Origin of the sequence: Amycolatopsis sp. 195334CR (assembly GCF_017309385.1) — a bacterium.
Lineage (GTDB): Bacteria > Actinomycetota > Actinomycetes > Mycobacteriales > Pseudonocardiaceae > Amycolatopsis.
In genome coordinates, this window is the sequence record NZ_JAFJMJ010000001.1 from 453,877 (window position 1) to 510,596 (window position 56,720).

Consider the following 56,720-nt stretch of genomic DNA (forward strand, 5'->3'; position numbering starts at 1 on the left):
CGGAACACCGGCGCGTCGCCGGGATCGACCAAGCGCAGGTGCATCGCGTACGCGGGCGCGAGCTGCGTGGAGGACAGCGCCTGTGCGTCCACTTCGGACAGCCACACCAGGCCGCTGTAGTTGCTCGGACCGCCGTAGGGGCCGGTCCCCTCGGCGCCGGGGTAGACGCCGTGCGCGGCGGTGACGGCGATTCCGGCCACCGGGAACTCCTTGCCCGCCACGGTGATCCGCTCCCCCGCCCGGACACCGAGCGCCTCGGCGAAGCCCCGTTCGACCACCACCCCGCCTTCGCGCAGCCAGCCACCGGAGGTCACCAGCGGCTGGTCGAGCGCGTCCGGCTCGCCCCGGCGGCCTTCGACCACCACCCTGGCCTCCCGGCCGTGCGCGGTCACCGACGCGTACAGCAGCAGATGCGGTCCACTGTGGATGGTCACCTCCGGCCGGTCCGCCACCTCGTCGAGTGCGGCCAGGTCGGCGGGGCCGGTTTCCTCGGTCTGCACCACCACATCCGGCCCGCCGGTGACCGCGCGGGTGTGCTCGTAACGCACGCCGGTCGCGCCGGACACGGACAGGCCCACCGCCAGCGCGGTGGCCGCGATGCCGACGGTGAGCAGGAAAACGGTGGCCTGCACCGGACGCCGGCGCAGGTCGGCGAGGACCAACCGGCACCCCAGCAGGATCCGCCCCATGCCTCAGCCGCCCAGGTTCAGCAGGCTGCCGCGCGCGGCGGGCAACCGGACGTCGTCGACAAAAGCGCCGTCGCGCATGGTGATCAGGCGGTCGGCGAGCGCGGCGACGCGTTCGTCGTGCGTGACGATCACCAGCGTCTGCCCCGCCACGCGCAGCTCTTCGAACAACCGCAGCACCGCACGGGTGGCGGCGCTGTCCAGGTTGCCGGTCGGCTCGTCGGCCAGCAGCACCAGCGGTTCGTTGACCAACGCCCGCGCGACCGCGACCCGCTGGCGTTCACCGCCGGACAACGCGGACGGCAGATGCCCGGCCCGGTTCGCCAGCCCCACGCGGTCCAGCAGCTCACCAGCCCGTCGCCGGGCCGCGCGCGGCGACGCACCGGCCAGCAGTGCGGGCAGTTCGACGTTCTGCACCGCCGAAAGCTCCTCCACGAGGTGGAATGCCTGGAAGACAAAGCCCACCGACCGGCGCCGCATCCGCGCCAGTGCCCGCTCGCCAAGGTCGTCGATCCGCCTGCCGCCCAGCCACACCCGCCCGGCCGTGGCCCGGTCCAGCCCGCCGAGCAGGTGCAGCAGCGTCGACTTCCCGCACCCGCTGGGTCCCATGATCGCCAGCGACTGCCCGGCGGGCACGTCCAGATCGATCTCGTCGACCGCGCGCACCAGCGCGGGTCCGGTGCCGTGCTTGCGGCACAACCGGCGCGCCCGCACCGCGAACCGATCGCGGTTCACCCCGCCTCCCCTCGCGGTGCCCATGCCCGCTCGCACGCTTCCAGCCACCGCAGATCTGCTCGCAACCGCAACACGACGCCCTCCAGCAACAAGCCCGACACCGAGCCTTCGTCCTCGTCCAGCGCCGCTCGCTGCGCGTCCCGCAGGCGGCGCAGCAGTTCGCGGCGCTGCGCGTCGATCACCGCGAGCGGGTCCGCGAGCCGGGCCGCCGCGGCGGCCACCAGTTTGAGGTGGAACTCCGCGAGATCCGGCTTGGGCCAGCTCACCTCGGCCACCCATTCCGCAACGCGCCGCTGCCCGGCCGGGGTCAGCGCGTAGGTCTTGCGCTCGGGCCGGTCCGGCAGCCCGGGCGCGCGCTCGGCGGTGACCAGCCCGGCCTTCTCCAGCCGGGCCAGCGTCACGTACACCTGCCCCGCGTTCAGCGACTCCCCCAGCGGGCCGAGTGCATCACGCAACCGCGCCCCCAGCTGGTAACCGTGCGACGGCTCCTTGGCCAGCAACGCCAGCACCACATCGCGCACCGGCTCACCCCTAACAGTTAGGCGTATACCTATCTGTTAGCCATCTGACCTGTCAAGGATCACCGTGACGGCGCCGTCGGAGGTCACCGTCCAAGAAGCTGCCGCCCAGTCGAGGCGACCATCACCATCAGCCTGCCCATCGATCAGCTGCCCCAAGGTCACCGAGACAGCGGAGAGGGTCCTCGACACAAAAACAAACCAGCCCGCCACCTCGTAAGGTGACGGGCTGGTGGTGCGTACCCCCGATGGGATTCGAACCCACGCTACCGGCGTGAGAGGCCGGCGTCCTAGGCCGCTAGACGACGGGGGCTAGGAACTTCTTCCTTTGTTGCGAGAGAGAACTTACCAGACCGGTTTTTCCCTCTTGCAGCTGGGGTACCAGGACTCGAACCTAGACTAACTGAACCAGAATCAGTCGTGCTGCCAATTACACCATACCCCAATGGGGTGCGTTTCCGATCTTGACCGGCTTCGCACCGCCGGGAAGAAATATAGACCACCCCCTCCGGGCCCCCGCAGGCGGGGGCACCGAGAGTCACCTCGGGGCGGGCACCCCGACCCTGGCGAACTCGCAAACCAGCAGTTCAGGCAGCTCCGCCAAGCCTTCAAGCACGTGCACGCCGCGGGGCACTTCAGCCCCGGTGGCCGCCCGGTCCAGCCAGACCGCGCCGAGGCCGGCGTCGCGGGCGCCGATCGCGTCGGTGTCCAGCTTGTCGCCGACGTGCACCGCCTCGCCGGGGTCGCAGCCCAGGGCCAGGCACACTGTGTGAAACATCACCGGATCGGGTTTGGCGGCGCCCATCTCCCCCGCGATGGCGATGTGGTCGAAGAACCGGGCGAGCCCGAGATCAGCCAGCTTGGTGCGCTGGTGCGCACCGGAGGCGTTGGTCACCGCCGCGAGGTGGACGCCGGCCGCCCGCAGCCACTCCAGGCACGGCAGCACGTCGTCGAACAGGCGCCACGAGCGCCGCAGGAGGTCCAGCCGCCGCCGTTCGAAGGACGCGGCCTCCTCCACGCACACGGGCTGCCCGATCTCGGCGAGAAAGCTCTGGGTACGCGTGCGGTGCATCGCCGCGTAGTCGAGGTCGCCGGCGACCACCATGGCCACGTGCCGGTCGGTCACCGTCTCCCACAGCGGCCAGAGGTCGGCGCGGCCGAGCACGGCGGCCAGCGCGCCACTGCTGGACGCGGTGAAGTCGATCAGGGTGTCGTCGATGTCGAGGCAGACCAGGCGCAGGGCCGGGGCAGCCCACGGGTCGGCCGGTGAAGCCGGGGTTGTCCCCCGCTGTCTCGGGGGTGCGAGCGCAAATTCCACTCAGAGAGGCTAGGGGTAGCCACGGCTTCACCGATTCGACCAACGAGGTGAACTAAGAAAGAACTGACACGGTCAAGCGGTTACAGCCCGACACCGTCGAGTGCACGCCGCAACCGGCCGAGAGAGACCTCTCGCCCGAGCAGTTCCATCGATTCGTAAAGCGGCGGTGAAACCGTACGTCCGGTAATTCCCACGCGCACCGGCGCAAAAGCCTTGCGGGGCTTGAGCCCCAGCTTCTCCACAAGTGCGTTCTTCAGCGCTTCCTCGATACCGGGAGTATCCCAGGAGGACAGTTCCTCGAGCGCCTCCACAGCGGCGCGGAGTACCGGCTCGGCGTCCGGGCCGAGCACCTTGGTCGCCGCGGCCTCCTCCGGCGCGAACTCCTCTTCGGACACAAAAAGGAAACGAACCATGTCCACTGTGTCCGACAACACGGTCACCCGCTCCTGCACCAGCGGGGCGATCGCGCGCAGCCTGGTCAGCTCGCTTTCGGACGGTTGCGCCGGAAGTACGCCCGCGGTCTGCAGATAGGGCACCACGCGCGCGGTGAAATCGTCCACGTCGAGGGCCCGCACATGCGTTCCGTTGATCGCTTCGGCTTTCTTCAAGTCGAACCTCGCCGGGTTCGCGCTCACCTTGCCGATTTCGAACGCGTCCACCAGTTCCGCCGCGCTGAAGATGTCCCGATCGTCCGCGATCGCCCAGCCCAGCAGGGCCAGATAGTTGACCAGGCCCTCCTTGATGAAACCGCGGTCGCGAAGGTTGAACAGATTCGAAGACGGATCACGCTTGGACAGTTTTTTGTTGCCCTCCCCCATCACATAGGGAAGGTGCCCGAACTGCGGCGTGCCCTCGGCCACGCCGATGCGCTCCAGCGCCGCGTACAGCGCGATCTGCCGCGGTGTGGACGGCAGCAGGTCCTCCCCGCGCAGCACGTGGGTGATCTTCATCAGCGCGTCGTCGACCGGGTTGGTCAGCGTGTACAGCGGCTCGCCGTTGTTCCGCACCAGCACCGGGTCGGGAATGGTGCCCGCCGGGAAGCTGATCTCCCCGCGCACCAGGTCGGTCCAGCCCAGGTCCTGCTCGGGCATGCGCAGCCGGAGCACCGGCTTGCGGCCCTCGGCGCGGAACGCGGCGCGCTGCTCGTCGCTCAGCTCGCGGTCGAAGTTGTCGTAGCCGAGCTTGGGGTCCTGGCCGGCCGCCTTGCGCCGCGCCTCGACCTCTTCGTTGGTCGAGAACGCCTCGTACAGCTCCCCCGCCGCGAGCAGCTTGGCGGCCACGTCGGCGTAGATCTCCCGCCGCAGGCTCTGCCGGTACGGTCCGTGCTCGCCGCCGACCTCGGGGCCCTCGTCCCAGTCGATCCCCACCCAGCGCAGCGCCTCGATCAGCGATTCGTAGGACTCCTCGGAGTCGCGGGCGGCGTCGGTGTCCTCGATCCGGAACACCAGGCTGCCGCCGTGGTGCCGGGCGAAGGCCCAGTTGAACAAGGCCGTCCGGATCATCCCGACGTGCGGGGCGCCGGTCGGCGATGGGCAGAAGCGGGCGCGCACAGGCGTGGTCTCAGTCATAGCCCGACCAGCGTATCCAGTGGCCGGACGCTTGACACACGGGTGGTGCCGGGTGCACGCTCGATTTATTCAACAAGCGATGAAAAAGAGGTGGTAGCCATGACCGAGCGCACCGACTGCGTGGTCATCGGCGGCGGACCGGCGGGCATGGTGCTGGGGCTGCTGCTGGCCAGGGCCGGCGTGGAGGTGACCGTGCTGGAGAAGCACGCCGACTTCCTGCGCGACTTCCGCGGGGACACCGTGCACCCGTCCACCCTGCAGCTGCTCGACGAGCTGGGGCTGGGCGAGCGGTTCCACGCCCTGCCGCACAGCGAGATCCAGCAGATCGGCTTCCCCATCGGCCGCGACGGCGTGCTCACCTTCGCCGACCTGTCGCGGCTCAAGGTCAACTACCCGTACGTCGCGATGGTGCCGCAGTGGGACTTCCTCGACCTGCTCGCCGACGCCGGCCGCGAGGAACCGGCGTTCACCCTGCGGATGAGCACCGAGGTCACCGGCCTGGTCGCCGAGGGCGACCGCATCGCGGGCGTGCGCTACCGCACCACCGACGGCACCGAGGGCGAACTGCACGCCAACCTGGTCGTGGCCGCCGACGGCCGCTGGTCGCTGGCGCGGCGGCAGGCCGGAATGCGGCCGCAGGAGTTCGACGTGCCGTTCGACGCCTGGTGGTTCCGGCTGCCACGGCACGAGAACGAGCGCGGCGACACCATCAGCCCGCAGATGCGGAACCGGAAGTTCGCCGTGGCGCTGCCGCGCGAGGGCTACTTCCAGATCGCCTACCTGGCGCCGAAGGGTTCGGACGAGGACCTGCGCCACGCCGGGATCGAGCGGTTCCGGGCCAGCGTCGCCGACGCCTACCCGGACTACGCCGACCGGCTGGACACGCTGGAGACGATGGACGACGTCAAGTTCCTGGACGTGCGGCTGAACCGGCTGCACCGCTGGCACACCGACGGCCTGCTGTGCATCGGCGACGCCGCGCACGCCATGTCCCCGATCGGCGGGGTCGGCATCAACCTGGCCGTGCAGGACGCGGTGGCCACCGCGCACCTGCTCGCCGCGCCGCTGCGCCGGGGCAGGCCGCGGCCGAAGGACCTGGCCAGGGTGCGGACCAGGCGGTGGCTGCCGACCGTGGCGGTGCAGCTGCTCCAGCGGCTGCTGCACCGCGCGGTGATGCGGCCGGTGATGGAGGGCAGGCGGAACGGACCGCCGAAGCCGGTGATGGTGTTGCTCACCCGGTTCCCGGCGCTGTCGGTGGTCCCGGCCTACCTGATCGGGGTCGGCCTGCGGCCCGAGCACGCGCCGGGGTTCGCCCGGCGGAAGAGCGAGCTCAGCCCTGCACCACGGGGTTCGTGAGCGTGCCGATGCCCTCGACGGTGATCGACACCTGCTGCCCGTCGGTGATCGGGCCGACGCCCTCCGGGGTGCCGGTCAGGATCACGTCGCCGGGCAGCAGCGTCATCACCGAGGAGACGAACTCGACCAGCTGCGGGATCTTGTGGATCAGGTCCGCGGTGGTGCCGTCCTGCTTGAGCTGACCGTCCACCTCGGACTTCAGCGCCAGGTTGCCCGGCTCGGGCAGCTTGGTCTCGATCCACGGGCCGAGCGGGCAGAAGGTGTCGTAGCCCTTGGCGCGGCCCCACTGCCCGTCGGACTTCTGCAGGTCGCGGGCGCTGACGTCGTTGGCGACGGTGTACCCGAGCACCACGCTCGCCGCGCGGGAGGCGGGCACGTTCTTCACCGGCTGGCCGATCACCACGGCCAGCTCGCCCTCGAAGTCCACCCGGCCGGCGCCGGGCGGCAGCTTGATCGCCGCGTTCGGGCCGATCACGCTGGTCGACGGCTTGAGGAAGAGCATCGGGGCCTGCGGCACCTCGTTGCCGAACTCCGCGGCGTGCTTGGCGTAGTTGCGGCCGACGGCGATCACCTTCGACGGCAGGATCGGCGCGAGCAGCCGGACGTCGGCCAGCGGCCAGCGCTTGCCGGTGAAGTTCGGGTCGCCGAACGGGTGCTCGGCGATCTCCAGTACCTGGGCGTCGTCACCGTCCCCCTCGATCGAAGCGAAGGCGACACCACCGGGATGAGCGATTCGAGCTAGGCGCACGCCCCCACCTTACGTCCTCACGCGGAGGCTCTTGTGGACCAGGGCGTCGCACAGCGCGAGCCAGCTGGCTTCGACGATGTTGCCGTGCACCCCGACCGTGGTCCACTCGCGGCTGCCGTCGGTGGTCTCCACCAGCACCCTGGTCACCGCGTCGGTGCCGGGGTGCCCGGGCAGGATGCGCACCTTGTAGTCGGCCAGCTCCACACTGTCCAACCAGGACAGATGCGGGGTGAGCGCCTCGCGCAGCGCGGCGTCGAGCGCGTGCACCGGGCCGTTGCCCTCGGCGGTGGCGATCACCCGCTGCCCGCCGACGTGCACCTTGACCGTGGCCTCGGACACGATCTCGCCGTCCGCGCGGTGGTCGAGCACCACGCGGTAGGACTCCAGCACGAACGGCGGCTCCTCGAGCGCCTCCCCCGCTTCCCGGCGCAGCAGCAATTCCAGCGAGGCGTCGGCGGCTTCGAAGGACCAGCCCTCGGCCTCCAGCCGCTTCACCTTGTGCACCGCGCTGGTCAGCGCTTCGGGCCGGCCGGCAAGGTCAACCCCCAACTCACGTCCCTTGAGTTCGAGGCTGGCCCTGCCGGCCATCTCGGTGACCAGTACCCGCATGTCGTTGCCGACCGAAGGGGGATCGATGTGGTTGTACAGCAACGGATCCACCTTGATCGCGCTCGCGTGCAACCCCGCCTTGTGGGCAAAGGCCGAAGCTCCCACATAAGCCTGGTGGGCGTAGGGGGCGATGTTCGCGATTTCGGCAAGAGCATGGGAGACGCGGGTGAGCTCGGCGGCGTTCCCGGTGGGGAGCACCTCCATGCCGAGCTTGGCCACCAGGTTTCCCGTCACGGCGAACAGATCGGCGTTGCCCGCCCGTTCCCCGTAACCGTTGGCGGTGCACTGGACGTGCGTCGCGCCGGCCTGCACGGCGGCGATGCTGTTCGCCACCGCGCAGGAAGTGTCGTCCTGACAATGGATACCGAGCCGGAACCCGGTGCGGTCCTTGACTTCGCGCACGGTCTCGGCCAGGCCCAGCGGGAGCTGGCCGCCGTTGGTGTCGCACAGCACCACCACGTCGGCCCCGGCACCGGCGGCCGCGTCGGCCACCCGTAGCGCGGTGTCCCGGCTGAACGCATAACCGTCGAAAAAGTGTTCCAGGTCAACAAAAACGCGACGGCCTTCGCGGACGAGGAACTCGACGGTGTCCCGCACCATCTCGCACGCCTCGGCCACCTCGACCTTGAGCGCGCGCTCGATGTGCCGCAGGTCGGACTTCGCGACCAGGGTGACCGCGGGTGCCCGCGAGTCGAGCAGCGCGCGCACCTGCGGGTCCTTTTCCGCGCTGGTACCGGCTTTGCGCGTGGCTCCGAACGCGACCAGCACCGCGTGCTTGAGGCTCAGCTCCCCCGCCGCCTTCGCGAAGAACTCGGTGTCCTTCGGCAGCGCGCCCGGCCAGCCGCCTTCGATGAAGCCGACGCCGAGTTCGTCGAGCAGCCGCGCCACGGCGAGCTTGTCGGTCACCGAGTAGGAAATGCCCTCGCGCTGGGCCCCGTCCCGCAACGTCGTGTCGTAGAGGTGGAACTCGTCGCCCAGCGCGGTTCCGGCCGGTTCGGTGCGAGTCACGGGATTCTCCTCGATTCGTGGCGAAAAAGGCCTCAGAACAGCAAAAAACCTCCCGCAGGATGATGCGAGAGGTCGCGCGCCGGGTGTTCGTGAGAACAGCTACCCGGCGCGCCTGCCGATAATGCTGGCGGCGAAGAACGTGACAGTCACGAGGCCGATAGTGCCACAGACCCGCCCGGGGTTCCAAGCCCTGGCCAACTTCTCCCACATGCTGGAACCCAATGCTATGAGTGGGGCATTACTTGCGTTGATTGCAAGTAATGCCCCACTCATAGCATTCAGGTGCGGCTCAGGCGGTGCGGGTGTTCGAGGAGACGAGGGCGGCCAGGCGGTCGCCGATGGCGTGGGTGGAACCGGGGTTGGCCTGGTCGCGGGTGGCCAGGTCGAAGGCCACCGAGGCCTCGATCCGGCGCGCGGCCTCCTTCTGGCCGAGGTGGTCCAGCAGCAGCGCCACCGAGAGCACCGCGGCGGTCGGGTCGGCCAGCGCCTGCCCGGCGATGTCCGGCGCGCTGCCGTGCACCGGCTCGAACATGCTCGGGTTGCGGCGGGTGATGTCCAGGTTCCCGCTGGCGGCCAGGCCGATGCCACCGGTCACCGCGGCGGACAGGTCGGTGATGATGTCGCCGAACAGGTTGTCGGTGACGATCACGTCGAAGCGGCCGGGGTCGGTGACCATGTGGATGGTCGCGGCGTCCACGTGGGAGTAGGCCACGGTGACGTCGGGGTGCTCCAGCGAGACCTCCTCGACCACGCGCGACCACAGCGAACCGGCGTGCTCCAGCACGTTGGTCTTGTGCAGCAGGGTCAGGTGCTTGCGCGGGCGCTGCTCGGCCCGGTCGAAGGCGTCGGAGACGACCCGCCGGATGCCGAACGCGGTGTTCACGCTCACCTCGGTGGCGATCTCGTGCTCGGTGTCCTTGCGCAGCAGACCGCCGTTGCCCGCGTACGGGCCTTCGGTGCCTTCGCGGACCACGACCATGTCGATCTCGCTGGTGTCGGCCAGCGGGCCGCGCACCCCCGGGTAGAGCCGGGCCGGGCGCAGGTTCACGTGGTGGTCGAGCTCGAACCGCAGGCGCAGCAGCAGGCCGCGCTCGAGGATGCCGCTGGGCACCGTCGGGTCGCCGACCGCGCCGAGCAGGATCGCGTCGTGCTGGCGCAGCTCGCCGAGCACCGACTCGGGGAGCAGCTCGCCGGTGGAGTGCCACCGCGCGGCGCCGAGGTCGTAGTTGGTGGTCTCCGCGTTGGGCGCTACCTCACCAAGCACCTTCAGCGCCTCGGTGACCACCTCGGGCCCGATCCCGTCACCTGGGATCACAGCGAGCCGCATCCACACACCTCCGTCGATCTGGGTCCGGCGTCCCGGATGGCCCATCCGCACAAAACTCCAGCGACGGCAGGTTACCGGCTGCCGACATTCGGCCGAAGCCGCACCACCCTTATGTCTGATCTTCCCGCGTCGTGAGACACCCGGAAGTGTCACCCGCTACTCCGTTAGGAACAAGTCTCACTTTTTCACACGGTCGGCTTACGACCGTGTGAAAGCGGGACGGCGCCCGGGAGCACCTGGCTCCCGGGCGCCGTTTCCCGCTGCTTCGCTCAGTCGGCCGGGGCCGGCGGGGCGACGTTCAGCTGCACCACGTTCGCCCGGTTGCCCGAGGCGTTGTGGTGGTTGAGCGCGAGCAGGCCGAGCACGGTGTCCTGCCCGGCCGAGGCCGCATCGCGGTTGACCACCAGCGCGGTACCCGGGCGCGCCAGGTAGGACAGCGCGGCGTCCCCGCCACCCTGCACCCAGTACCCCGGCGAGACCGCGTCGAACGACAGCGGGGTGTCGATGCTGTCGATCACGCCGCTGCCCGGCGCGGTGTAGTACCCCGCGACCCCGACCGTGTAGCTGACCCGGTGCGAGTCCGCGTTCGGGTCGATGCCCAGTGCGGCCAGCCGGACCGGCAGGACCGCCACGTCGGTGTCGAAGACGTTGGTGTCCACGTTGCCGAGGTGCCCGTTGAGCGGCTGGAGGTCGACCGAGGGGAAGCCCGGCTTGTTCAGGTCCACCGTGTTGACCAGGAGCACGTCGCTCGAGGTCGCCTTGGTCACGTAGGACTCGAAGTCCGCCTGGCCGTCCCCGGTGGTGTCGATGTCCACGAACGGGATGGTGTTGCTGCCGAGGTTGGCCCAGTTGCTCCAGGTGGCCAGGCCGAAGGCGAGCAGCGCCTCTTCCGGAGCGCCCTGCTGCTTGGCCAGCGGGGCGGTGGACGCCGCGCCGACGTACTTCAGGTCGCCGCCCTTGGCGGTGCCGTTGATCGTGCACTGCGTCGGCTGGTCGTCGCACTCGGGCAGCTGCGGGGACTGCGCCTGCAGCTCGAACATGCTGACCAGCGAGCGGTAGGCCTGCGTGCCGGAGCCCTGGCTGACGCCGCGGCCGCCGAGGTTGACCACGGCCTGCTGCTGCCCGGCCGGGAAGGCGACCTGGGCCGGGGTGGTGATCGCGGCGACCGGCTTCGGCGCCGCGTACACCGGCACGCGCAGGCCGACGGTGGCGCCGTTGCGCGGGGTGAAGGCCACCCGGCCCGAGGCGTCGGCGAGGAACTGGCGCGCCAGGCCGGCCTGCGTTGCCTGCATGGTCGGGTCCATGACCTTGCGCAACGCCTTCGGGTCGTCGATCTTCAGCGTCACGGTGACCGTGGCGATCCCGCGCGGGCTGAGCTTCACGCTGTTCTTGTTCAGCTCGTACCGCACCCCGGGCATCTGGGTGACGCCCTGGTAGGCCACGCCGTACTCGACCGGCTTCACGCCCTTGTTGACCACCTTGATGGTCTTGGTCAGGCTGACCGGGCCCGCCGCCTCGACGGTGCCGAACGAGGCGCTCACCGCGCCCGGGTTGTCCTGCACGTAGGCCAGGACCTGGTTGTCCAGCGCCGACTTCGCGTTGATCCGGCCGGAGCCGACCCGCTGCGGGCCGAAGGTCTTGCCGCCCTCGACCACGTCGGTGCCGGCGGTGTTGACCACCGCGGCCTTGACCTCCTCGACCGACCAGTCCGGGTGGGCCTGGCGGATCAGCGCGGTGATGCCCGCGGTGTGCGGGGCGGCCATCGAGGTGCCCGACAGCACGGTGCGGCCGTTGCCGCTGCCGCTGTACGCCGAGGAGATGCTGTCACCCGGCGCGGCCACGTCCGGCTTCACCGACGGCCCGCGCACGCCACGCGAGGTGAACGAGCTCGGAGTGTCCACAATGGACTGGTCGAAGGTCTGCAGCGCGGACCGGCCAAGGCCGGACAGGCGCACCTGCAGGGTGCCCGCGTCCAGCGCCGGGCGCACCGAGGCGGTGGCCGAACCGGTCAGCTGGAACATCGGCACCACCGCGTTGCCCGCGATGCCGGCCGCGAAGTTCTCCAAAGTGGACGAGAGCAGCACCCCGGCCGCCCCGGCGGCCTGCGCGTTGTTCGCCCTGGCACCGGAACCGCAGGCGCGGGTGGCGTCGTTGTCGTCCCACTCCAGCCAGGCGATCTTGCCCTGCACGGCGGCCTTGTCGGCGGCCGAGAAGGGCGCGCAGCCCGCCGCGTTCGCCGCGGAGACCTTGACCACCGGCGCGGTCACGTCGAGCGCGTCGTAGTTCGCGAAGTTCTGGCTGAACTGGCCGCCCTTCTGCCCGGTCGAACCGGCCGGGGCCACCACGTCGACGGCGTCGCGCAGGACCGAGGCGTCCCGCGTGCTCGCCACCGTCAGCGCCTCGGGCGTGTTGCCCGGCGAACCGCCGACGTCGTTGAGGTCACCGCCGTTGCCACCGGAGAACACCGGCAGCACGTTGTTCGCGGCCAGCTTGCGCACGAACAGCGAGTCGGGGTCGTCCGGCGCGCCGAAGTCGCTGCCCAGCGAGAGGTTCACCAGGTCCAGCTTGTCGGTCGGGTCGCCGTCGCGGTCCGGGTCGAGCGCCCAGTCCAGCGCCTGCGTGGTGACGTTGGTGGAACCGTCGCAGCCGAACACCTTGATCGCGTAGAGCAGCGCCTTGGGCGCGGTGCCCGGCCCGATGCGCATCTGCGCGACGGTCTCCGGGGTCAGCTTCGCGTAGTCACCGGTGAAGGTGCTGCCGTCGGCGTTGACGCCGAACCCGCCCGCGGTGCCCGCGACGTGCGTGCCGTGGTGGCCGCACGAAATCGGGTTGGGGTCGGGCTTGGGCACGGTGACTTCGCCTTCGCCACCCGAGTCGTACTCGTCGCCGACCAGGTCGACCCCGCCGACCACCTTGGCGGTCGGGAAGAACGAGGGCGAGACCTGCGTCGGGTCGATCGCGTCGTAGGCCTCCTTGGTGCCGGGACCGCCGAAGGCCGCGTGGGTGTAGTCGATGCCGTCGTCGATGATGCCGACGCGGATGCCGTCGCCGAAGCGGCCGGTCTGCTGCCACACGTTGAGCGTCTGGGTCAGCTGCACCGCGCTGGTGTTGGTGCGCTTCTTCGGCACCACGGTGCGGACCGAGACCACGTCGTCGCGGTGCGCCAGCTCGCGGATCTTCGCCGCGTCGGCCGTCACCACCGCGCCGGGAACCGCGGTCGAGGTCTCGGCGAGCAGTTCGGTGCCCGCGTCGGCGCTGGTCAGCTGGCCGACCACGGAGTCGACCGCGGACTCGGTCTCGGCCTGGGCCGCTTTCGCCGCCTGCTTGGCCTTCTCCTTGCCGGCGCCCTTGCTCTGCTCGGCGTTGAAGGCGTCCACAGCGGGGCGCTTGGCCAGCTCCACGAACGCGGTGACCTTGCCCTGCGCGGCGCCGAGGCGCGGCTCGACCTTGCCGGCGAAACCGGCGGCGCCGGATTGCGGCAGCGCGTCGGCGAGCGGGACGTCCTGCGCCGATGCGGCCGGTGCCCCGATGAATCCGGCCGTCAGCACCACCACCGACAACCGCGCGGCCCATCGGGGAACGCGAGTTCTTTTCATGAGAAAGTGCCCTCACCCGAGGCCTACCTGAGAACCTGCCTGGGCTCGAACACACCCCCGACGGTGAGCTCCCGGCGCGCGTGCCGTGCCCTCGACGGCGCGCGGTTCAGCCTCGCGGGGGGAAATTTAGTCGCAGAATGCACCTACTTTGGTAGGCCATTCGAGTGAGCACCACCCGGGCGGATGAGATCCGGTCGGTCCACCTGGGAATACCGGCCGTTCCCGATCCGCTCCGTTACGCATTCGCAATTGGTGCGCGGCCGCGCGGGGTGATTCCCGCGCGGCCGCGAACGCCTCAGCCGAACGAGATGGCGCGGATGGTGCTCGCCTGCACCACGGTGCCGATCGGCTCCAGCACGTGCTGGTCGACCGCGCGGTCCACGCGCAGCAGCATCACCGCGTCGGCGCGGTCGGTGGTCTGGCTGATCTGCGCGGCCTCGATGTTGATGCCCGCCTCGCCGAGCAGGGTCCCGACGCGGCCCATGATGCCGGGGCGGTCCGGGTACTCCAGCAGCAGCAGGTTGCCCTCGGCGCGCAGGTCGAACGAGCGGCCGTTCACCTCGACCAGCTTCTCCACCTCGTCCTTGCCGGTCAGCGCACCCGAGACGGACAGCGTGCTGCCGTCGGCGTGCACCGCGCGGACGGTGACCAGGCTGCGGTGGTTGGGGCTCTCCGACTCCTTGGTCAGCTCGACGCGGACGCCCAGCTCCTCGGCCAGCCGCGGCGCGTTGACGAAGGTGACCGGGTCGCGCACCACACCGGCGAACACCCCGCGCTCGGCGGCCAGCGGCAGGATGCTCACGTCCTCGTCAGCCAGCTCACCGCGGACGTGCACGGTCAGCGTGGACGGCGCCTTCGGGTTCAGCGAGGCCAGCACGGTGCCGAGCTTCTGGGTCAGGCTCAGGTACGGCCGGACCTCCTCGCCCACCGGGCCACCGGCCGAGACGTTCACCGCGTCCGGCACGAAGTCGCCGCGCAGCGCGAGCAGCACCGAGCGGGCCACGTCCGTGCCCGCGCGGTCCTGCGCCTCCGCGGTCGACGCGCCGAGGTGCGGGGTGACGACCACGTTGGGCAGCTCGAACAGCGGGCTGGCGGTGGTCGGCTCGGTGACGAAGACGTCCACGCCCGCGCCGCCGACGTGACCCTCGCGGATGGCGGCGGCGAGCGCTTCCTCGTCGACCAGGCCACCGCGGGCGGCGTTCACCACGATCACGCCCGGCTTGGTCTTCTTCAGCGCCTCGGCGTCGATCAGGCCCTTGGTCTCCGGGGTCTTCGGGAGGTGGATGGAGAAGGCGTCGGCCCGTGAGAGCAGCTCGTCCAGGCTGACCAGCTCGATGCCGAGCTGCGCGGCGCGCGCCGCCGAGACGTAGGGGTCGTAGGCGATCAGCGTGGTGCCGAAGGCGGCCAGGCGCTGGGCGAACAGCTGGCCGATCTTGCCGAGGCCGACCACGCCGACGGTCTTGCCGTTCAGCTCGATGCCCGAGTAGGAGCTGCGCTTCCACTCGCCACCGCGCAGGCTCTGGTCGGCGGCGGGCACCCGGCGGGCCACCGCGAGCAGCAGGGCGACCGCGTGCTCGGCGGCCGAAACGATGTTCGAGGTCGGCGCGTTGACCACCAGCACCCCGCGCTCGGTGGCGGCGGGCACCTCGACGTTGTCCAGGCCGACCCCGGCCCGCGCGACCACCTTGAGCCTGCTGGTGGCGCCGAGCACCTCGGCGTCGACCTTGGTGGCGGACCGCACCAGCAGCGCGTCGGCCCCCTTCACCGCCTCGAGCAGCGCCGGCCGGTCGGTGCCGTCCACATGCTGGACATCGACCTCGTCGCCGAACACGCTCAGCACGGACGGCGCGAGCTTCTCCGCGATGAGTACGACGGGCTTGCTGGGCGTGGTCACGATGCGGCTCCCAATATTCGGATTCGGCAGAAAGTGCTTGAGTGGCAACGCTTTTTTCCTGCGGCCAGCCGATCCGTGCCAGGGTTCCGCTCGCGCCCCACCTCCGCTGACCGGCCACCACGGTGTGCCCGGACCCAGCGCAGTTTAGCCCGCTGGAGACCCATCTCGTTAACTGGGACGCAACCCGGAGAAAACAAGTTCGAGCAGGACGGGCACGCTCTGGTCCCCGACCGGATCGTGCTGCGAGGCCCACGCTACCCCGTTGACCAGCAGCAACATGTCCTCGGTTGCGACGTCTTCGCGGAGTTCACCCGCCGCCCGCGCCCGATCGGCCAGGTCTCCCCCGATGGCCCGCATGGCGTGGCACGACTCGTACAACTCGGACGTTTCGTCCCGGAGTGCCACCGCGACCGTCTCGATGAGACCTCGGAAGCTGGTCGACAGCACGGCGAGTTCGTGCAGCCAGCGGAACAGCGCGTCGCCGGGGCGGTCGTGGCCGAGCAGTTCCCTGCCCAGTTCCGCCTGCCCGTCGAACTGCTCGCGCAGCAGCGCCTCCAGCAACGCGGAACGCGTGGGGAAATGCCGGTAGAGCGTGCCGATGCCGACCCCGGCGGCCTTGGCGACGTCCTCCAGTGAGGCGTCGACGCCGTCCCGCGCGAAGGCGGCACCGGCCTCGGCGAGCAGCCGGTCGTAGTTGCGCCTGGCGTCGGCACGCAGGGGTTTCACGGTGGTCATCGCTGTCCGAGCATAGCCCCTGGCGTTTCGGAGGCAGCCTCCGTATAGTCGGCCGAGTTAACCGGAGGCTGCCTCATGTTAGGGACTTCATGGAACTGATCGAACGGACCCGCGCGTCGCTGGGCGCGGTCGGGGTCTGGCTGGCGAACGCCCCGCTCAAGCCGCCCGTGGACGTTGAACGGCGGGAAACCCGCAGGCTGGACGGGCTGGGGTACGGCTCGCTGTGGAGCGGCGAAGGCGTCGGCGCGCGGGAAGCACTCGCGATCCACGGAATTCTGCTCGGCGATACGCGGAATCTGGTCCTGGGCACCGGGATCGCCAACGTCTGGTACCGCCCGGCCGCCACCCTGCAGACCGGCGCGGCCACCCTGGCCGCCGCCCATCCCGGCCGGTTCGTGCTCGGCGTCGGCATCGGGCACGCCTTCCAGGCGGCCAAAACCGGCGGTGACTACCGGCCGCTGTCCCAGATGCGCGACTACCTGTCCGCGATGGACGCCGAAGCCGCGGAAAACCCGCCCCCGGTGGAGTTCCCGCGGGTGCTCGCCGCGGTCGGGCCGCGCATGCTCGAACTGGCGCGGGAGCGCGCGGAGGGCGCGCACCCGTTCTTCACCCCGGTCGAGCACACGGCTTTCGCCCGCGAAATCCTCGGTCCGGACAGGCTGCTCATCCCGCAGGTGAACGTACTGCTGGAGACGGATCCGGTGCGGGCACGGGAAAGCCAGCGTTCCTGGCTCGGTTATGGACTGGAAGTGAAGCCGTACGCCGACGCCTGGCGCCGGTTCGGTTACGAGCCCGAACTGACCGACCGGTTCATCGACGCGGCGGTGGCCTGGGGTGACGAGGCGGCGATCGCGCGCCGGGTGCGCGAGCACCTGGACGCCGGGGCGGACCACGTGCTGGTCACCCCGTCCACCGGCGACCTGCCCGCGCAGGTCGACATGCTGGCGAAGCTCGCGCCCGCCCTGCTGGAGGTGACCGGGTGAGCGTGGGGATCTGGACCTTCGCCTTCGACGAGCAGCCCGTCGGCGAGGTCGTCGAGGCGGCGCGGGAGATCGAGGAACTGGGGTTCGATTCGATCTGGTTCGGCGAGTACCGCGGCCGGGAAGCCTTCACCCAGGCCGGTTTGCTGCTCGCGGCGACCCGGCGGCTCACCGTCGCGACGGGCATCGCGCGGTTCAGCGAGCGCAGCCCGCACGCCGCGGCCGCCGCCGGACGAACGCTCGCCGAGGCGCACCCGGACCGGTTCGTGCTCGGCCTCGGCGGGCACCTGCCCGGCGACCGTCCACTGAGGAGGATCACCGAGTACCTCGACGGCATGGACGCCGCCGACCTCAGCGTTCCGGCCGCGCCACCCCGCCGGGTGCTGGCCGCGCTCGGACCGCGGATGCTGGAGCTGGCGGCCACGCGCACCGATGGCGCGCACCCGTACTTCGTCCCGCCGGAACACACCGCGATCGCCAGGGAAGCGTTGGGGCCCAAGGGATACCTCGCGGTCGAGCAGACCGTGGTACTGGACCCGGACCCGGGCGCGGCCCGTGAATTCGTCGCGGGCTACGTCGGACTGGCCGCGCACCACCGCGCGAACCTGCGGCGGCTCGGGTTCACCGACGAGGACCTCACCGACGTCAGCGACCGGCTGGTGTCGGCGATCGTGACCGTCGGCGAGCAGGCGGCGCACGACCGGATCCGCGCCCACCTCGACGCCGGGGCCGACCACGTGTGCGTGCAGGTGCTCGGCGACGGCCTGCGCGAGAAGTGGCGGGTGCTCGCGGGGCTGGTGTAGCGTCGGCCGGGCGCGGCCGGGGCCGCGTCCCGTCCGCGGGCAGGGCCGAGCCCACCCCGGTTCCACCCCATGCCAGCAGTGCTTTCTTCCTGCCCGGCCGGCGGACGACGGGCGTGGGGAAGGAAGTGCCGTGCTCAACGCCGAACAACTGCGCAAGCGGGCGAAGGACCTGCTGAAGGCGCACCGCGCCGGTGATCCCGCCGCCGTCGAGCGGCTCCGCTCCGCCCGCGGCCCGGTGAAACTGGCCGACGCCCAGCACGTGATCGCGCACGAGCAGGGCTTTCCCAGCTGGCCGAAGTTGAAGTCCTATGTGGACAGGCTGCACCGGTTCGGGCCGGAGCTGCGGCACGCCTACCACCCGGATCCGCACTACTACGCCGAGCGCGCGCTCGGCCTGCTCGCGTCGGCGAAGGACGGCACCCCGGCGGCGGTGGCCTCGTTCACCGCCGCCGAGGCGCCGCTGACCAGGGCGGGCGCGCGCACGGTGGTCGCGCGGGAACACGGCTTCGACGGCTGGGCGTCACTGGTGCGGCACGTCCGGGAGCTCGGGGACGAACCGTTCACCCTCGCCTACCGCGCGCTGGAAGCACGGGACGTGGCCGGGCTTTCCGCCGCGGTGGCGCGCTTCCCGCACCTGGTCGAGGCCCAGGGCACCAACGGCAACGACCTGCTCGGCATGGCCGGTGCCACCTGCGACGAACGCCTGGTGCGGGTGCTGCTGGACGCGGGCGCGGACGTCGACCACGCGAACGCGCACGGCTGGACGGCCCTGCACCAGGCCGGGTACACCGGGCTGCCGCACCTGGCGCGCCTGCTGCTCGACGCCGGGGCGCGGACGGACCTCTCCGCCCGCGGTGACGGTGGGACCGCGCTGGTGGTCGCGTTGTTCTGGGGGCACACGGAGACGGCGGAGGTACTGGCCGCGCGGTCGGTGTGGCCGCGGAACCTGCGAGTGGCCGCCGGACTGGGACGGCTGGACCTGGCCGCCGGTCACACCGAGGCAGGTGCGCATCGGGAGTTCTACCGGCCGCACAGCGGTTTCCCGCGCTGGCGGCCCTCCTCCGATCCGGGTGAGGTGCTCGACGAAGCCCTCTCGTGGGCGGCGCGCAACGACCAGGCCGACGCGATCTCGGCCCTGGTGGCGCGCGGCGCGCGGATCGACGCCGACGTCTACCGGGGCACCGCCCTGACCTGGGCCGCCGCCGGTGGCAAGGTGCGGGCCGTGCGCCGCCTGCTCGAGCTGGGCGCGGACCCGAACCGGCGCGGCACGTTCGGCGGGCCGGACCACGGGGAGGGCGTCACCGCCCTGCACCTGGCCGCGCAGCACGGCCACCTCGACGCCATCTCGCTGCTGCTGGCCGCCGGTGCCGACCGCACCCTGCGCGACCACAACCACCACGGCGACGCCCTCAGTTGGGCCGAATTCGGCGGCCACCCGGCGGCCGCCGCCCTGCTACGCGAGCGGTGAGGTCAGAGGTCGGCCGGGCGGTCGAATTCGGCGTCGTGCACGCCGGCGCGGAAGGCGGTCCACTCGGACGGGGTGAACACCAGCACGGTGTCCGCGCCCGCCTTGCGCAGGGCGATGTAGGTGACCCCGTCGGTGTGCGGCACGAAGGCCACCTCGCCCTCCGGCCCCGCCTGCCGCCACTGCGCGGCGGAAAGATCGAGTGCGTGCCGGATGTGCGCCTTGTCGTCCATGCCGCACACGGTAGCGGCCCCGGCCCGGAAAGATCATTCCGAACCGGGGCCGCGTTCGCGAACCGATCAGGCGGTCTCGGTGATCGGCCGGTCCACCCACGACATCAGGTCGCGCAGCTTCTGGCCGGTCTCCTCGATCGGGTGCTGGGCACCCTGCTTCTCCAGCTCGGTGAACTTCGGCCGCCCGGCCTCGTCCTCGGCCACCCACTCGCGGGCGAAGGTGCCGTCCTGGATCTCGCCGAGGATCTTCTTCATCTCCTCCTTCACCGCCGGCGTGATCACCCGCGGGCCGCGGGTGAGGTCGCCGTACTCCGCGGTGTCGGACACCGAGTAGCGCTGGCGGGCGATGCCGCCCTCGTACATCAGGTCGACGATCAGCTTGAGCTCGTGCAGCACCTCGAAGTAGGCGATCTCCGGGGCGTAACCGGCCTCGGTCAGCACCTCGAACCCGGTCTGCACCAGCGCGGACGCGCCACCGCAGAGCACCGCCTGCTCACCGAACAGGTCGGTCTCGGTCTCCTCGGTGAAGGTGGTCTTGATGACCCCGGCCCGCGCGCCGCCGATGGCCGCCGCGTAGGAGAGGGCGAGCGCCTCGGCGCCACCGGTGGCGTCCTGCTCGACCGCGATGAGCGCGGGCACGCCCTTGCCGTCGACGAACTGGCGGCGCACCAGGTGGCCCGGGCCCTTCGGCGCGACCATGGCCACGTCGATCCCGGCGGGCGGCTTGATCAGCTCGTAGCGGATGTTGAAGCCGTGCCCGAAGAAGATGGCGTCGCCGTCCTTCAGGTTGGGCTCGATGTCGTCCGCGTAGATGAAGCGCTGCTTGGTGTCCGGCGCCAGGATCATGATCAGGTCGGCTTCCTTCGAAGCCTCCGCCGGGGTGAGCACCTTGAGGCCCTGCTCCTCGGCCTTCGCCCGGGACTTGGATCCCTCGGGCAGGCCGATGCGGACGTCGACGCCGGAGTCGCGCAGGCTCAGCGCGTGCGCGTGCCCCTGGCTGCCGTAGCCGATCACGGCGACCTTGCGACCCTGGATGATGCTGAGGTCGGCGTCGTCGTCGTAGAAGATTTCCACTGCCATGAGGGTTACTGCTTCCTTCCGAGAAATTGCTTAGCGAGTACTGGTTGCGGTGATGGAACGCGGACCGCGGCCGACGGCGACCATGCCCGACTGCACGAGTTCCCGCACACCGTACGGCTCGAGCATGCGCAGCAGCGCACCGATCTTGTCGCTGGTACCGGTGGCTTCCACGGTCAGCGACTCCGGCGAAACGTCCACCACCTTGGCCCGGAACAACTGCACGGTCTCGAGCACCTGGCTGCGCACGGTGGCGTCGGCCCTGACCTTGACCAGCAGCAGTTCGCGGCGGACCGCGGTGGACGGTTCGAGCTCCACGATCTTGATGACGTTGACCAGCTTGTTGAGCTGCTTGGTGACCTGTTCGAGGGGTAACTCGTCGACGGCCACCACGATCGTCATCCTGGACACCTCCGGGTTCTCCGTGGGTCCGACGGCGAGGGACTCGATGTTGAAGCCCCGGCGGGAGAACAACCCGGACACCCGGGCGAGCACACCGGGCACGTTCTCCACGAGAACGCTCAGCGTGTGGTTGGTCATTGCGACACCTCGTCGTCGTCGAAGAGCGGGCGGATGCCGCGCGCGGCCATGATCTCGTCGTTGCCGGTGCCCGCGGCCACCATCGGCCACACCTGGGCGTCCTTGCCGACCACGAAGTCGATCACCACCGGGCGGTCGTTGATCTCCATCGCGCGCTGGATCACCTGGTCGACCTCCTCCTTGGTCTCGCAGCGGAGACCGGCGCAGCCGAGCGCCTCGGCGAGCAGGGTGAAGTCGGGGATGCGGTGCTTGTGCGTACCGAGATCGGTGTTCGAGTACCGCTCCGAGTAGAAGAGGTTCTGCCACTGGCGGACCATGCCGAGGTTGCCGTTGTTGATCACCGCGACCTTGATCGGCGCGCCCTCGATGGCGCAGGTGGCCAGTTCCTGGTTGGTCATCTGGAAGCAGCCGTCGCCGTCGATCGCCCAGACCTGCTTGTCCGGCATGCCGAACTGCGCGCCCATCGCGGCGGGCACGGCGAAGCCCATCGTGCCGAGCCCCCCGGAGTTGATCCAGGTGGCCGGCTTCTCGTACTTGATGAACTGCGCGGCCCACATCTGGTGCTGGCCGACGCCCGCGGTGTAGATCGCGTCCGGGCCGACCAGCTGGCCGATCCGCTCGATCACGTACTGCGGCGAGAGCGTGCCGTCGACCGGCCACTCGTACCCGGCCGGGAAGGTGCCGCGCCACGAGTCGATCTGCGTCCACCACGCGCTGAGGTCCGGCTTGTCGTTCTCCGCGTGCACGGCGGCGATGAGCTCGTTGATGATCTCCGCGCAGTCGCCCACTATCGGCACGTCCGCCTTGCGGTTCTTGGAGATCTCCGCCGGGTCGATGTCGGCGTGCACCACGGTGGCGTCCGGCGCGAACGAGGACAGCTGACCGGTGACCCGGTCGTCGAACCGGGCGCCCAGCGCGATCATCAGGTCCGCGCGCTGCATCGCGGCCACCGCGGCGACCGAACCGTGCATGCCCGGCATGCCGAGGTGCTGCTGGTGCGAGTCGGGGAAGGCACCGCGCGCCATCAGCGTGGTGACCACCGGGATGCCGGTGGTCTCGGCCAGTTCGAGCAGCTGCCTCGACGCCTTGGCCTTGATCACGCCACCACCGACGTAGAGCACCGGGCGGCGCGAGCGCGCGATCAGCTTGGCCGCCTCGCGGACCTGCTTGCCGTGCGGGCGCAGGGTCGGCCGGTAGCCGGGCAGGCGCATCTCCGGCGGCCAGCTGAACGAGGTGGTCTCCTGCAGCACGTCCTTGGGGATGTCCACCAGCACCGGGCCGGGCCTGCCGGTGGCCGCCAGGTGGAAGGCCTCGGCGATCACCCGCGGGATGTCGACCGGGTTGGTGACCAGGAAGTTGTGCTTGGTGATCGGCATGGTGATGCCGCAGATGTCGGCTTCCTGGAAGGCGTCGGTGCCGATCAGCGCGCGGCTCTGCTGCCCGGTGATGGCGACCACCGGCACCGAGTCCATGTTCGCGTCGGCCAGCGGGGTGACCAGGTTCGTCGCACCCGGGCCCGAGGTGGCCATGCACACCCCGACCTTGCCGGTGGCCTGCGCGTAGCCGGTGGCCGCGTGGCCGGCGCCCTGCTCGTGCCGGACGAGCACGTGCCGCACCTTCGTCGAATCGAGCAGCGGGTCGTAGGCCGGGAGGATGGTGCCGCCGGGAATGCCGAACACCACCTCCGCGCCGACGGCCTCGAGCGAGCGCACGAGGGACTGGGCCCCGGTCACCCGGACCGGGGTGCCGGCCGGCGGGGTGGGCTTCGGACGGTGCCCGGACTGGCCCGTTGCGGCGGGCGGCCCGGCGTTCGTTTCCGATCGCGAGGTGGCGCTAGTCATCGGTTCTGCCTCGTGGGTGTCGGTGTCACTCATTCGGGTGGCAAACGGGGCTGGGGCAACAAAAAACCCCCGCCGACCGATAAAGGTCGCACGAGGGTCGCGCGTCGACGCAGCGGGCTCTCCCTAAGCGTCGACGCGCTGAGGAAGTACGAGGCCGGTCTGCGGTGTCACGGCACGGACGTTAATCCTTCGACCGCGAGGGTGTCAACTCTGCGGGACGGTGTGTCCGGATGCTGGGAGCCCGGACCCCGCTCGAAGGGCGCCCCGCGCGCGGTGCACCATCTTGGGGTGGCCGAAGAAACACCGCAGGACAACGCCCCCACCGCCCCGAAGGCGATCTTCCGGGTACCCGGTACGGCGATCCTGGCCGTGCTCTTCCTCGCCGTCTGTGTGACCCCGGTCGCATTCACCCTGCCCGGCCTGCAGGTGCTCTACCTGGTCCCGCTGGCCCTCGGCGCGTGGGTGCTGCGCACGCGCACCACCGCCGACGGCGACGGGCTGACCGTGCGCACCGTGTTCGGCAAGCGCGTGCTGCCGTGGGCGTCGATGAAGGGCCTCTCGCTGACCGAGAAGTCGAAGGTGGTCGCGGTGCTCGGCGACGACACCAGGGTGGCGCTGCCCGCCGTGCGCACCCGGCACCTGCCGGTGCTCAGCCTGGTCAGCGGCGGCCGGCTCGACGACCCCAGTGGGCAGCTGGCCGACGACCCCGGTGGGAAGCGCGCCGACGAGGAGTAATCTCGGGCGTACCGCTCCCGGCATGGCCCTGTGGCGCACACCCGCGCCTGGGCCGAACTCCTGAGTTTTTTCGAGCACAAGTTACGGAGGAGCCGTGCCTCAGCTGCGCTCCCGCACCACCACCCACGGCCGCAACGCCGCGGGCGCCCGTTCCCTGTGGCGTGCCACCGGGATGACCGACAGCGACTTCGGCAAGCCCATCGTGGCCATCGCCAATTCCTACACCCAGTTCGTGCCGGGGCACGTGCACCTCAAGGACCTCGGCGACATCGTGGCCGAGGCCGTCGCCGAAGCCGGTGGCGTCGCGCGCGAGTTCCACACCATCGCCGTCGACGACGGCATCGCCATGGGCCACAGCGGCATGCTCTACTCGCTGCCCTCGCGCGAGATCATCGCCGACTCGGTGGAGTACATGGTCAACGCGCACCAGGCCGACGCGCTGGTGTGCATCTCCAACTGCGACAAGATCACCCCGGGCATGCTCAACGCCGCGATGCGGCTGAACATCCCGGTGGTCTTCGTCTCCGGCGGTCCGATGGAGGCCGGGAAGGCCGTGGTGGTCGGTGATGTGGCGCACCCCTCGTCCGACCTGATCACCACCATCTCCGCCTCGGCCAACGCGGCGGTGGACGAGCAGGCGCTGGACGAGGTCGAGCGCTCGGCCTGCCCGACCTGCGGTTCGTGTTCGGGCATGTTCACCGCGAACTCGATGAACTGCCTGACCGAGGCGCTCGGGCTTTCCCTGCCGGGCAACGGTTCCACGCTCGCCACGCACGCCGCGCGCCGCGAGCTGTTCGCCGAGGCGGGCCGCACCGTGGTCGAGCTGTGCAAGCGCTGGTACGGCCAGGACGACGAGACCGCGCTGCCGCGCACCATCGCGAACAAGCAGGCCTTCGAGAACGCGATGGCGCTGGACATGGCGATGGGCGGCTCGACGAACACCGTGCTGCACGTCCTCGCCGCCGCGCAGGAGGGTGAGATCGACTTCACCATCGACGACATCGACGCGATCGGCCGGCGCGTGCCGTGCCTGTCGAAGGTGGCGCCGAACTCCGATTACCACATGGAGGACGTGCACCGCGCCGGTGGCATCCCGGCGATCCTCGGTGAGCTGTGGCGCGGCGGCCTGCTCAACGAGGAGGTCACCTCGGTGCACACGCCGACGCTGGCCGAGTGGCTGTCCACTTGGGACATCCGCGCCGCGGAACCGTCGGCGAAGGCGATCGAGCTGTACCACGCGGCGCCGGGCGGGGTGCGCACCACGAAGGCGTTCTCCACCGAGAACCGCTGGTCCTCTTTGGACACCGACGCGGCCGGCGGCTGCATCCGCGACGTCGAGCACGCCTACACCGCCGACGGCGGCCTGGCCATCCTGCGCGGCAACCTCGCCGAGAACGGCGCAGTGATCAAGTCCGCGGGCATCGACGAGTCGCTGTGGCGGTTCCAGGGCCCGGCGCGCGTGGTGGAGAGCCAGGAGGAGGCCGTTTCGGTCATCCTCGGCAAGCAGATCCAGGCCGGTGAGGTGCTGGTGGTGCGGTACGAGGGTCCGGCGGGCGGGCCGGGCATGCAGGAGATGCTGCACCCGACCGCGTTCCTCAAGGGCTCGGGCCTCGGCAAGAAGTGCGCGCTGATCACCGACGGCCGGTTCTCCGGTGGCTCGTCGGGCATCTCGGTCGGGCACATCTCGCCGGAGGCGGCCGCGGGCGGCACGATCGGCCTGGTCCAGAACGGCGACGAGATCCTGCTGGACGTGCGTGAGCGGCGGCTCGAACTGCTCGTCGACGCCGACGTGCTGGCGGAGCGGCGGGCGAAGATGGACGCCAGCGAGCGGCCGTGGCAGCCCGCGGAACGGCAGCGGCCGGTCACCAGCGCGCTGCGCGCCTACGCCCGGATGGCCACCTCGGCCGACACCGGCGCCGTCCGCGACCCGAACCGCTGATTGCTATGAGTGGGGCATTACTAGCGTTGATTGCAAGTAATGCCCCACTCATAGCATTGGTCAGCGGAACAGCGTGAGGATGAGCACCGAGGCCGCGGCGGCGATCAGCAGGCCGAAGATGGCGAACGGCATCGGCTTGCGGCGCCACGGGGTGTTCACGTCGAGCGCGATCCGGCCCGAGCCGGTGAACAGCAGCGCCAGCGCGGCCGTGGCCAGCAGCAGCTCGAACTCGAAGCCCTTGCCCGCCGCGCTGAAGAAGCCCCCGCCGAACTTGACGTAGACGATGCTCGCGGTCACCCCGAGCAGGGCCGATGCGCCGATCGGGGTGAACAGCCCCAGCACCAGCAGCACGCCGCCGACCACCTCGCTCAGCGCGGTGATCCAGGACAGCAGGGTGAACTGCCCGGTGAAGCCGAGCTGCTGCAGGTACCCGGCGAAGCCGTCGATGCCGGGGCCGCCGAACGAGCCGAACAGCTTCTGCAGGCCGTGCGCGCCCATCGTGCCGCCGAGCACCAGGCGCAGGAGCAGCAGCCCGAAGTCCAGCCCGCCGTGCCAGCGGGTGCTGGTGTCCTTGGCCGGCTTGTCCTCGACCTCGTCGATCAGGCTGGTCGGCGTGGTGGAGTAGGCGCTGTCGTCGAACAGGCTGCCGCCGCCGGTGCCGCTCGTCCGATAGTCGTCATCGTGAGTGCTCACGCGCGCAGGGTAAGGGATACGGCTGTCCGGCGCATGCCCTACGCGCGAAATCGCGGGGCTCAGTACTCCCCGTGGACCAGGTTGTCCGGGAGCTCGCCGCTGGCGTACCGGCCGATCTCGGTGGCCGCGACCGCGTACGAGCGCCGCCGCGAGCCCCGGGCGGCGCCGGCCACGTGCGGGGTCAGCAGCACCCCCTCCATCGTCCACAGTGGATGGTCGGCGGGCAGCGGTTCCGGGTCCACCACGTCGAGCGCGGCCCGCAGCCTGCCCGTGCCCAGTTCCGCGACCAGCGCGTCGGTGTCGGCCACCTGCCCGCGCGCGGCGTTGACCAGCACCGCGCCGTCCCGCATCGAGGCGAGGAACTCCGCGCCGACCATGCCGCGGGTGCGCGAGGTCAGCGGCACCATCAGCACCACGACGTCGTGCTCGGGGAGCAGCGCGGGCAGCTCCTCCACGCCGGACACGCCCTCGCGGGCGGTCAGCCCGACCATGGTCACGTGCGTGTCGAACGGCTCCAGCCTGCGGCGCAGCTGCCTGCCGAGGTCACCGGCGCCGATGATCAGCACCCGCTGCTCCTGCAGGGTGTCGGTGCTGTGCCGGTTCCACACGCGGGCGGCCTGATCGGCACCGAACTGCCCCAGTTCCCGGTAGATGGACAGCAGCGCGGCAACCACCCATTCGGCCGTAGCCCCGCCGTGCGCGCCGCGGCAGGTGGACAGGAGCACGTCGGGCGGGACCACCGGGATCCAGTCCTCGGCACCCGCCGACAGCAACTGGATGAGTTTCAGCTTCGGCAGCCGCGGCAGCAGCTCGGGCGCCGAGCGCACCGGCCCCGGGACCAGGACCTCCGCTTCGGCGGCCTCCGGCGGCAGCTCCGAACCTGGCGTGTACCGCACGGGTTTCACCCCGGGAACGCGGGAGAGCGCGGTCACGCCGTCTTCGTCGGGCACGAGCACGATGAGCGGCATGATCACCACGTTAGCCGGTCGGGGCGCTCACCCGAGGTTCACGGGCGGGCGCCTACGCTCTGGAGATCATGCGCACCAGGTCACGGCGGATCGCCCACTGGCCGCTGGCCCCGCTGGCCTGCGGCATCCTGCTGCTGTCCGGCTGCGCCGACTTCGACGGCACGCCGACCGCCTCGGACTGGAAGCCGGCCCCGGAGTTGACCCCGCAGGCCGGGCCGCAGCCGAACCTGCCCGGCGCGGAGGGTTCCGCCCCCGGCAAGCCGGGCCCGTCGGCGCCGCCGACCTCGGTCCCACCGCCCCAGGGCTGCAAGGACTTCGACGAAGCGGTGATCGGCACCTGCCTGGACACGGTCGCCGCGGTGGCCGCGCTGCCCGGCGGGCAGACCCCGGCGGCGCTGGCCGGTGAGCGCAAGAGCGGGCGCGTGTTCCAGGTGACCTCGGGGGCGGAGAAGGAGCAGTACGCCGAGCTGGCGGTGGACGCCACCGGTGGCGGCGGGCTGACCGGGCTGACCCTGTCCCCCAGTTTCGCCGAGGACCAGTTGGTCTTCGCCTACGTCACCACGCCGACGGACAACCGGGTGGTGCGCTTCGCCAGGGGGCAGCAGCCGAAACCGGTGCTCACCGGGATTCCGCGCGGGAGCAGCGGCAACGGGGGCTCATTGACCTCGGACGGCAACGGCGCGCTGCTGGTGGCCACCGGCAACGCGGGCAACCCGGCCGCGGCGGCCGACCCGAACTCGCTGGCGGGCAAGGTGCTGCGCATCGACACCTCCGGCCAGCCGGCGCAGGGCAACCCGACGCCGTCGTCGGCCGTGCTGGCCAGTGGGCTGACCCAGCCGGGCGGGCTGTGCAAGTCCCCCGACGGCTCGCGGCTGTGGGTCACCGACCGCGCCGCCGACAAGGACGCGCTGTACCGCGTCACGCCGGGGCAGGCGCTGACCTCGCCGGCGTGGACCTGGCCGGACCGGCCGGGCGTGGCCGGGTGCGTGGACGGGACGAGCCTGATCATGGTCGCCACGTCGACCGCCGGGAACATGCAGAACCTGCCGATCGCCACGGACGGCTCGATCAGCGGTAAGCCCTCGGTCACGCTCGACGGGCAGAACAACAGCCGCACCTACGGGCGGCTGGCCGGGATGGAGCAGATCAGCGCGGAACTGGCGGTGGCGGGCACGGTCAACAAGGACGGCGGGGAGCCCGTCTCCAGTGATGACCGGGTGGTGCTCATCGTCATCCAGCCGAGCGCCGCCATCCCGGGCAAGGACTGATCCCCCCTTCGGTGGTGCAGTGAATGTGGCTTTCACTGCACCGAAGCCGCGCCCACCAGGACACGAAGGGGCGCATCCACCCCACCGACGCCGCAGTGAATGTGGCATTCACAGCCGATTCCGCAGCGAATGTGGCTTTCACAGCACCGACGCCGCACCCACCAGGACACGAAGGGGCGCATCCACCCCACCGACGCCGCAGTGAATGTGGCATTCACAGCCGATTCCGCAGTGAATGTGGCTTTCACTGCACCGACGCCGCGCCCACCAGAGCACGAAGGTGGCTTCGTGACATCAGGGCTTGGCGGCTCGGATGGCGTCCGGGACCGTGATGCCCGGGAGCTCGTACTCGTCCCGGCGGCCGCACATGCCGTAGCCCCCGTGCCGTGAGGGCGTCGCGGTCACGACCCGCGCCTGCGCCAGGTGGCTCGCGTCGCCGTCGAGGAGGGCTTTCAGGTGGGCGCCCGTGCGTTCGGCGGCGGCCAGCGCGCCCTCCTGCCAGATCGGCAGCCAGCGCGCCACCTTCGGCGCCACGATCGCCGCGGCCGCCCGGTGGAACTCCCGCATCGGCCCGTCGTCACCGTCCCGGGCAGCCTCCCGCAGCACCAGGTACCCCTCGACGGCCAGGTCCCGCCGACGCCGAGCCGCCGCCTCCGCGAGCGGGCCCTCCTTCGCGGGCAGGGCCGCCGCCTCCGCGTACGCCGCCGGGTCGGCCAGCACGGCGGGCGGGAAGGTGAACACCGCGTCCCCCGCTTCGGGCAGGCCGCTGTTCTGCATCAACACGGTGATCCGCAGGTCCTCCCGCTGGATCATCCGGTGCACGGTGCCCGGGGTGAACCACACGATCGACCCCGCCGACAGGTCGTTCTCCTGGTACCCGTCCACGGTCAGCGTCTGCACCGCGCCGACCCCGCCGGTGACCACGTAGGCCTCGGTGCAGGTCAGGTGCATGTGCGGGCTGCCACCGCGCACCCCGTCCTCGGCCAGCCATTCGTAGCAGCTCAGGTGCGAAACCCCGACCGCGCCGGGAAGCGGGACATGCGACATCGCGCGTACTCCTGCCAGCAGTGGTTACCGCTTGGCTCCCCGGTACTGGGCCCGCGCGGCTCGGACGTCGAACACCGAGCCTGCCACGGAAGCCGCCGCGGCGGCCAGCCCCAGGAACCGGCCGATCGCCGGTTCGATCGACACCCCGCCCGCCAGGAGCACCTCGCGCTGGTCCTCGGCGAACTGCCAGTCGATCAGCCACCAGCCGAGCACCAGCAACCCCAGCGACAGTACGGCGACGACCAGCCACAGGTGCGGCAGCCCGTTCACCCTGGCCGCCCGCGACCGCCCGAACACCACCGCCACGACCCCGGCCAGCAGCAACAGCACCGGCGCGGCCCAGGCGAAGAAGCCCGAGTTCCACGCCGACCGCACCACGTCACCGGCGGGCAGCTCGCGCAACGCCTCGGCGACCTCGGGATCGGCGGCGGTCAGCTCGGTCCAGGGCAGGAACATGGCGCCGAACGCCACGACCCCCGCCCCGAACCCGAGCCACTGCCACCAGGGAACCTGTCGGAAATCCGCCAAGGTCAGGTGCCGACCCGTTCCAGTACCAGTTCCCGCACGCGCTTCGCGTCGGCCTGGCCCTTGGTCGCCTTCATCACGTCGCCGACGATCTTGCCCGCTGCCTGCACCTTGCCGCCGCGGATCTTCTCCGCGATGTCCGGGTTCGCCGCGAGCGCCTCGTCGACCGCCTTGTACAGCGCCGAATCATCCGAGACGACCTTCAGATCGCGCTTCTCCACGACCTCGTCCGGTTCGCCCTCGCCGGCGAGCACGCCGTCGACCACCTCGCGGGCCAGCTTGTTGGTCAGCGCGCCTTCCCCGACCAGCGCGATCACCCGCGCCACCTGCGCCGGGGTGATCGCCAGCTCGCCCAGCTCCACACCGGACTTGTTGGCCTGCTGGGTCAGGTACGAGACCCACCAGCCCCGCGCGTCGGCCGGGCTCGCGCCCTTGTCGACGGTGGCCGCGATCAGGTCGACCGCGCCCGCGTTGATCAGGTCGCGCAGTTCCGCGTCGGTCAGCTCCCACTCGGCCTGCACCCGCTTGCGCCGCTCCCACGGCAGCTCGGGCATGGTGCCGCGCAGTTCCTCGACCCACTCCCGCGACGGCGCGATCGGCACCAGGTCGGGCTCCGGGAAGTACCGGTAGTCCTCGGCGGTTTCCTTGGTGCGACCGGACGAGGTGGTGCCGTCGGCCTCCTGGAAGTGCCGCGTCTCCTGGGTGATCGACCCGCCGCCGACCAGGATCGCCGCCTGGCGCGTCATCTCGTAGCGCACCGCGCGCTCGACGCTGCGCAGCGAGTTGACGTTCTTGGTCTCGGTGCGCGTGCCGAACTCGGTGGCGTCCTTGGCCATCAGCGAGACGTTGGCGTCGCAGCGGAGCGAGCCCTGGTCCATCCGGACGTCGGAGACCTCCAGCGCGCGCAGCAGGTCCCGCAGCGCGGTGACGTAGGCGCGGGCGACCTCGGGGGCGCGCTCACCGGTGCCGGTGATCGGCTTGGTGACGATCTCGATCAGCGGCACGCCGGCGCGGTTGTAGTCGAGCAGCGAGTGCTCGGCGCCGTGGATGCGCCCGGTGGCGCCACCGACGTGCAGCGACTTGCCGGTGTCCTCCTCCATGTGCGCGCGCTCGATCTCGATGCGCACGACCTCACCGTCGTCGAGGGTGACGTCGAGGTGGCCGTTGAAGGCGATCGGCTCGTCGTACTGCGAGGTCTGGAAGTTCTTCGGCATGTCCGGGTAGAAGTAGTTCTTCCTGGCGAACCGGCACCACTGCGCGATCTCGCAGTTGAGCGCCAGGCCGATCCGGATCGCCCCCTCCACCGCGCGCCCGTTGACCACCGGCAGCGCGCCGGGCAGGCCGAGGCAGGTCGGGCAGACGTGCGTGTTGGGCTCGCCGCCGAAGCGGTTCTCGCAGCCGCAGAACATCTTGGTGTTCGTGGACAGCTCCACGTGCACCTCGAGGCCCAGCACCGGGTCGAACCGCTCGATGACCTCGGCGTAGTCCATGGTTTCCGCCACGGCCGTCACTTCTTCCCGTCCTTCCGCAGCGTGCGCACCGCCAGCAGGGCACCGGTGATGGCCACCACGGCACTCGCCACGGCGTTGACCATGGTCAGTTTGTCCTTGTCCTCCCGCGCCTTGCGGACGCCGGAGAAGGCGCTGGTCGCGCTGGCCGCCGAGGTGCCGAGCGCGATCAGCCCGCGGATCTGGTTCTTCTTGCTCACTTGGCTGCCTCCAGTTCCGGGACGCGGTGGATCAGCGGGCCACCGGCCGCCGCGTCGCGCGCCACCTCGTAGGCGGCGCCGACCCGGTACAGCCGGTCGTCGGCCAGCGACGGGGCCATGATCTGCAGCCCGACCGGCAGACCGTCCTCTTCGGACAGTCCACTCGGGATGCTCATGGCGGCGTTGCCGGCCAGGTTCGACGGGATCGAGCAGATGTCGGACAGGTACATCGCCATCGGGTCGTCCACCCGCTCGCCGATCTTGAACGCGGTGGTCGGCGTCGTCGGGCTGACCAGCACGTCCACCTTGGCGAAGGCGTTGTCGAAGTCGCGGGTGATCAGCGTGCGGACCTTCTGCGCCGAGCCGTAGTAGGCGTCGTAGTAGCCGGCCGACAGCGCGTAGGTGCCGAGCATGATCCGCCGCTTGACCTCGGGGCCGAAACCGGCCTCGCGGGTCAGCGACATGACCTCCTCGGCGCTGTGCGTGCCGTCGTCCCCGACGCGCAGGCCGTAGCGCATGGCGTCGAACCGGGCCAGGTTCGACGACGCCTCGCTCGGCGCGATCAGGTAGTAGGCGGACAGCGCCAGGGTGAAGTTCGGGCAGGAGACCTCGACCACCTCGGCACCGAGCTCTCGCAGCTGCTCGACGGCCGCCTCGAAGGAGCGCAGCACGCCCGGCTGGTAGCCCTCGCCGGAGAACTCCTTGACCACGCCGACGCGCACGCCCTTGAGGTCGCCGTTGAGGCCCTCGCGGGCGGCGGCCACCACCGGCGGCACCGGGGCGTCGATGGAGGTGGAGTCGAGCGGGTCGTGCCCGGCGATGACCTCGTGCAGCAGCGCCGCGTCCAGCACGGTGCGCGCGCAGGGCCCAGCCTGGTCCAGCGAGGAGGAGAAGGCGACCAGCCCGTAGCGGGACACGCCGCCGTAGGTGGGCTTCACGCCGACCGTGCCGGTGACCGCACCGGGCTGGCGGATCGAGCCGCCGGTGTCGGTGCCGATGGCCAGCGCCGCCTCGAACCCGGCGATCGCGGCGGAGGAACCACCGCCGGAGCCACCGGGGATGCGGTCGTGCGCCCACGGGTTGCGGGTCGGCCCGAAGGCGGAGTTCTCGGTGGAGGAGCCCATCGCGAACTCGTCCATGTTCGTCTTGCCGAGAATCACCACGCCCGCGTCGCGGAGCTTGCGGGTGACGGTGGCGTCGTACGGCGGGAGCCAGCCTTCGAGCGTGCGCGAGCCGCAGGTGGTCGGCAGGCCCTTGGTGGTCAGCACGTCCTTAAGCGCGAGCGGCACGCCGGCCAGCGGCGAGGCCTGGCGGCCCTCGGCGGCGTCGGCGTCGACCGCGCGGGCGGCTTCGAGCGCGCCCTCGGTGTCGACGTGCAGGAACGCGTTCAGCGCGCCGTCGACCTCGGCGATCCGGTCCAGGTGGGCCTGGGTGACCTCGACCGCGGAGACCTCACGGGACTTGATCTTGTCCGCCAGTTCGGTGGCGGTGAGCCTGGTCAGCTCGGACATGCTTACTCCTCCCCCAGGATGCGCGGCACGCGGAACCGGCCCTCTTCGGCGGCCGGCGCGCCGGAGAGCGCCTGCTCCTGCGCGAGGCTGGGCCGGACGACGTCCTCGCGGAAGACGTTCGTCAGCGGCACGGCGTGCGAGGTGGGCGGAACGTCCTGGTCGGCGACGACGCCCACCTTGGCCACCGCGTCCAGGATCTGGTCGAGCTGGCCGGCGAAGGTGGCCAGCTCCTCGTCGGTGACGGCCAGCCTGGCGAGCTTCGCCAGGTGTGCGACCTCGTCGCGGGAAATGTTGGGCACGCGAGTGACTCTCCGTGGCTGTGTCGGGTCGGTTCTTCCGAGGTCGTCAGTCTATGGTCACCGCACCGGCGGACTCGACTGGGTTATCGGGGGTCATCGGTGACGGTGGCGTCCCCGCGCGTCCCGCGACCCGGACGGCGAATCCCCATCGTCATCTCCGTCTGCCACAATCGGCGCCCGGCACCTGCGTGGACGGCGAGGCTCCGCGCCCGGCGTGAGAGGGGTTCGCTGTGTCGTTCCTGATCCGGGTCCAGCTCCCGGACAGCCCGGGGACCCTCGGCGCGGTGGCCACCGCACTGGGCACGGTCGGGGCCGACATCCTCAGCGTGGACGTGGTGGAACGCACCAGCGGCGTGGCCATCGACGACCTGGTGGTCGAGCTGCCCACCGGCAGCCTGCCCGACGCGCTGATCACCGCGGCCGAGAGCGTGGAAGGCGTGGAGGTCGACGCCGTGCGGCCGTACGCGGGCGTGCTCGACACGCACCGCGAACTGGAGTTGGTCGAGGAGATCGCGGCGACGCCGAACACCGGGCTGGACCTGCTGGCCGAGGGGGTGCCGCGGATCATCCGGTCGGGCTGGGCCATCGTGGTCACCCCGGCGGGCGACTCGCTGCAACGCCTGGCCTCCTCCGCGGCGGCGCCCGAGGCGCCGATCACGGACCTGCCGTGGCTGCCGCTGGAGCGCGCCACGGTGCTGGACAGCGAGGCGGCGTGGATCCCGGACACGTGGAAGGAACTCGGCACCGAGCTGGCCGCGACGCCGCTGGGGAAGCCGGACCGGGCCCTGCTGGTGGGCCGGCCGGGCGGCCCGATGTTCCGGGCGGCGGAGGTGGCGCGCCTGGCGCACCTGGCCGGCATAGTCGCCGTAGTCCTGGACGGCTGACACCCGGCCTGACCTGGGCGGGCTGACGCCTGACCTGGCACCTTGCCTGCCCGAGCTGACACCTGGCCTGGGCGCTGGCACCTCGCCTACGCGAACTGGTGCCTGGCCTGCGCGGGCAGACACCTGGCCTGGGCGCTGGCACCTCGTCTGCGCAGGCTGACGCCCTGACCTGCGCGGGCAGACACTTTGCCCGCGCGCGGGCTGACACCTCGCCTACGCGAACTGGTGCCTGGCCTGCGCGGGCAGACACCTGGCCTGGGCGCTGGCACCTCGTCTGCGCAGGCTGACGCCCTGACCTGCGCGGGCAGACACTTTTGCCCACGCGCGGGCCGACACCTCGCCTACGCGGGCTGACACCTCGCCTGCGCGGGCTGACGCCTGGCGATCGAAGCTGAAGCCCCCCGGATCCAGGCGGCCGGGCCTGGGCTCGTGCTGTGAAGGTGGCATTCACTGCCGATTTCGCAGTGAATGTGGCTTTCACTGCGCCTCGGCTGGGAGCGAGCGGCTTCCGGAGGCGCCTCGGCCGGGCGAGCGGCGCCTCGGCGGGTGACACGAAGGTGGCTTTCGGGGCGTGGGTGTCCCTCGGTCGAGTGGTTTGCGCAAAAAGACATCACCGCAGGGAGGCGGCGATCGGGGCGAAAGCGTGCATGTCACGGTCCGAGATGACGTGGTAGCTCAGGCCGTACCGCTCCCGCCGCGACTGCAGTTCGTCGGCGATTCGGGTGGCGGAGCCCGTCACGCGCGAGGGCATGGCCAGCACGAAGTCCGCCGCCGAGGCGCCCCAGCCCCGGCTGCGCGCGGTGCGTTCCGCGGCCGCGCGGTGGTCGTCGGCCAGGTCGAACGACAGGATTTGGCTCAGCTCCACGTCCCGCCCGCTCTCGCGCACCCAGCCCACCTTGCGCGTCATCGTCTCGGCCGAACGCTCCGACATGGCATCCGAGATGCTCCCGCCGGGCAGCGCGATCGGCAGGATGCCGACCGTGTCCGCGACCGCGCCGGCCAGCCGCAGCATGCGTTTGCCCCCGGCCCCGACCAGCAGCGGGGGCCGACCAGCAGAAGGGAACACCGACAGCTCCCGCACCCGGTAGTGCGCCCCCGAATAGGTCAGCTTCTCCCCGCTCAACAACCCGTCCAGCACGCTCAGCGACTCCCCCAGCCGCGACACCCGGACACCCGCCGCGTCGAAGGGCAGCCCGGCGCGCTCGTACTCGTCCAGCAGCCAGCCCGCCCCGATGCCCAGCTCGAACCGCCCGCCGGACAGGTGCTGCAGCGTCGCGGCCTCCTTCGCCAGCAGCACGGGGTGCCGGTAGTCGTTCGACAGCACCAGCGTGCCCACCCGCAACCGCGTGGTCGCCGCCGCCACCGCGGTCAGCGCCAGCATCGGCGACAGCTGGTCGCCGAACGGCTCGGTGACGAAGTGGTCCCGGACCAGCAGGGTCGAGTACCCGAGCCGTTCGGCCTCCTTCGCCGTCTCGATCAGTCCCGCGCCATCGCGCACGGACTCCGCCACCACCCCGAACCGGAACTCACGCATGAGCCGATCCTCGGAAAGCAGCCGCGAAGAAGCTGGCGGTTTTCGGACGTCACTCTGCCGAAGCGGCGGGCTCCTCCGTGACCAGCGCGACCTCCGCCGCCGCCTCCGGGCCCCGGTCCAGCAGCACCCGGAACCCGTTCTCGTCGAGCACCGGCACCTTCAGCTGGACCGCCTTGTCGTACTTCGACCCCGGCGAATCCCCGACCACCACGAAGGCCGTCTTCTTCGACACCGACCCGGCCGCCTTGCCACCCCGCGCCATGATGACCTCCTTGGCCTCATCACGCGAGAAGGTCTCCAGCGAGCCGGTGACCACAATGGACAAACCCTCCAGGTTACGCGGGATGGAGGTGTCGCGCTCCTCCTCCATCCGCACCCCGGCCCGGCGCCACTTCTCCACCACCTCGCGGTGCCAGTCGACCTCGAACCACTCCTGCACGGCGTGCGCGATCGTCGGCCCCACGCCGTCGACGTCGGCCAGCTGCTCCTCGGTGGCCTCCTCGATCAACGCCAGCGAGCCGAACTCCCGCGCCAGCGCCTGCGCCGCGGTCGGCCCGACGTGCCGGATCGACAAACCGACAATGACCTTCCACAGTGGACGATCCTTGGCCGAGTCGAGGTTCGCCAGCAGCCGCCGCGCGTTGGCCGACAGCTCCCCGGCCTTGGTGCGGAACAACTCCACTTCGGACAGTCGAGCCTCGTCGAGGTCGAACACGTCACCCTCGTCGGCCACCGCGCCCGCCTCCAGCAGCGCCGAAGCCGCCTCGTAGCCGAGCACCTCGATGTCGAAGGCACCCCGCCCGGCCAGGTGGAACAGCCGTTCGCGCAGCTGCGCCGGGCAGGTCCGCGCGTTCGGGCAGCGAATGTCGACGTCGCCTTCCTTCTGGTAGGCGAGCTTCGTCCCGCACTCCGGGCAGCGCGTGGGCATCAGGAACTCGCGCTCCTCGCCGGTGCGCGCGTCCACCACCGGCCCGAGCACCTCGGGGATCACGTCACCGGCCTTGCGGATCACCACCCGGTCGCCGATCAGCACGCCCTTGCGCTTGACCTCCTCCCCGTTGTGCAGGGTGGCCATCGCCACGGTGGACCCGGCCACCTTCACCGGCTCCATCACCGCGAACGGGGTGACCCGGCCGGTGCGCCCGACGTTGACCTGGATGTCGAGCAGCTTCGTGGTGGCTTCCTCGGGCGGGTACTTGTAGGCGATCGCCCAGCGCGGCGCGCGCGAGGTGGTGCCGAGGCGGCGCTGCAGCGACACCTGGTCGACCTTGATCACCACGCCGTCGATCTCGTGCTCGGCGTCGTGCCGGTGCTCACCCCAGTACTCGACGTGCTCGCTCAGCTCCGCGGCCGAGGAAAGCACCTTGGTGTGCGCGGAAACCGGCAGCCCCCAGGCCGCCAGCGCGTCGTAGGCCTCGGACTGCCGCGCGGGCTCGAAGCCCTCGCGCTTGCCCAGCCCGTGGCAGATCAGCCGCAGCTTGCGGCTCTTGGTCACCTTCGGGTCCTTCTGCCGCAGCGAACCGGCCGCGGTGTTGCGCGGGTTCGCGAACGGCGGCTTGCCCGCCTCGACCAGCCGCGCGTTCAGCTCGGTGAAGTCCTCCACCCGGAAGAACACCTCTCCGCGCACCTCGACCAGGTCCGGCACCGGGAACCGGTCGGTGGCGGTCAGCCGGTCGGGCACCTGGTCCAGGGTGCGGACGTTGAGCGTGACGTCCTCGCCGGTGCGGCCGTCGCCGCGGGTCAGCGCCCTGGTCAGCTTGCCCTTCTCGTAGAGCAGGTTGATCGCCAGGCCGTCGATCTTCAGTTCGCACAGGTACCGCGTGGAGCCGATCTCCTTCTCCGTGCGCTCCACCCAGGCGGCCAGCTCCTCGGCGTCGAACGCGTTGTCCAGGCTGTACATGCGTTCGAGGTGGTCGTACGCGGTGAACTCGGTGGAGAAGGTGCCGCCGACCCGCTGCGTCGGCGAGTCCGGAGTGGCCAGTCCGGGGTGCGCCTCCTCCAGTTCCTCCAGCTCGCGCAGCAGGACGTCGAACTGTCCGTCCGAGACGGTCGGCGAGTCCAGCACGTAGTACCGGAACTGGTGCCCGCGGATCTCCTCGGCGAGCGCGGTGTGGCGCTCGCGGACGTCGGCTGGGACGTCCGCGATGTCCTGCGCGGCCTCGGGTGCGACCTGGTCTGACGGAAGTTCTTCGCTGCTCACAAGGGGTAAGACTAGTCCGTGCCACCGACATTTTCGGTCGACAGCCCGTGCACGATCGCTCGAAGCTCCACCAGGGTGATGGTCTCCGCGGGTTCGGTTTCGGCGGTTTCCACGCGGCGCAGGCGTTCCGCCGCGAGCCGCTCGCCGAGCGTGGCGTCCAGCGGGAGGAAGGTCATCGCCTGGCGCGATTCGGCGGACAGTTCGGCGAGCAGCGGGTGGAACACCGCCACGTCGACCACCTGCTCGGCTTCGTCCACCTGGGCCACCACCCGCACCTCGCCGAGCGGGATGCGGTGCGCGCCGAGGTTGACCGTCACCTCGGCCGGGTCCGGCACCGGCGGCACCGAGTCGTGGTACTCCCAGATCGCGTCCTCGGCGGGCGCGGCGGCCTTCCACGCGTCGGTGTAGCGGCGCAGTTCCGGGTCCTCCTGCGAGGTCAGCACGAGCGAGTAGATCGCGCGCTGCCCGCGGTCCAGCGAGAACTGGAGGTCCGGGTGCACCAGCGCGACCGCCTGGCACAGCTCGTGCTCCACGCGCTGCGGTTCGCGGTCGCCGAGCGCCGCGCTGATCTCCGGCAGCAGTTCGAACCAGCGCTCCCAGAAGGCCACCGCGGCGGCCTCGGGATCCTCGGGCACGGTTTGCTCCGGCCACTCCGTCCGCGGATCGGGGGTGGCTTGCTTACGGCGGAAGAGGTCCCGGATACCCACGTACGCGACTCTAGGTCACCAGCCCTCCGGGGGTTCGGCAAACGCCTTACCCAGGTCCCTGGTCAGCGAAAGCGCCCGCCGCATCCAGTCCGCCGAAGCGCCGGCCAGGCCGCACACCGGGGTCGGCACCGCGCGTTCGGTGAGGATCGAGCGGTTGAACCCCAGCCGGTCGGCCAGTTCCAGGGCGGGACGGGCGATCGCGCGCAGGTTCTTTTCGGACCGCGTCGCCGGGGTCAGGCCGAGGAACAGTTCCACGCCCGAGTCCCAGGTCTCGCCGAGCTCGTCGAGCACGGCGGACGACAAGTCGACAACGGTCAGGTCGAAGGCGATCGCCCCGGCCCCGGCCGCGCGCAGCAGCGCGAACGGCGGCCGGTCGGCGCAGCAGTGCACGATCACCGGCTGCCCGGTGATCGACCGCACGCCCTCGACCATGCGCGTGAGCAGTTCGCGCGCCTCCGGCTCGGGCACCGCGGGCACGGTGCCGTAACCGGACGGGGTGGACAGCGAACCGGCGAGAATGGCGGGCAGCGACGGCTCGTCCAGCTGCACCACCACCTTCGCGCCGGTCCGCGCGCTCAGTTCGGCGACGTGCCCGCGCAGGCCTTCGAGCAGCGATTCGGTGAACTCGCGCAGCGCGCCGCGATCGGTCAGCACCCGGTGCCCGCGCGGGAGCTCGATCCCGGCGCCCAGCGTCCACGGGCCCGCGATCTGCGCCTTGATCAGCTCGGGCTTGCCCGCCGCCTCCTGCACCGCGTCGAGGTCCCAGCGGCGCAGGTCGACCGCCCGCCGGTGGTCGTGCCCCGGCCGCGCGGCCACGCGGTAACCCGACGGCACCACTTCGACCGCCAGGTCCACCAGCAGCGCGGCGGTCCGGCCGAGCAGGTCGGCGCCCACCCCGCGCGCGGGCAACTCCGGTTCGTGCGGGAAGTCCGCGAGTTCGCCGAAGATCACCGCCGCCGCTTCGGTCACGTCGGTGCCCGGCATCGATCCGATCCCGGTGGCCGCGCCGGCCCGCCATGCTCGTTCGTTCACCCGGCCGATTGTGCTCGGTGTTGCACGCGGGTAAACGGTCGCCCCGTCGCCTGTCGCTCCCGGCGTGCGGAAGTCACACTGTGGTCAGTCAGCTACCGGATGATCAACGAGGAGGTGAAACCGCGATGCGCGTGGCACTGGCCCAGACCGACTGCCGCCTCGGCGACGTCGACGGGAACTTGACCAGCACCGAGCAGCTCATCAAGGAATCCGCGGCACAGGACGCGGACCTGGTGGTCTTCCCCGAGCTGAGCCTCACCGGCTACGCGCTCGGGCAACTCGCCGAGGACATCTCCCTGTGGCCGGACGACCCGCGCCTGGCCGAACTCGCCAAGCACGGCCCCGACGTGGTGATCGGTCTGCTCGAGGACGGCCGGATCCGCAGGCACAACTCCGCGCTGTACCTGTCCGACGGCGAGATGGTGCACAACCACCGCAAGCTGTACCTCCCGAACTACCTGATCTGGGAGGAGCGCAAGCACGCCAGCCCCGGGCAGACCATGCGGGCCTTCGACACCCGGCACGGCCGGTTCGCCACGCTGATCTGCAACGACGCCTGGCAGCCGATGCTGCCGTGGCTGGCCGCGCAGGACGGGGCCGAGGTGCTGGTGGTGCCGACCAACAGCGCGGCCAAGCTGACCGGCGGCTCGTTCGACCCCGCCGAGTACTGGCACGACCTGCTCGTGTTCACCGCGCGCATGCAGCAGTGCTGGGTGATCTTCGTGAACCGGGTCGGCGACGAGGCCGGGGTGCGCTTCTGGGGTGGTTCGCGGGTGATCGACCCGTGGGGTTCGGTGGTGGCCACCGCGCCGACCTGGGAGGAATCGCTGACCCTGGTGGACATCGACCTGACCGCGGTGCGCCGTCGCCGCCGGGAGATCCCGCTGCTCGCCGACGCCCGGCTCGGCCTGCTCCGCCGGGAGCTGGAGCGGCTGATCAACGAGAGCGGACCCGACTAGTCCGACCAGTCCGCACGGTCGGGGTGAACACGGACATTTTCCGTAAATCCCCTGATCACCGCCACCGCGGGGGTGCTCGCATTACGCTCAACCGCCATGACGAGCTCTTCGCCGCCGGGCTGGTACGCCGACCGCGCCGATCCCACCACGCAGCGCTGGTGGGACGGTGCCGGGTGGACCGAGCAGACCCGCCCGGCCCCGCGTCCGCACGACGCCGAGAGGATCGAGCTGGACATCGAGGGCGCGCCCGACCCGGACCGGATCCGGGCGCAGGCGGCCAGGGCGACGAAGGGCCAGGCGGTGCGCGGTGGCGGCGGAACGCTGTTCACCGAACCGGTGCTGGTGGTCAACCAGCGGGCGAAGCTGATCGAGCTGGCCAACGAGTTCGGCGTGTTCGACGCCGACGGCAACCGGCTCGGCGGGGTGGTCCAGGTCGGGCAGAGCGCGCTGCGCAAGGTGATGCGCCTGCTCACCGCGTACGACCAGTACCTCACGCACCGGTTCGAGGTGCGTGACGCCAACCACAGCACGGTGCTCAAGGTGACCCGGCCGCGCAAGATCTTCAAGTCGAAGTTCCTGGTCACCAGGGCCGACGACTCGCCGATCGGCGAGATCGTGCAGGAGAACATGATCGGCAAGATCAGGTTCGCTTTCCTGGTCGGTGCTCGTAAGGTGGGAGGCATCCACGCGGAGAACTGGCGCGCGTGGAACTTCTCCATCCGCGACGAGTCCGGCGAGGAGGTGGCCAGGGTGACCAAGACCTTCGGCGGGTTCGTCAAGGCCGCCTTCACCACCGCGGACAACTACGTGGTGCAGATCCACCGGCAGCTGCCGGACCCGCTGGCCAGCATGGTGGTCGCCGCCGCGCTGACCATCGACACGGCGCTCAAACAGGACTCCGACTAAGGACTTCATGGAACTCACCCCCGACGACGGTTCCCAGCACTGGGCGGAACCCGGCGTGTACGCGGTTTCGCCCGGCGTCTACCGGATCCCGTTGCCGCTGCCCAACGACGCGCTGAAGGCGATCAACGTCTACGCGGTCACCGACGGCTCCCGGCTGGTGCTGGTCGACTCGGGCTGGGCACTGGTGGAGGCCCGCGAACTGCTCGGCGCCGGGCTCAAGGCGATCGGCGCCGAACTCGGGGACGTGGCGGAGTTCCTGATCACCCACGTGCACCGCGACCACTACACCCAGGCGGTGGCGCTGCGCCGCGAGTTCGGCGGGCGGGTGGCGCTCGGCGAGGGGGAACGCGAATCGCTGAAGATCAGCGGTGATCCCTCGACCATGCCGATGAACACGCAGATCCGGCTGCTGAGCCAGGCCGGGGCCGCGCCGGTGATCGAGGCGCTGGCCGAGATGTTCGGCGGGTACAAGCGCCCGCGCACGGACACCGACCTGTGGGAGGAGCCCGACGAGTGGCTCACCCCGGGCCGCCGCACCGTGCTGCCGGACCGTGAGCTGGACGTGGTGCACACGCCGGGCCACACCGCCGGGCACATGGTCTTCGTCGACGACGCGGCGAACCTGATGTTCACCGGGGACCACGTGCTGCCGCACATCACCCCGTCCATCGGCTTCCAGCCGGTCCACACGGCACTGCCGCTCAAGGAGTTCCTGGACTCGCTGCGCCTGGTGCGCGGCCTGCCGGACCGGCGCATGCTGCCCGCGCACGGCCCGGTCACGCCCAGCGTGCACGCGCGGGTCGACGAACTGCTGGCGCACCACGACGACCGCCTCGCCGAGATGGGCTCGCGCGTGGCCGACGGCGCGAGCACCGCCTACGAGGTCGCGCTGCGGCTCGGCTGGACGCGGCGGCAGCGCGAACTCGGTGAGCTGGACGCGTTCAACCAGTGCCTCGCGGTCAACGAAACCGGGGCGCACCTGGAGCTGCTCGCCTTCCGCGGCGAGCTCACGGCGTCCGATGTGGACGGTGTCCGGCGGTACCGGCTCCCGTGACGTTGAGCATCAGCGAGTAGAGCGACGAGCTGGCGCAGAGGAACAGGCGGTTCCGCTTGGGGCCGCCGAAAACGAAGTTCGCCACGACCTCGGGCACCTTGAGCTTGCCGAGGCGCGTGCCGTCGGGGTCGAAGCAGTGCAGACCGTCCCCGGCGGCGGCCCAGACGCGGCCGGTGTTGTCCAGGCGCAGCCCGTCGAACCGGCCGGCGTCGCAGGTCGCGAACTCCGCGCCGCCACCGAGCGTGCCGTTGTCCCGGACGTCGAACACGCGGATGTGGTTCGCCCCGGTGTCGGCGATGTAGAGCTGGGAACCGTCCGGCGAGAAGGCCAATCCGTTGGGGCGCGCGAAATCGTCGGCCACGATGGCGGCCTCGCCGGTGCCGGGGTCGACCCGGTACACGTGGCAGGCGCCGATCTCGCTCTCCGCCCGGTGGCCCTCGTAGTCGCTGTCGATGCCGTAGCTGGGGTCGGTGAACCAGTGCGCGCCGTCGGCCGAGACGACCACGTCGTTGGGGCTGTTGAACCGCTTGCCCCGGTAGGTGTCGGCGATGACGGTGACGGAGCCGTCGTGCTCGGTGCGGGTGACGCGGCGGTGGCCCTGCTCGCAGCTGACCAGCCTGCCCCGCGGGTCGACGGTGGCGCCGTTGGTGTACCCCGCCGGGCTGCGGAACACGCTGACCACGCCGCTGGTCTCGTCCCAGCGGAGCATGCGGTCGTTGGGGATGTCGCTCCAGACCAGGTAGCGGCCGGCCGGGAAGTAGGCCGGGCCCTCGGCCCAGCGCGTGCCCTCGTACAGCCGTTCCAGCCGGTCGTCCCCGCCGACGCGGGCGAACCGCTCGTCCAGAACTTCCAGCTCCGTCGGAACCGTGTCCATAATTTCTCACTTCTACTGAATGACATCCGGTGTGCCAAGCATATGGCTGAATGAGATATGGTCAAGGCATGGATGACGTGGACCGGCGACTGTTGGAGGAACTGCAACGCGACGCCACCCAGTCGTACGCGGCGCTCGGCCGGGCCGTCGGCCTGTCCAGCGGCGCGGCCCACGAGCGGGTGCGGAAACTGCGCGACGCCGGGGTGATCCGCCGGACGACGGTGGAGGTCGACCCGGTGGCGCTGGACTACGGGGTGCTCGCCTACGTCCAGGTGCACGCGAACGCCTGGATGGGCGACACGCACGACGCGCTCGCGGCCGTGCCGGAGATCGAAGAGGCCCACATCGTCGCGGGCGCGGCGACGCTGGTGCTGAAGGTGCGCACGCGCGGCACCGAGGAACTGCAGGGCGTTCTGCGCCGGTTGTACGAGATCGACGGGGTCAGCGGCACGGAGGCGACGGTGGTGCTGGAAACGTTCTTCGAGCGGCCGGTGCACGTGGAATACTCCGGCACGTGACCACAATCCGGCGAGCCCAGCGGAACGACGTCGACGCCATCGCCCACCTGCTGGCCGACGACGACATCGGCGCCGGCCGGGAGACCCCGGCTGATCTGGCGCCGTACTACGCCGCCTTCGACGCCATCGACGCCGACCCGAACCAACTGCTGGTGGTGGCCGATGTGGACGGTGAAGCGGTGGGGACGCTGCAGCTGTCGATCATCCACGGCATGGCCAGGACCGGCGCCTCGCGCGGGCAGATCGAAGGCGTCCGCGTGCACTCGAGCCAGCGGGGTACCGGCCTGGGGACCACGCTGATCCAGTGGGCCATCGACGAGGCGAAGGCACGGGGGTGCGTGATCGTCCAGCTCACCTCGGACACCCGGCGCACCGATGCGCACCGCTTCTACGAACGCCTGGGCTTCGCCCCCACCCACACCGGCTTCAAACTCGCGCTCTGAGAGGCGCCATGTCACGAATGTGGCGGAACTACCCCGTACCGGAGATCTTCGCGCTCCCCAACACCAGATCCCCGCCCGAATCCGGCCGGTACAACACCACCACCTGCCCAGGAGCCACCCCCGTCAACGGCTCCCGCAACTCCACCCGGACCTCGTCCCCCACCACTTCCGCCACCGCCGGAGCCAGGCCCCCGTGGGCCCGCACCTGCACCACGCACTCCGTCGGCCCGTCCAGCGGTTCCGAAGGCCAAACAGGACGATCCGCCACGATCCGGTGCACGCCCAGATCCCGCTGCGAACCGACCTTCACCGTGCCCGAAACCGGCTCCAGCGAAAGCACGTACCGCGGCCGCCCGTCCGGCGCCGGGGCCTCGATGCCCAGCCCCTTCCGCTGCCCCACGGTGAACCCGTGCACCCCCGTGTGCCGCCCCAGCACCGCGCCGGTCTCGGCGTCGACGAGGTCACCCGGCCGCGCACCGAGGCGCTTTTCCAGGAAGCTCTTGGTGTCCCCGTCCGGGATGAAGCAGATGTCGTGGCTGTCCGGCTTGTTCGCCACCGCCAGGTCCCGCCGGTCCGCCTCGGCCCGCACCTCGGTCTTCCACGAGTCCCCCAGCGGGAACATCGAGTGGCGCAGCTGCTCCGGCGTCAGCGAAGCGAGCACGTAGGACTGGTCCTTGCCCGAGTCCACCGCCCGGCGCAACGAAGGCACACCATCCACAATGGACAACCGGGCGTAGTGCCCGGTGGCCACCGCGTCGAAGCCGAGCGCCATCGCCTTGTCCAGCAGCGCCTCGAACTTGATCTTCTCGTTGCAGGTGACGCACGGGTTCGGCGTCCGGCCCGCGGCGTACTCGCCGACGAAGGTCTCCACCACTTCCTCGGTGAAGCGCTCGGCGAAATCCCATACGTAGAAGGGAATCCCGAGGATGTCCGCAGCCCGCCGGGCGTCGCGCGAGTCCTCGATCGTGCAGCACCCGCGTGAACCGGTGCGCAGCGTGCCCGGCTTCGCCGAGAGCGCCAGGTGCACCCCGATCACCTCGTGCCCGGCCTCCACCGCGCGGGCGGCCGCGACCGCCGAATCCACGCCACCGCTCATCGCAGCCAATACGCGCATGCCGTCACACCTCCGCCTTCGCCTTGCGCATCCCGGAAAGTCCTGCCTGCCGCGCCCGCGCGACCACCCCGCCGATCACCGCGGCCAGCGCGGCCACGTCCTCGCGGGTCGAGTTGTGCCCCAGTGAGAACCGCAGTGAACCGCGGGCCGCCGCCGCTTCGGCGCCCATCGCCAGCAGCACGTGGCTCGCCTGCGCCACCCCGGCCGTGCACGCCGAACCGGTGGAGCACTCGATGCCCTTGGCGTCGAGCAGCATCAGCAGGCTGTCCCCGGCGCACCCGGGGAAGGTGAAGTGCGCGTTGCCGGGGATCCGGTGCTCGGGGTGCCCGTTGAGCCGGGCGTCCGGCACCTCGCGCAGCACCGCGGTGACCAGTTCGTCGCGCAGTTCGCCGAGCAGCTTCGCGTGCTCGGGCTGAGACTCGACGGCCGCCCGCACGGCGACCGCGAAAGCGTGGATGGCGGGCACATCCAGCGTGCCGGACCGCACGTCGCGCTCCTGCCCGCCGCCGTGCAGCACCGGCGTGCACGAGGTGTCGCGGCCGAGCAGCAGCGCGCCGACGCCGTACGGTCCGCCGACCTTGTGCCCGGTCAGCGTCAGCGCGGCGGCACCGCTCTCGGCGAAGGAGACCGGCACGCCGCCGACCGCCTGCACCGCGTCGGTGTGCAGCGGGATCTCGTGCTCGGCGCAGATCGCGGCGAGCTCGGCGATCGGGTTGACCGTGCCGACCTCGTTGTTCGCCCACATCACCGTGACCAGCGCGATGTCGGCGGGCTCGCGTTCGACGGCCGCGCGCAGCACCGACGGCTCGACCCGGCCGGTCTCGTCCACCGGGAGCCAGTCGATCTCGGCACCGGAGTGCGCGGCCAGCCACTCCACGGTGTCGGTCACGGCGTGGTGCTCGACCGAGCTGACCACGATCCGGCGGCGGCGCTCGTCGGCGGCCCGGCGCGCCCAGAAGATGCCCTTGACCGCCAGGTTGTCGCTCTCCGTGCCACCGCCGGTGAAGATCACCTCGGACGGCCGGGCGCCCAGCGCGGTCGCCACCGTCTCCCTGGCCTCCTCGACCAGCCGCCGTGCCCGGCGGCCCGAGGAATGCAGCGAAGAGGCGTTGCCCACGGTGGACAATGCCTCGGTCATCGCCTTGACGGCGGCGGGCACCATGGGGGTGGTCGCCGCGTGGTCGAGATAGGTCATCGCACCCTCCAGGGTAGCCCCGGAGGGCATGTGACGATGCTCACCTACCCTCGTTCCGGCCAGCGCCGGGTGGCCAGGTAGCCGATCAGCGCGACCCCCGCCATCGACGCCCCGACCACGGCCATCGCCGCGGACGGCCGCTCGACCGGGCCCAGCGCGGTCAGCAGCACCCCGCCGAAGCCCACGGTCAGCGCCGAGCCGACCCAGTCCCCCAGCTGGCTGGCCGACATGGTGAACCCGCGCTCGGCGACCGGCGAGAACCGCAGCAGGAGCAGCGAAACCGAGGGCATCGCCAGCCCCATGCCCGCGCCGCCGATCGCGGTGCAGGCGTAGGCGAGCCAGCCCGGGGCCCACGGCTGCGCGACGAACACGAACGTGCCGACCCCGACCGCGACCAGCGCGAACCCGGTGCGCAGCAGCAGTTCCCGCGACCAGTCCGGGTACCGGCCCTGCAGCATCGACGCGGCCGACCAGCCGAGCGCGGTGACCGTCAGCGGCAGGCCGGCCGCGGCCGGGCTGTAGCCGTGCACGCTGCTCAGCGTCAGCGGCAGGAACGCCTCCATACCGAAGAAAGCACCGGAAAGCAGCGCCCGCGCACCGACCACGGTGGGCAGCCCGGCGCGCAGGGTCAGCGTGCCGGGTGGCAGCAGCCGCCGCAGCGAGAGCACCAGCGCCACCGCCCCGACCGCGCCGTAGACCAGCGCCAGCGGGGAGGGGTGCTGCGCCGCCCAGGTCAGCGCCGCGACCCCGATCGCCACCACCACCGCCGACGGCACGCCCGCGCGCCGCTCGGTCTCCCCCGGCACGTGCGGTTCCATCCGCCGCACCACCGAAAGCAGCAGCACGACCGCGATGCCGACGAGCGGGATCAGCCCCAGGAACACCCAGCGCCAGCCGAACCGCTCGGTGACCAGCCCGGCGATCGACGGCCCGATCACCCCGGGCAGCACCCACGCCGCCGCGTTCGCCGCGTAGATCACCGGGCGTTCGCGATCGGTGTAGACCAGGCCGATCAGCAGGGACACCGCCACCAGCACGAGCCCGGAGCCGAAGCCCTGCAGCACGCGGCCGAGCAGCAGCAGCGGCATGCTCACCGCGGTACCGGCGACCACCAGCCCGGCCAGGAACAGCAGCGGCCCGCTGAGCAGCCCCAGCTTCGGGCCGCGCGCGTCGCCCAGCCTGCCGGACAGCACGGTGGCCACCACGCTGGCGACCAGGAACGAGGTGAACGGCCAGGAGTACAGCGCGGTGCCGTCGAGTTCGGCGACCATCGTCGGCATGGCGGTGGCCACGCCCATGTTCTCGAACGCGACGAGGGTGATCACCAGCAGGATGCCGGTGGTGGTGACGCGGTGCTCCCTGGTCCAGAGCACGCCGCGACCCGGGGCCAGGGTGTCGGTCATGCCACCCAGTCAACAATCTCCACCTCGGTGGAGGTCAACTCACCTTCACGGGCGGCAGGGCGACCTTGCGACGGCGTTGAGCGGGGATCGAGACGGTGCCGAGCGCGGCCGACACCGCGGCCTCGGCGATCCCGGCCAGCTCGCGGCGGTCCGCCGCGCGACCGGGCGCGATTTCGGGGCAGACGAAGACTTCCAGCACCAGCCCGCGCAACCGGGCCACCCGGCGCAGCGAGTCGATCAGGGACTCCGGGCCGATGAACGCGGGCCAGGTGGTCTCCCGGCCGTCGGCGAGGCGGTAGCGCAACGCGATCGGGCGCACCGGCACCCCGCCGTCGATCGCCGCCTGGAAGGTGGCCGTGGTGAACCGGCCGGAGGCGCGACCGCACCAGGTGGTGGCCTCCGGGGTGACGTTGACCAGCGAGCCGCCGCGCAGCGCCGCGGCCAGCTCGTCCATTGTGGACTTCAGTGTGGACAGCCGCTCGCGGTCCAGGAAGATGGTGCCCGCCTTGGCCACCAGCAACCCGAGCACCGGCCAGCCGGCGATCTCCCGCTTGGCCAGCGCGCGCATCGGGCGCACCGCGTTGATCGCGACGATGTCCAGCCAGGAGATGTGGTTGTTCACCACCAGCGCGCCACGGGCCGGGTCGGCGGCGAGATCGGCGCCGCCGTGCACCACCAGCTTGATGCCGAACGACCGCAGCACACCGCCGAACACCATGCGCACCAAGCGGTCCAGCGCGCGGCCGCGCAGCACCAGCAGGGCGGGCACGGCGGCCAGCGCGGTCAGCACCATCAGGATCGCCGCGGTGAAGCGGAGGATCCGGCGGACGAAGTGGACGGTCGGCTCGCCGGTGGTGAGGCAGTGGTCACCGCACGGCGAAGGCGGCATCCACGCGTGCCGGGCACTCATCCGTTCGTCCCGAGGAAGAACTTCAGGTAGCGCTCGTCGACGTTCTGCAGGTCCAGCAGGACCAGGAAGTCGGCGACGCCGAAGTCGGCGTCCAGCGCGGGCGGGCCGCACACCTTGGCGCCGAGCCGGACGTACCCCTTGATCAGCGGCGGCAGCACCGACCGGGACGGGCGGGCCACGTCGTCGCTGTGCCACGGGTTCAACGGCCGCACGCGCAGCTCTTCGGGCGCGTAGTGCTTGGTGCGCAACAGGTCCCAGACGCCCGCGGCGTAGCTCCCGCCGTCGGTGAGCGGCACCGAGGCGCAGCCTGCCAGGTAGCGGTGGCCGGACAGCAGCATGTAGCGCGCGATCCCGGCCCAGACCAGGCTGACCACGGCACCGCTGCGGTGGTCGGGGTGGACGCAGGAGCGGCCGGTCTCGACCAGCGAGCGACGGAGGTCGGCGAGCGCGGTCAGGTCGAACTCGGTGTCCGAGTAGAGGCGCCCGGCTTCGGCGGCGCGCTCGGGCGGCAGCATCCGGTAGGTGCCGACGATCTCGCCGCTGTTGTCGTCGCGGACCACCAGGTGGTCGCAGAACCGGTCGAACGCGTCGATGTCGAGACCCGGTTCGGGCGAGTGGAGGGTGGCGCCCATTTCCTCGGCGAAAACGCGGTGGCGCAGGCGCTGGGCGGCGACCACTTCTTCGTTGTCGTTGGCGACGAGGAGGGAATAGCGGGGGGCACCCGCCGGCAGCTCGGCACCGGCCTGATCAGTGCTGACGAGCAGCTGTGATCGAGTCATACCCGTAGGTCTACGCCCGGGAAGAACCACCGGGAGAGCCACGCGGTGGCGACTCGGTGCACGTTCAGTTAATAGCGGGTTCTCAGCCTCCTCTCAGGTAGCCGGCAGGGGCCTGAATGCTATGAGTGGGGCATTACTTGCAATCAACGCAAGTAATGCCCCACTCATAGCAATGAACCGGTGAGCGTCAGCCCTTGCGCTTGGCGACCGCTTCGGTCAGCTGCGGGGCGACGTTGAACAGGTCGCCCACCACGCCGAAGTCGGCGATCTCGAAGATCGGCGCCTCGGGGTCCTTGTTGACCGCGATGATCGTCTTCGAGGTCTGCATGCCGGCCCGGTGCTGGATCGCGCCGGAGATACCCAGCGCGATGTACAGCTGCGGCGAGACCGTCTTACCGGTCTGGCCGACCTGGAACTGCGCCGGGTAGTAGCCGGAGTCGACCGCGGCACGCGAGGCGCCGACGGCCGCGCCGAGCGAGTCGGCCAGCTTCTCCACCACGTCGAACTTCTCGGCCGAACCGACGCCGCGGCCACCGGAGACCACGATCGAGGCCTCGGTCAGCTCGGGGCGGTCGCCACCGACGATCGGCTCCACACCGGTGATCTTGGCCGACTTGGCCGGGTCCACCGCGGGCAGCTCGACGGCCTCCTCCGCGGCGGCGCCGTCGGCCTGCTCGGCCTCGACCGCACCGGGACGCACCGAGATGACCGGCGTGCCCTTGGCGGACTTGGCCTTCACCGAGTACGCGCCACCGAAGACCGACTGGTCGACCGTGCCGTCGGAGTTGACCCCGACCACGTCGATCAGCAGGCCGGCGTCCAGGCGCGCGGCGAGGCGGCCCGACACCTCCTTGCCCTCCGCGGTCGCGGAGACCAGCACCGCGGCCGGGGACGCCTTCTCGGCCAGCAGCGCGAGCGCGTCGACCTTCGGCGTGGCCAGGTAACCGGCGGCGTCGGCGGACTCCGCCACGTACACCTTCGCGGCACCGTAGGCGGCCAGGCTGTCCTTGACCTTGGCGGCCGAACCCGGCTCGCCGACCACCACGGCCGACGGCTCGCCGAGCGCGCGGGCCGCGGTCAGCAGCTCCAGCGTGGACTTCTTGACCTCACCGTCGACGTGGTCGACGAGGACCAGAACTTCAGACATGTTTATCTCGTCTCCTCAGTCTCAGATGATCTTCTGGCCGACCAGGTACTCGGCGACCTTCGTGCCACCGTCGCCGTCGTCCTCGACGCGCTCACCCGCGGTGCGCGGGGGCTTCGGCGCGGCTTCCACCACGGCGGACCAGGCGTTGCCGAGGCCGACCTCGCCCGCGTCGACGCCGAGGTCGGCGACGGTGAGCGTCTCCACCGGCTTCTTCTTCGCGGCCATGATGCCCTTGAAGGACGGGTACCGCGGCTCGTTGATCTTCTCGGTGACGCTGACCAGCGCCGGCAGGCTCGCCTCGAGGTGGGTCAGGCCCTCGTCCGCGGTCTCGCGGTCGACCTTCACCGAGGTGCCCTCGACGGTCAGCTGGCGGGCGTGGGTGAGCTGCGGCAGGCCGAGCAGCTCGGCCACGATCGCGGGTACCGCACCGCCGCGGCCGTCGGAGGCCTCGTTGCCGGCGATCACCAGATCGACGTTCTCCACCTTGCGCACCGCGGCGGCGATCACCTTCGCGGTGGCGAGCAGGTCGGAGCCGTGCAGCGCCGGGTCGGAGACGTGGATGGCCTTGTCGGCACCCATCGAGAGCGCCTTGCGGATCGCGTCGGTGGCGCGGTCCGGGCCGACCGCGAGCACGGTCACCTCGCCCTCGCCGGCTTCCTTGATCTTCAGCGCTTCCTCGACCGCACGCTCGTTGATCTCGTCGAGCACCGCGTCGGCGGACTCGCGGTCAAGGGTGTGGTCGGACTCGCTGAGCTTGCGCTCGGAGTAGGTGTCGGGCACCTGCTTGACCAGGACAACGATGTTCGTCATGGGTCCTTCACGACCTCCCGTTACTTCGGGCGCCTCAGCGCGCCCGCAGGGCTGTACTCGCCGGTAGTTAAGCGCAGACCGGGGTGCGCCCGCGCGCTGAGGTGACCGCATTCACCTGGATGAGCCAAAAATCGGGACGATCGTCCCGTTACTTCCCGGCCGACTGCGTACGGTGTGTGTTCCATCCCATCCAGTGGCATCGGGGCTACACCATTTGGACGCAACGGGGTTAGCCTGCCTGACTGTGGTGAACCACGTAGCCGTGATGACCGACTCGACCGCCTGCCTGCCGGAGCAGCTGGCCGAGCAGTGGGACATCGGCATCGCACAGGTCCAGCTGCACGTCGGGGATCGGCTCGACGACGAGCAGCGCTTCGCGCGCGCCGACCTGCTCGCCGCGATGCGGGCGGGGCAGGAGGTGTCCACCTCGCCGCCCGATCCGGGTGCCTTCTTCTGGGCTTACCAGGACGCGATGAGCCGCGGGGCCACCGCGATCGTCAGCATCCACATCTCCGGGCGCATGTCCGCCACGGTGGAGGCGGCCAGGGAGGCCGCGCAGCAGGTGCAGATCCCGGTGCACGTGCTCGACAGCGGGACCACCGGGATGAGCCTCGGCTTCGCCGCGCTCTCGGCGGCACGGGCCGCCGCGGCGGGCGCGCACCCGCGCCGGGTGATCGAGGCCGCCGAGTACCGGTTCCGCACCAGCAAGGAACTGCTGTACGTGGACACGCTGGAGTACCTCAAGCGCAGCGGGCGGATCGGGTCGGCGCAGGCGATGGTCGGCAGCGCGCTGGCGCTCAAACCGCTGCTGACCGTGCGCGAGGGCGAGGTCGCGCCGCTGTCCAGGGTGCCCGGCCGCCGCCGCGCGCTGAACAAGCTGGTCGACCTCGCCACCCGGGAGGCGCGCGGGAAGCCGGTGGACGTGGCACTGGTCCGCTTCGGCGACGACGAGCGCGTGCTGGAACTGGCCGAGCAGCTGCGCCGGCGGATGCCGGAGGTGCGCGAGACCATGACGCTCGAAGCCAGCACGATCATCGGCGCGCACGTCGGGCCGGGCGCGCTGGGCATCACCGTTTCCCCGGCCGGGTGACGGGGTACCTCCCGGGAACCGCGTGGACCCGCGGTTCGTTGTTCTGATGAACCGGACAAACCGCCACGCGCAGGAGAGGACCGAGATGGCATCGCTGTTCCAGAAGATCACGCGGTTCGCCAGGAGCCCGCAGGGCAGGCGGACGATCGCGCAGGTCAAGCAGTACGCCAATGATCCCCGCAAGCGCCAGCAGGCCAAGGACGCGCTCGGCAAGCTGCGCGGCAAGGGCAAACCGCGTTACTGAGTCTTTGGCCCCGCCTCCGGCGGGGCGGGCGAGGTCGCGCCCTACTGGGCTGAAGCTGCCACCGGGGCGCGTCGCTTGCCCGGTAACAGCAACACGGCCAGGGCGGCTAGCGTGCCCGCGACCAGGCCGACCGCGTTGAGCACCTGGTCCACCGGCTCCAGCACGTGCAGGTGGACCAGGTGGTACGTGGTGTGCGGCACGCTCAACACGAGCCACGCCGCCCCCGCCAGGCGCGCGGCGCTGGTGGTCTTCATGCCCAGCGCGCCCGCGGCGATCACGCCCAGCGCCAGGAACATCGCCCCCACGTCGCGGATCAGGTGCTCGTTGAACGGCCCGTCGGCCGAGACCCAGCCGCTGCGGAAGCCGGGGAAGTCCAGGTAGAAGGAGTCCGGGAGGAAGCACGCCCAGACCCCGGTGACGAATCCGACCAGTGCGAACAGCGCCAGCGTGGCGCGGGTGAATGTCGACTGCATGACCTTTGGACTGGGTAGCCCCGCCGAATGTGACAGGGTGATCCGGTGACCACCCCCGCCGAGGCCCTGCACCTCACCGGAGAACGCACCGTGCCGGACGTTCCCGAGGAGAACTACTGGTTCAGGCGCCACGAGGCCGCCTACGCCGCCCTGCTCCCCTACTGCGCGGGCGCGACCGTGCTCGAAGCGGGCTGTGGCGAAGGTTACGGCGCCGGCCTGATCGCCACCTCCGCGCCGCGGGTGCTCGCGCTGGACTACGACGAGCCGACCACCGCGCACGTGGCCCGCCGCTACCCGGCGCTGGAGGTGATCCGCGGCAACCTCGCCTGCCTCCCGCTCCGTTCGTCCACTGTGGACGTCGTGGCGAACTTCCAGGTGATCGAGCACCTCTGGGACCAGGGCGGGTTCCTCGCCGAATGCCTGCGCGTGCTGCGGCCGGGCGGGCGGCTGCTGGTGACCACGCCGAACCGGCTCACCTTCACCCCGGACAGCGACGTGCCGCTGAATCCCTACCACACCAGGGAACTCGCGCCCGCCGAACTGGACGAGCTGCTGCGCGACGCCGGGTTCGAGGTGGAACTGCTGCACGGGCTGCACCACGGCCCGGCCGTGCGCGCGCTCGACGAGCGCTACGGCGGTTCGATCATCCAGGCGCAGCTGGACGTGGTGATGGGCTCGCTCCCGGGTCAGGCGGTGTGGCCGCCCGAACTGCTCGCCGACGTCGATTCCATCCGCACCGGGGATTTCGTGGTGCACGGGGACGACCTCGCGGCGAGCCTGGACCTGGTGGCCGTGGCGGTGCGGCCGTGAACGAGCACGAGGGCACCTTCTGCCTGGTGCTGCACAGCCACCTGCCGTGGCTGGCGCACCACGGGTCCTGGCCGGTCGGCGAGGAGTGGCTGTACCAGGCCTGGGCGCACTCCTACTTCCCGGTGGTCGACCTGCTGCGCCGCTTCGCCGACGAGGGCAAGCGCGACGTGCTCACCCTGGGCGTCACCCCGGTGCTGGCCGCGCAGCTCGACGACCCGTACTGCCTGCGGGCCTTCCACCACTGGCTCGGGGACTGGCAGCTGCGCGCGCGGCACGCGTCCACGCTGTGGTCGGGCGACCCGCTGCTCCGCTCGCTGGCCGCGGCCGAGCACCGCGCCGCCGATCGCGCGAGCGAGGAACTGGAAACCCGGTGGCGGCACGGGTTCTCGCCGGTGCTCCGGTCCCTTGTGGACGCCGGAACGATCGAACTGCTCGGCGGCCCGGCCACCCACCCGTTCCAGCCGCTGCTCGACCCGCGGGTGCGGGCCTTCGCGTTGCGCACCGGGCTCGCCGACACGCGGCTGCGCATCGGGCACCGCCCGGCCGGGATCTGGGCGCCGGAATGCGGGTACGCGCCGGGCATGGAGGCCGACTACGCGGCCGCGGGCGTCCAGCGGTTCCTCGTCGACGGGCCGTCCCTGCGCGGCGACACGTCGGCGGCACGCACCGTCGGCTCGTCGGACGTGGTCGCCTTCGGCCGCGATCTCGAGGTGACGTACCGGGTTTGGTCGCCGAAGGCCGGTTACCCCGGGCACGGTTCGTACCGGGACTTCCACACCTGGGACCACAACGTGGGGCTCAAGCCGTCGCGGGTCACCGGCAAGCAGGTCGAGCCCGTGGCCAAGGCGCCCTACGACCCGGCCCTCGCCGCGGACACGCTTCGCTTGCACGTCAAGGACTTCGTGGACACCGTGGTGACGCGGCTGCGTTCGCTGCGCGAGCAGCACGGCCGCGAGTCGCTGGTGGTCGCGGCCTACGACACCGAGCTCTTCGGACACTGGTGGCACGAGGGCCCGGCGTGGCTGGAGGCCGTGCTGCGGGCGCTGCCGGAAGCGGGCGTGCGGGTGACCACGCTGCAGGGCGCGCTGAACGCCGGGCACCTGGGCGCGCCGGTGGAACTTCCCGCGTCCTCGTGGGGTTCGGGCAAGGACTGGCGGGTGTGGGACGGCGAGCAGGTCGCCGACATGGTCACCGCGAACACCGAGCTGCAGCGCCGGTTGCTCGCGCTGCCCGCGCCGGCACCGGGGTACCGCGACCCGGTGCGCGACCAGCTGGTGACCGAGGCCCTGCTGGCGCTGTCCAGCGACTGGGCGTTCATGGTCACCAAGGACTCCGCCGCCGACTACGCTCGGCGGCGGGCGCGGGTGCACACCGAGCGTTTCGACGCGCTGGCCGGTGGGCGCGCGCTGTCCGCTTCGGACCGGCCGTTCGGGCACCTGGATGCCCGCGATCTGTGATGGGGTTCTGATGGGCATCAAGGACATTCCGGTGGACACCCTCGACGGCGAGCCGACCACGCTCGGCGCGCTCGGCGAGAAGGTGCTGCTGGTGGTGAACGTGGCGTCGAAGTGCGGGCTGACGCCGCAGTACACCGGACTGGAGAAGTTGCAGGAGCGCTTCGGCGCGCGGGGTTTCGCGGTGGCCGGGTTCCCGTGCAACCAGTTCGCCGGGCAGGAGCCGGGCAGCGCCGAGGAGATCCGGACCTTCTGCTCCACCACCTACGGCGTGACCTTCCCGCTGTTCTCGAAGATCGAGGTGAACGGCGGGGGTCAGCACCCGCTGTACGCGTCGCTGACCTCGGTGGCCGACGCCGACGGTGAAGCGGGCGACGTGCAGTGGAACTTCGAGAAGTTCCTGGTCGGCGTGGACGGCACGGTGCTGGCGCGGTTCCGCCCGCGCACCGA

54 protein-coding genes and 2 tRNA genes (2 of these 56 only partly in view) are annotated in these 56,720 nt (G+C 71.0%); 18 read left to right on the plus strand and 38 right to left on the minus strand.

Annotation, left to right across the window (positions count from 1 at the left end):
• The 7 genes from JYK18_RS02185 to gltX form a co-directional block, all read right to left on the minus strand.
• Positions 1-689: the start of an FtsX-like permease family protein gene (locus JYK18_RS02185; protein WP_206800061.1), read on the minus strand. Its footprint begins 1,090 nt before the window's first position; only the first 689 of its 1,779 coding nucleotides appear in the window; its start codon is at positions 687-689; its stop codon lies off the left edge, out of view.
• A gap of 3 nt (positions 690-692) precedes the next feature.
• Positions 693-1,421, minus strand: coding sequence for an ABC transporter ATP-binding protein (locus tag JYK18_RS02190; RefSeq protein ID WP_307795756.1), 729 nt, complete (start codon positions 1,419-1,421; stop codon positions 693-695).
• On the minus strand, positions 1,418-1,942 hold the full coding sequence (locus JYK18_RS02195; protein ID WP_206800062.1) for a PadR family transcriptional regulator: 525 nt from the start codon (positions 1,940-1,942) through the stop codon (positions 1,418-1,420). Before JYK18_RS02195 ends, JYK18_RS02190 begins: the two co-directional genes overlap by 4 nt.
• 237 nt (positions 1,943-2,179) lie before the next feature.
• Positions 2,180-2,252: transfer RNA gene (locus JYK18_RS02200), tRNA-Glu, on the minus strand.
• A 60-nt stretch (positions 2,253-2,312) separates the two neighbouring features.
• Positions 2,313-2,384, minus strand: a tRNA-Gln gene (locus tag JYK18_RS02205).
• A gap of 93 nt (positions 2,385-2,477) precedes the next feature.
• Entirely contained in the window at positions 2,478-3,173 is a 696-nt protein-coding gene (locus JYK18_RS02210; protein WP_242579575.1) for an HAD family hydrolase, read from the minus strand.
• Positions 3,174-3,337: 164 nt separating this feature from the next.
• Positions 3,338-4,825, minus strand: a complete 1,488-nt coding sequence (gene gltX / locus JYK18_RS02215; protein ID WP_206800066.1) for a glutamate--tRNA ligase — start codon at positions 4,823-4,825, stop codon at positions 3,338-3,340.
• Between the two features lie 99 nt (positions 4,826-4,924).
• Between gltX and JYK18_RS02220 the strand changes: the two genes are divergently transcribed.
• Positions 4,925-6,181, plus strand: a complete 1,257-nt coding sequence (locus JYK18_RS02220) for an FAD-dependent oxidoreductase (RefSeq protein WP_206800068.1) — start codon at positions 4,925-4,927, stop codon at positions 6,179-6,181.
• Here the strand turns inward: JYK18_RS02220 and JYK18_RS02225 are convergent.
• From JYK18_RS02225 to JYK18_RS02250, 6 genes are all read right to left on the minus strand, one after another.
• Complete coding sequence (locus JYK18_RS02225; RefSeq protein WP_206800070.1) at positions 6,156-6,929, minus strand: fumarylacetoacetate hydrolase family protein; 774 nt, start codon at positions 6,927-6,929, stop codon at positions 6,156-6,158. The two genes, JYK18_RS02220 and JYK18_RS02225, sit on opposite strands and share 26 nt — an antisense overlap.
• A gap of 9 nt (positions 6,930-6,938) precedes the next feature.
• Positions 6,939-8,546, minus strand: coding sequence for a citramalate synthase (cimA, locus tag JYK18_RS02230; RefSeq protein ID WP_206800073.1), 1,608 nt, complete (start codon positions 8,544-8,546; stop codon positions 6,939-6,941).
• A gap of 289 nt (positions 8,547-8,835) precedes the next feature.
• Positions 8,836-9,873, minus strand: a complete 1,038-nt coding sequence (locus tag JYK18_RS02235) for a 3-isopropylmalate dehydrogenase (RefSeq protein WP_206800082.1) — start codon at positions 9,871-9,873, stop codon at positions 8,836-8,838.
• A 269-nt stretch (positions 9,874-10,142) separates the two neighbouring features.
• Positions 10,143-13,469: a S8 family serine peptidase gene (locus tag JYK18_RS02240; protein WP_206800084.1), complete on the minus strand. Its 3,327-nt coding sequence runs from the start codon at positions 13,467-13,469 to the stop codon at positions 10,143-10,145.
• A 295-nt stretch (positions 13,470-13,764) separates the two neighbouring features.
• Entirely contained in the window at positions 13,765-15,363 is a 1,599-nt protein-coding gene (gene serA / locus JYK18_RS02245; RefSeq protein ID WP_206800094.1) for a phosphoglycerate dehydrogenase, read from the minus strand.
• Between the two features lie 168 nt (positions 15,364-15,531).
• The gene (locus tag JYK18_RS02250) at positions 15,532-16,098 is read right to left on the minus strand and encodes a TetR/AcrR family transcriptional regulator (RefSeq protein WP_206800096.1); all 567 of its coding nucleotides are present in this window, start codon (positions 16,096-16,098) and stop codon (positions 15,532-15,534) included.
• Positions 16,099-16,187: 89 nt separating this feature from the next.
• Here JYK18_RS02250 and JYK18_RS02255 point away from each other — a divergent pair, with 89 nt between their 5' ends.
• From JYK18_RS02255 to JYK18_RS02265, 3 genes are all read left to right on the plus strand, one after another.
• Complete coding sequence (locus JYK18_RS02255; protein ID WP_206800098.1) at positions 16,188-17,081, plus strand: TIGR03620 family F420-dependent LLM class oxidoreductase; 894 nt, start codon at positions 16,188-16,190, stop codon at positions 17,079-17,081.
• Positions 17,078-17,881 carry a TIGR03620 family F420-dependent LLM class oxidoreductase gene (locus JYK18_RS02260; protein ID WP_206800100.1) on the plus strand — a complete coding sequence of 268 codons (804 nt, stop codon included), beginning with the start codon at positions 17,078-17,080 and terminating at the stop codon, positions 17,879-17,881. The genes JYK18_RS02255 and JYK18_RS02260 overlap by 4 nt, the downstream gene beginning before the upstream one ends.
• 130 nt (positions 17,882-18,011) lie before the next feature.
• The gene (locus tag JYK18_RS02265; protein ID WP_206800102.1) at positions 18,012-19,349 is read left to right on the plus strand and encodes an ankyrin repeat domain-containing protein; all 1,338 of its coding nucleotides are present in this window, start codon (positions 18,012-18,014) and stop codon (positions 19,347-19,349) included.
• Between the two features lie 2 nt (positions 19,350-19,351).
• Here JYK18_RS02265 and JYK18_RS02270 read toward each other — a convergent pair whose 3' ends face one another.
• The 4 genes from JYK18_RS02270 to JYK18_RS02285 form a co-directional block, all read right to left on the minus strand.
• Positions 19,352-19,579 (minus strand): DUF397 domain-containing protein, encoded by a 228-nt coding sequence (locus JYK18_RS02270; protein WP_206800103.1) that lies wholly within the window; start codon positions 19,577-19,579, stop codon positions 19,352-19,354.
• 66 nt (positions 19,580-19,645) lie between these two features.
• A complete protein-coding gene (gene ilvC, locus JYK18_RS02275; protein ID WP_206800105.1) occupies positions 19,646-20,659 on the minus strand; it encodes a ketol-acid reductoisomerase in 1,014 nt (337 codons plus the stop codon).
• Positions 20,660-20,689: 30 nt separating this feature from the next.
• Positions 20,690-21,196 carry an acetolactate synthase small subunit gene (gene ilvN, locus JYK18_RS02280; RefSeq protein WP_113693759.1) on the minus strand — a complete coding sequence of 169 codons (507 nt, stop codon included), beginning with the start codon at positions 21,194-21,196 and terminating at the stop codon, positions 20,690-20,692.
• Positions 21,193-23,037 (minus strand): acetolactate synthase large subunit, encoded by a 1,845-nt coding sequence (locus JYK18_RS02285; RefSeq protein WP_206800107.1) that lies wholly within the window; start codon positions 23,035-23,037, stop codon positions 21,193-21,195. Before JYK18_RS02285 ends, ilvN begins: the two co-directional genes overlap by 4 nt.
• Positions 23,038-23,325: 288 nt before the next feature.
• On the opposite strand from JYK18_RS02285, the gene JYK18_RS02290 reads away from it, so the two are divergent.
• Positions 23,326-23,772: a PH domain-containing protein gene (locus tag JYK18_RS02290; protein WP_206800109.1), complete on the plus strand. Its 447-nt coding sequence runs from the start codon at positions 23,326-23,328 to the stop codon at positions 23,770-23,772.
• A 94-nt stretch (positions 23,773-23,866) separates the two neighbouring features.
• A complete protein-coding gene (gene ilvD / locus JYK18_RS02295; RefSeq protein WP_206800111.1) occupies positions 23,867-25,711 on the plus strand; it encodes a dihydroxy-acid dehydratase in 1,845 nt (614 codons plus the stop codon).
• Between the two features lie 60 nt (positions 25,712-25,771).
• Here the strand turns inward: ilvD and JYK18_RS02300 are convergent, their stop codons facing one another.
• Both JYK18_RS02300 and JYK18_RS02305 read right to left on the minus strand, forming a co-directional pair.
• Positions 25,772-26,404 (minus strand): DoxX family protein, encoded by a 633-nt coding sequence (locus tag JYK18_RS02300; protein WP_374194980.1) that lies wholly within the window; start codon positions 26,402-26,404, stop codon positions 25,772-25,774.
• A gap of 59 nt (positions 26,405-26,463) precedes the next feature.
• Positions 26,464-27,372, minus strand: coding sequence for a 2-hydroxyacid dehydrogenase (locus JYK18_RS02305; protein ID WP_206800113.1), 909 nt, complete (start codon positions 27,370-27,372; stop codon positions 26,464-26,466).
• Between the two features lie 68 nt (positions 27,373-27,440).
• Here JYK18_RS02305 and JYK18_RS02310 point away from each other — a divergent pair, with 68 nt between their 5' ends.
• Positions 27,441-28,640, plus strand: a complete 1,200-nt coding sequence (locus JYK18_RS02310) for a PQQ-dependent sugar dehydrogenase (RefSeq protein ID WP_206800115.1) — start codon at positions 27,441-27,443, stop codon at positions 28,638-28,640.
• Positions 28,641-28,934: 294 nt separating this feature from the next.
• Here JYK18_RS02310 and JYK18_RS02315 read toward each other — a convergent pair whose 3' ends face one another.
• Genes JYK18_RS02315 through gatC form a run of 6 tightly spaced genes read right to left on the minus strand, consistent with a single transcriptional unit; the run spans position 28,935 to position 33,730 of the window.
• Positions 28,935-29,687 carry a cupin gene (locus JYK18_RS02315; RefSeq protein WP_206800117.1) on the minus strand — a complete coding sequence of 251 codons (753 nt, stop codon included), beginning with the start codon at positions 29,685-29,687 and terminating at the stop codon, positions 28,935-28,937.
• Between the two features lie 24 nt (positions 29,688-29,711).
• The gene (locus JYK18_RS02320; RefSeq protein WP_307795757.1) at positions 29,712-30,158 is read right to left on the minus strand and encodes a hypothetical protein; all 447 of its coding nucleotides are present in this window, start codon (positions 30,156-30,158) and stop codon (positions 29,712-29,714) included.
• A 59-nt stretch (positions 30,159-30,217) separates the two neighbouring features.
• Positions 30,218-31,723 carry an Asp-tRNA(Asn)/Glu-tRNA(Gln) amidotransferase subunit GatB gene (gatB, locus tag JYK18_RS02325; protein ID WP_206800120.1) on the minus strand — a complete coding sequence of 502 codons (1,506 nt, stop codon included), beginning with the start codon at positions 31,721-31,723 and terminating at the stop codon, positions 30,218-30,220.
• Positions 31,720-31,920: a hypothetical protein gene (locus JYK18_RS02330; protein WP_153030014.1), complete on the minus strand. Its 201-nt coding sequence runs from the start codon at positions 31,918-31,920 to the stop codon at positions 31,720-31,722. The genes gatB and JYK18_RS02330 overlap by 4 nt, the downstream gene beginning before the upstream one ends.
• Positions 31,917-33,431, minus strand: coding sequence for an Asp-tRNA(Asn)/Glu-tRNA(Gln) amidotransferase subunit GatA (gene gatA / locus JYK18_RS02335; protein WP_206800122.1), 1,515 nt, complete (start codon positions 33,429-33,431; stop codon positions 31,917-31,919). The genes JYK18_RS02330 and gatA overlap by 4 nt, the downstream gene beginning before the upstream one ends.
• Before the next feature lie 2 nt (positions 33,432-33,433).
• Complete coding sequence (gatC, locus tag JYK18_RS02340; RefSeq protein WP_206800124.1) at positions 33,434-33,730, minus strand: Asp-tRNA(Asn)/Glu-tRNA(Gln) amidotransferase subunit GatC; 297 nt, start codon at positions 33,728-33,730, stop codon at positions 33,434-33,436.
• Positions 33,731-33,960: 230 nt separating this feature from the next.
• Here gatC and JYK18_RS02345 point away from each other — a divergent pair, with 230 nt between their 5' ends.
• On the plus strand, positions 33,961-34,614 hold the full coding sequence (locus JYK18_RS02345; protein ID WP_206800126.1) for an amino acid-binding protein: 654 nt from the start codon (positions 33,961-33,963) through the stop codon (positions 34,612-34,614).
• Between the two features lie 610 nt (positions 34,615-35,224).
• Here JYK18_RS02345 and JYK18_RS02350 read toward each other — a convergent pair.
• From JYK18_RS02350 to JYK18_RS02365, 4 genes are read right to left on the minus strand one after another with little or no spacing between them, the layout of a single operon-like run.
• Entirely contained in the window at positions 35,225-36,148 is a 924-nt protein-coding gene (locus JYK18_RS02350; protein ID WP_206800128.1) for a TIGR03621 family F420-dependent LLM class oxidoreductase, read from the minus strand.
• A 49-nt stretch (positions 36,149-36,197) separates the two neighbouring features.
• Entirely contained in the window at positions 36,198-38,348 is a 2,151-nt protein-coding gene (ligA, locus tag JYK18_RS02355; protein ID WP_206800130.1) for an NAD-dependent DNA ligase LigA, read from the minus strand.
• Positions 38,349-38,359: 11 nt separating this feature from the next.
• A complete protein-coding gene (locus JYK18_RS02360; protein WP_374195042.1) occupies positions 38,360-39,049 on the minus strand; it encodes a hypothetical protein in 690 nt (229 codons plus the stop codon).
• Positions 39,050-39,070: 21 nt separating this feature from the next.
• Positions 39,071-40,087 carry a methionine synthase gene (locus JYK18_RS02365; protein ID WP_206800132.1) on the minus strand — a complete coding sequence of 339 codons (1,017 nt, stop codon included), beginning with the start codon at positions 40,085-40,087 and terminating at the stop codon, positions 39,071-39,073.
• 125 nt (positions 40,088-40,212) lie between these two features.
• On the opposite strand from JYK18_RS02365, the gene JYK18_RS02370 reads away from it, so the two are divergent.
• The 3 genes from JYK18_RS02370 to JYK18_RS02380 all read left to right on the plus strand — a co-directional run bounded on the left by JYK18_RS02370 (position 40,213) and on the right by JYK18_RS02380 (position 43,006).
• On the plus strand, positions 40,213-41,046 hold the full coding sequence (locus JYK18_RS02370; protein ID WP_113693774.1) for a nitrilase-related carbon-nitrogen hydrolase: 834 nt from the start codon (positions 40,213-40,215) through the stop codon (positions 41,044-41,046).
• A 96-nt stretch (positions 41,047-41,142) separates the two neighbouring features.
• On the plus strand, positions 41,143-41,952 hold the full coding sequence (locus JYK18_RS02375; RefSeq protein ID WP_206800133.1) for a phospholipid scramblase-related protein: 810 nt from the start codon (positions 41,143-41,145) through the stop codon (positions 41,950-41,952).
• A 7-nt stretch (positions 41,953-41,959) separates the two neighbouring features.
• Entirely contained in the window at positions 41,960-43,006 is a 1,047-nt protein-coding gene (locus tag JYK18_RS02380) for an MBL fold metallo-hydrolase (protein WP_206800140.1), read from the plus strand.
• Here JYK18_RS02380 and JYK18_RS02385 read toward each other — a convergent pair.
• Positions 42,960-43,880 carry an SMP-30/gluconolactonase/LRE family protein gene (locus JYK18_RS02385; protein WP_206800142.1) on the minus strand — a complete coding sequence of 307 codons (921 nt, stop codon included), beginning with the start codon at positions 43,878-43,880 and terminating at the stop codon, positions 42,960-42,962. The genes JYK18_RS02380 and JYK18_RS02385 overlap by 47 nt on opposite strands.
• Positions 43,881-43,948: 68 nt before the next feature.
• Here JYK18_RS02385 and JYK18_RS02390 point away from each other — a divergent pair, with 68 nt between their 5' ends.
• Entirely contained in the window at positions 43,949-44,398 is a 450-nt protein-coding gene (locus tag JYK18_RS02390; protein ID WP_206800144.1) for an Lrp/AsnC family transcriptional regulator, read from the plus strand.
• Complete coding sequence (locus JYK18_RS02395) at positions 44,395-44,841, plus strand: GNAT family N-acetyltransferase (RefSeq protein ID WP_206800146.1); 447 nt, start codon at positions 44,395-44,397, stop codon at positions 44,839-44,841. The genes JYK18_RS02390 and JYK18_RS02395 overlap by 4 nt, the downstream gene beginning before the upstream one ends.
• A gap of 28 nt (positions 44,842-44,869) precedes the next feature.
• Here JYK18_RS02395 and mnmA read toward each other — a convergent pair whose 3' ends face one another.
• The 7 genes from mnmA to JYK18_RS02430 form a co-directional block, all read right to left on the minus strand.
• Positions 44,870-45,955: a tRNA 2-thiouridine(34) synthase MnmA gene (gene mnmA, locus JYK18_RS02400; protein ID WP_206800148.1), complete on the minus strand. Its 1,086-nt coding sequence runs from the start codon at positions 45,953-45,955 to the stop codon at positions 44,870-44,872.
• 4 nt (positions 45,956-45,959) lie between these two features.
• Positions 45,960-47,150, minus strand: a complete 1,191-nt coding sequence (locus JYK18_RS02405) for a cysteine desulfurase family protein (protein WP_206800150.1) — start codon at positions 47,148-47,150, stop codon at positions 45,960-45,962.
• Positions 47,151-47,194: 44 nt separating this feature from the next.
• A complete protein-coding gene (locus tag JYK18_RS02410; protein ID WP_206800152.1) occupies positions 47,195-48,553 on the minus strand; it encodes an MFS transporter in 1,359 nt (452 codons plus the stop codon).
• Between the two features lie 34 nt (positions 48,554-48,587).
• Positions 48,588-49,463, minus strand: coding sequence for a 1-acyl-sn-glycerol-3-phosphate acyltransferase (locus JYK18_RS02415; RefSeq protein ID WP_242578916.1), 876 nt, complete (start codon positions 49,461-49,463; stop codon positions 48,588-48,590).
• The gene (locus tag JYK18_RS02420; protein WP_206800155.1) at positions 49,460-50,242 is read right to left on the minus strand and encodes a GNAT family N-acetyltransferase; all 783 of its coding nucleotides are present in this window, start codon (positions 50,240-50,242) and stop codon (positions 49,460-49,462) included. The genes JYK18_RS02415 and JYK18_RS02420 overlap by 4 nt, the downstream gene beginning before the upstream one ends.
• Positions 50,243-50,429: 187 nt before the next feature.
• Positions 50,430-51,389, minus strand: a complete 960-nt coding sequence (locus tag JYK18_RS02425) for an electron transfer flavoprotein subunit alpha/FixB family protein (protein ID WP_206800157.1) — start codon at positions 51,387-51,389, stop codon at positions 50,430-50,432.
• Between the two features lie 21 nt (positions 51,390-51,410).
• A complete protein-coding gene (locus JYK18_RS02430; protein ID WP_206800159.1) occupies positions 51,411-52,199 on the minus strand; it encodes an electron transfer flavoprotein subunit beta/FixA family protein in 789 nt (262 codons plus the stop codon).
• A 265-nt stretch (positions 52,200-52,464) separates the two neighbouring features.
• On the opposite strand from JYK18_RS02430, the gene JYK18_RS02435 reads away from it, so the two are divergent.
• A complete protein-coding gene (locus JYK18_RS02435; protein WP_206800161.1) occupies positions 52,465-53,289 on the plus strand; it encodes a DegV family protein in 825 nt (274 codons plus the stop codon).
• Positions 53,290-53,374: 85 nt separating this feature from the next.
• Positions 53,375-53,533: a hypothetical protein gene (locus JYK18_RS02440; protein WP_206800162.1), complete on the plus strand. Its 159-nt coding sequence runs from the start codon at positions 53,375-53,377 to the stop codon at positions 53,531-53,533.
• 41 nt (positions 53,534-53,574) lie between these two features.
• Here JYK18_RS02440 and JYK18_RS02445 read toward each other — a convergent pair whose 3' ends face one another.
• Positions 53,575-54,006: a hypothetical protein gene (locus JYK18_RS02445; RefSeq protein WP_206800164.1), complete on the minus strand. Its 432-nt coding sequence runs from the start codon at positions 54,004-54,006 to the stop codon at positions 53,575-53,577.
• A 45-nt stretch (positions 54,007-54,051) separates the two neighbouring features.
• On the opposite strand from JYK18_RS02445, the gene JYK18_RS02450 reads away from it, so the two are divergent.
• The 3 genes in view from JYK18_RS02450 to JYK18_RS02460 are tightly spaced (at most 10 nt apart) and all read left to right on the plus strand, a layout consistent with a single transcriptional unit that may run on beyond the window.
• Positions 54,052-54,816, plus strand: coding sequence for a class I SAM-dependent methyltransferase (locus JYK18_RS02450; RefSeq protein WP_206800165.1), 765 nt, complete (start codon positions 54,052-54,054; stop codon positions 54,814-54,816).
• Positions 54,813-56,273, plus strand: coding sequence for a glycoside hydrolase family 57 protein (locus JYK18_RS02455; protein ID WP_206800167.1), 1,461 nt, complete (start codon positions 54,813-54,815; stop codon positions 56,271-56,273). The genes JYK18_RS02450 and JYK18_RS02455 overlap by 4 nt, the downstream gene beginning before the upstream one ends.
• Positions 56,274-56,283: 10 nt before the next feature.
• Positions 56,284-56,720, plus strand: the 5' portion of a protein-coding gene (locus JYK18_RS02460) for a glutathione peroxidase (protein ID WP_206800169.1). Its footprint extends 49 nt past the window's final position; 437 of the gene's 486 nt are visible here — the first part of the coding sequence; its start codon is at positions 56,284-56,286; its stop codon lies beyond the right edge, outside the window.

Bases quoted from the DNA above. Each gene is read 5' to 3' on its own strand.
- gltX (WP_206800066.1), bottom strand. From the start codon at position 4,825: ATGACTGAGACCACGCCTGTGCGCGCCCGCTTCTGCCCATCGCCGACC.
- JYK18_RS02220 (WP_206800068.1), top strand. From the start codon at position 4,925: ATGACCGAGCGCACCGACTGCGTGGTCATCGGCGGCGGACCGGCGGGC.
- JYK18_RS02235 (WP_206800082.1), bottom strand. From the start codon at position 9,873: ATGCGGCTCGCTGTGATCCCAGGTGACGGGATCGGGCCCGAGGTGGTC.
- JYK18_RS02240 (WP_206800084.1), bottom strand. From the start codon at position 13,469: ATGAAAAGAACTCGCGTTCCCCGATGGGCCGCGCGGTTGTCGGTGGTG.
- JYK18_RS02250 (WP_206800096.1), bottom strand. From the start codon at position 16,098: ATGACCACCGTGAAACCCCTGCGTGCCGACGCCAGGCGCAACTACGAC.
- JYK18_RS02255 (WP_206800098.1), top strand. From the start codon at position 16,188: ATGGAACTGATCGAACGGACCCGCGCGTCGCTGGGCGCGGTCGGGGTC.
- JYK18_RS02270 (WP_206800103.1), bottom strand. From the start codon at position 19,579: ATGGACGACAAGGCGCACATCCGGCACGCACTCGATCTTTCCGCCGCG.
- ilvC (WP_206800105.1), bottom strand. From the start codon at position 20,659: ATGGCAGTGGAAATCTTCTACGACGACGACGCCGACCTCAGCATCATC.
- ilvN (WP_113693759.1), bottom strand. From the start codon at position 21,196: ATGACCAACCACACGCTGAGCGTTCTCGTGGAGAACGTGCCCGGTGTG.
- JYK18_RS02285 (WP_206800107.1), bottom strand. From the start codon at position 23,037: ATGACTAGCGCCACCTCGCGATCGGAAACGAACGCCGGGCCGCCCGCC.
- JYK18_RS02305 (WP_206800113.1), bottom strand. From the start codon at position 27,372: ATGCCGCTCATCGTGCTCGTGCCCGACGAAGACGGCGTGACCGCGCTC.
- JYK18_RS02310 (WP_206800115.1), top strand. From the start codon at position 27,441: ATGCGCACCAGGTCACGGCGGATCGCCCACTGGCCGCTGGCCCCGCTG.
- JYK18_RS02315 (WP_206800117.1), bottom strand. From the start codon at position 29,687: ATGTCGCATGTCCCGCTTCCCGGCGCGGTCGGGGTTTCGCACCTGAGC.
- gatA (WP_206800122.1), bottom strand. From the start codon at position 33,431: ATGTCCGAGCTGACCAGGCTCACCGCCACCGAACTGGCGGACAAGATC.
- JYK18_RS02350 (WP_206800128.1), bottom strand. From the start codon at position 36,148: ATGCGTGAGTTCCGGTTCGGGGTGGTGGCGGAGTCCGTGCGCGATGGC.
- JYK18_RS02370 (WP_113693774.1), top strand. From the start codon at position 40,213: ATGCGCGTGGCACTGGCCCAGACCGACTGCCGCCTCGGCGACGTCGAC.
- JYK18_RS02375 (WP_206800133.1), top strand. From the start codon at position 41,143: ATGACGAGCTCTTCGCCGCCGGGCTGGTACGCCGACCGCGCCGATCCC.
- JYK18_RS02380 (WP_206800140.1), top strand. From the start codon at position 41,960: ATGGAACTCACCCCCGACGACGGTTCCCAGCACTGGGCGGAACCCGGC.
- JYK18_RS02385 (WP_206800142.1), bottom strand. From the start codon at position 43,880: ATGGACACGGTTCCGACGGAGCTGGAAGTTCTGGACGAGCGGTTCGCC.
- JYK18_RS02390 (WP_206800144.1), top strand. From the start codon at position 43,949: ATGGATGACGTGGACCGGCGACTGTTGGAGGAACTGCAACGCGACGCC.
- mnmA (WP_206800148.1), bottom strand. From the start codon at position 45,955: ATGCGCGTATTGGCTGCGATGAGCGGTGGCGTGGATTCGGCGGTCGCG.
- JYK18_RS02405 (WP_206800150.1), bottom strand. From the start codon at position 47,150: ATGACCTATCTCGACCACGCGGCGACCACCCCCATGGTGCCCGCCGCC.
- JYK18_RS02410 (WP_206800152.1), bottom strand. From the start codon at position 48,553: ATGACCGACACCCTGGCCCCGGGTCGCGGCGTGCTCTGGACCAGGGAG.
- JYK18_RS02415 (WP_242578916.1), bottom strand. From the start codon at position 49,463: ATGAGTGCCCGGCACGCGTGGATGCCGCCTTCGCCGTGCGGTGACCAC.
- JYK18_RS02420 (WP_206800155.1), bottom strand. From the start codon at position 50,242: ATGACTCGATCACAGCTGCTCGTCAGCACTGATCAGGCCGGTGCCGAG.
- JYK18_RS02425 (WP_206800157.1), bottom strand. From the start codon at position 51,389: ATGTCTGAAGTTCTGGTCCTCGTCGACCACGTCGACGGTGAGGTCAAG.
- JYK18_RS02430 (WP_206800159.1), bottom strand. From the start codon at position 52,199: ATGACGAACATCGTTGTCCTGGTCAAGCAGGTGCCCGACACCTACTCC.
- JYK18_RS02435 (WP_206800161.1), top strand. From the start codon at position 52,465: ATGACCGACTCGACCGCCTGCCTGCCGGAGCAGCTGGCCGAGCAGTGG.
- JYK18_RS02440 (WP_206800162.1), top strand. From the start codon at position 53,375: ATGGCATCGCTGTTCCAGAAGATCACGCGGTTCGCCAGGAGCCCGCAG.
- JYK18_RS02445 (WP_206800164.1), bottom strand. From the start codon at position 54,006: ATGCAGTCGACATTCACCCGCGCCACGCTGGCGCTGTTCGCACTGGTC.